Here is a 57671-nt window from a genome sequence, read left to right on the forward strand (position 1 = left end):
TTTCCCTCTTTTTTCCTCTACTCCAGCTTACAGTCCCTGCCCCGTTTCCAGACACCCCCATATCCGGTTCTCACGGCGTCCCTTTATCAGCGACCTTACCTTTCCCCCCAAGAATATTCCGTTTGAATTCGATGTAAGTTGCAACGAAGTAGATCATATAGATCCCCCCAAAGAGCAGCAGGGATATTCCAAAGTACGACCACACCGGTGCCACCACCCCGGAATAGGTGACGAATGCGTGGCTGATATAGCCTACGATTCCACCGCTGATCAGGAGAGCTCCGATGAACGGGCAGAGGTAGTAGAGGAACAGCTGTTTCAGGATGACACTGTTCAGCTCTCTTTCCTGCAGGCCAAGTTTACGCAGCAGGTTGTATCGGTACCGGTATTTGCTTGAATCGCTCAGCTGCTGTACTGCCAGTACGGTCAGGGCTACGCACAGAAAGACCAGTCCTATATAAAAGAGCGGGAAGATCAGGGTGGACATGAGGAATTTCATTTCCCGCATTTCATTTTGACGGACAAAGACGTAGCTGTCTGATACATAGATGCTGTCGGTTCCATATCCTCTGTGTGCGCCGGCATCGCCGTAACCTTCATACTCATATTCTTCTTCATTCCATGCGATTCCCTGGACGTTCAGGAGGGTATCCCCGAAGTTCTGGGGGACAGTGCCGTCTATCTGGGTCATCATCAGTGAATAATAAGGTGTCATGGTTTCGGCGGTCTGATCTGGTACGATGAGGATATAATCGGCTCCGTTATGCCCGCTCTGCTCAAGGCCTTCCGTGTATATGCCGGCGCAGGAACAGGCAGTGCCGCCTATATCGAATGGCTGTTTTGTGAAGGGGGCCGCGGTTTTGGCAAGACGGGACTTAATGTGGAGCAGATATTCATTTTCTCCCAGCGACACCTCCTGGTACCCGAGCATTTTCCGCAGATAATTGTAGTCGGAGAGCTTCATGTAGGTGTCATATTGGTAGTAACAGGATTTGTCTCCCAGAGAATAATTCTGAATGAGATAGCTGTTCATATCATCGGATTCGTTTTCAAATATCTGGTAAATATATGAGTCCGTTATATGTGCCTCCTGCTGTATCGCTTCCTTCTCGCCAGAGAAACCGTAGTACGGGTCTTCGTGGTATATTGCGATGTCGAAGGGCCATTTTTCATCGGACTGTGTATTCTGGAACTGGTTCAGCATAAGGGCGCAGGATGCTCCTATTAAAGCGACCATGAAGAGGACCGTCAGCGTGCCCAGTGTGAACTGCATGGTTCTGATTTTGGAGGACAGCTGGCGCAGGACGAAGATATTTGCCTGCTTCCAGACTCCGGCTCTGCCTTTTTTGATGTAGCCGGTGAGGAAGGCGGAGAGTCCCATGTAGAGCAGATAAACGGACGCTACAAGCCCGGCGATCATGGGATACACGTTCCAGTCGTTAAAGTGTCCGAAAATCAGCATCCAGCCGAAAAAGATCATAAAAAATACAGAGATGAAGAACATCCACTGTTTGCCGGACTTGTTGCCGTTCTTTAACTCTTCGTTCTGATGTTCCATATACATCATATCCCGTATGTTCATTTTCTTAAACCTTCGTTTGTTCCGGAAGAGAGCCAGCAGATAGGAGCCGCAGTAGATCCCCGCCGTCATCAGCAGGGTTCCCGCCTTCCATTCCATCTGGATATTGTAGTCTGCATTTACCATTGCGTAGATCAGCGTGGTGAGGATCTGCTGCAGAAACATTCCCGGGATCAGGCCGATGACAAAAGCGACCAGCCCGAGCAGGATGGTTTCTTTTAAGAAAAGATTCGCGATCTGTTTTTTTCGAAAGCCCAGAAGGAGATAGGTTGCAAACTCCCGGCTCCGTTTTTCTGCCATGAATTTTACCATATAGTGCACAAGCCAGATAATGATCAGGACGATGAAGAATGTTGCCATTCCCAGCATGGCGCCCAGCATTCCTGCTTCCGTGCAGATTTCCCGGACTGTATCGGAGAAGATCATGGAATCAAACGCGAACATCATGGCGGTGATAAAGACCATTGTCATGAGATAGATGAGATAGTCCCTGAAAGAGCGCCTGGCATTGCGCAGGGCCAGCTTAGTCAGCATACCCGTCACCTCCAGTCAGGGAAAGCACATCCAGAATTTCGCTGAGGAATTGTTTCATTGTCCCCGAACCCCGGCGGAGCTCATGGAAGATCTGTCCGTCCTTCAGAAAAAGAATTCTGCTGCAGTAGCTTGCGGAGAATGCATCATGTGTTACCATCAGGATGGTTGCGCCGAGCGTGCTGTTCATATAGGAAAATGTTTCGAGCAGCATCCGGGAGGATTTGGAATCCAGGGCGCCGGTGGGTTCATCGGCAAAAACGATTTTCGGGTGGTTAATCAGCGCCCTTGCACAGGCACAGCGCTGTTTCTGCCCGCCGGATACCTGGTAGGGGAATTTGTCACGGATGGGCCAGATATCCAGCCTTTCCATGATATCCTTTGTCCGTTTTTCGATCTCCCGTTTCCCTTTTTTGGTCAGAGACATGGCAAGAGCTATGTTTTCTTTCAGTGTGAGCGTGTCTAGGAGGTTGTAGTCCTGGAAGACAAATCCGAGATTATTCTTGCGGAAGTCCGCCATCTGGTCTTCTCTCATATTTGTAATGTCATCCCCGCCATACCAGATATGCCCGGATGTTACGGTGTCTACAGTGGCGAGCAGGTTTAAGAGCGTTGTTTTGCCGCTGCCGCTGGCCCCCATAATAGCAGTAAATTCCCCTTGATCAATGGTAAAGCTTATGCGGTCTATGGCTTTAGTCAGATTGTTTTTACTTCCGTAATATTTTTCTACATCGTCTATATGGAGCAGTTCTTTCATGAAATCGATACCTTCCTTTCCGTTATATATTGACAGGCAGCCTTTGAATATAGTTATTGTAACGGAAAATGTGAGTAGATTGTATCGGATCAGCTTTCAGAAACCTTACGAATTTGAAAGATTACTGTTTTATTCTCTTCCAAAGTAGCGGCTTCCATCCGGAAATACCAGAATAATCCGCGTGCAGACACCGGCTTCAGACTGTGCATCCAGAGTAATTCCCAGCTTCCGGCTTAATTTCATGCAGAGATAAAGCCCAATCCCTGTTGACTGCCGATTCTGGCGCCCATTGGTGCCGGTGAATCCTTTGTCAAAGATGCGCCCCAGTTCTTCCGGGCGGATGCCGATCCCGTTGTCCTCTATAGAAAGAATTGTTTTTTGATCTTCTTTTTGTGTCCGGATGGTTATGCGGCATCCCTCATCCTTTTTGTACTTAACAGCGTTGATCATAATCTGGCTGATGATAAACTCCAGCCATTTATCGTCACAGTATACGTTTACATCACCGACCTGCATATCAATGACGGCGCCGTTCTGTATGAGATAAGACTGAATGCGGTGGATTGCGGCGAGGACCACCTCTTTCAGAGGGATTTCCCGTATCATGTAATCCTGACAGACCGTGTCTGAGCGGGCATAGTAGAGAGCCTTATCCACATCGTTTTCCAGTTCACCCAGGAGGGATTTCAGGCGGCGGGTATCCTCGGGACACCAGGAATCTTTTCTCTTGCGGTTGTCACAGATCAGGTTCATGGCGGTGAGCGGCAGCTTTACTTCATGGATCCAGTTTTCGATAAATTCTTTATACTCGGTCCGTTCATTTTCCAGATGATGTATTGCGTCGATAACGGATTTGTTGGACTGCTTCAGCAGCCTTCGGCAGAGCCTGTCCTCCAGACGCCAGGAATCCGGCATAACTTCTGAGATCAGGTATGGCTTGTCCAGTTCGTCGAGTATCTGGAAGATCTCGCGGAAATAGCGGTTTCTGCGGTACCAGGACACAAAAAACCAGACGGCCAGTAGAAAGAACCAGAGAATATAAAGCAAAAACATCTGGTTATTTTTCAGCCCGCAGATACTGAAATAAATAAAGCTCAGCAGCATACACAGCATATGAAAAAGCAGAAGCAGGAGCTTATCCCGCAAGAATTCTAAAAAGGTCATATCTGATATCCCTGTCCTCTCCTTGTGGAGATCATATTTTCTATGCCGATTTCCTTCAGTTTGCTACGGATGCGGGTGATATTAACGCTTAAAGTATTGTCATCTATAAAAATCTGGTTTTCCCAGAGATCGTCTATCAACTCTTCGCGGGAAATGATTTGTCCGGCCCGGGAAAACAGATTGTAACAGATGCGCAGTTCATTTTTTGTCAGTTCCACAGATCTGTCTTCGCAGGAAAGGGTACCTTCCAGCATATTCAGTTCGCAGCCTTTCCGGGAAAACAGGTAGGGATTTTCCTGGATCTTATTGTGTCCTGTACGTTTCAGAACCGCGGCAATTCGCGCAAGCAGGATAGGGGCCTGGTATGGTTTTGTAATGTAATCATCGCCGCCCAGCATCATACCATTAAGCTCATCCATGGCATTGCTTTTGCTGGTCACAAATATGATGGGAACATCCGTATTTTTGCGGATATCACGGCAGATCTTCAGCCCATCGGTGCCCGGCAGCTGGATATCCAGAAGAATCAGATCCGGTGCACTTTCTTTCACGTATCGGGGAATGTCAGAAAAATCCTCGGCTGCTTCCGCCTGATACAAGGCGTTTTCCAGCATCAGCTTCAGCTCCGCGCGGATCTCTTTTTCATCTTCTACAATCAATATGCGATACAAATGACGGCCCTCCTGACATCGTTCTTATATACTAATTCCAGTCTTTAGAGATGCAGATCCATTTCTTTGACAGAGAATGTTTTTCTAATTCAGGAAGAGTCAGCTCGATGGCGCTGTTTCCACTTCCCGCTGCAGGAAATACAGTTGTGAAGCGTTTTAATGACTCGTCCAGATAGACAGCCACACCGCTATTTGCGGCAAAAGGACAGACTCCTCCCGGTGCATGTCCCGTCAGTTCTTCCACCTGGTCCCAGGGGATCATTCTGGCCTTTTCATGGAACTCGTCCTTAAACTTCTTGTTGTCCGTCCGAGCATCTCCTGCCATCACAATCAGGATCGGGCCGTTTCCGGTAAGGAAGGACATCGTTTTGGCAATACGTGCAGGTTCACAGCCCAGTGCATTAGCAGCCTCTTCGACTGTAGCGCTGGAGGCCTCCGGTTCCAGAATTCTGTCCTCCATGCCGAAGGCGCCAAAATATGTTTTCACTTTTTCAATAGACATGATAATCTCCTTCTTTTCTGTAAAATTACTTCTAAAATATAGAGTATAACTAAATCGAGCGAATGTCAATTTGAGGATTCAGAGAACGAGATATTGTGAACGGATGGGGGGAGGACGCTTACCGAGAGCCGGGACGTGCTGTGTAAAGCACCTGTCCTGTTGGAGATGCAGGCCGCTGCGCCAAACAGCAGTAAGAGGAAATCCGCAAAATCAGCCAGAACCGAACGCATTCACCGCCTAATCTGATGATTAGGCGTCTCAGGCGTTCTAAAAAGTTGCTTCGGAAGCAACTTTTTTCTGGCTGATTTTGCGGATTTCCTCTAACTGCTGCTAGTGCTCGCTAAATGCATTTCCAACAGGACAGGTGCTTTACACAGCACGTCCCGGCTCCCGGTAAGCTGGTGCTTCCAGGCGGTAGGTAAGAATGTGTTTTCAAGTTTGGGGATTCTGGGCCGGTGTGGCGGATTTGGTATGGCAGTGCGGGGGTGTTTAGGTGGGGGAATTGAGTAATTTGGGTTTGAGGTAAGGAGATGCGGGATTATAAGTTAAAGATATCTTTAGTTCAATCTAAAACAAATTCAGGTTCATATATGGAAGATGAAAGTTACGCATCGTCTTCACCCATCCCCCCACACAACCACCCCTTCCTCAAAGTTCGCAATTGACGAAATATAGGGGATAAGCTATTATGTCTTTAGGTTTATTTAAAGAGGAGTAATCTGAAATGAAGGAGAAGATGAGAAATTGATGAAAATGAAGGAAAAGGGCGGGCTTGCAGAAAGAGTGTATCAGCTTCGCTACCTGGCAGCGGCAGTCATACTGTTTTGCTGTGTCTTGTTTGAAATAAGCGGGTCTTCTATTGGATTCTGGTCTGTGCTGCTCGACGGAACATATGAAAACAGTGCCCAGGATAACAGTGGTGATCTTCTGGGCAGCAGCCGGAGTATCAGGACGGATGAGTGGGCAGTCAGTACGCCTATGGCTTTTTCACAGGAGTACAATCATACGGGAGAATATCCATATTTTTCTGATACAATAAGAGGTGACAGTACAGATGCTTTTATTGTCTATGGGCAGCCGGTGAGGTCATGGGAAGTCATTTTCCGGCCGTTTCAAATCGGTTATCTTTTTTTAGGGCCTTCACGTGGGCTGTCGTTTTTCTGGTGTGCCCGGATGCTGGCCTTATTCCTGGTATCGCTGGAATTTAGCATGTATCTGACTAATAAGAAAAAAATGCTGTCTGTGATCTATTCGGTGCTAGTCAGCTGTTCTCCTGTTGTCGCATGGTGGTTTGCGATTAACGGGCTGGTGGAGATGCTGGTGTTTGGTCAGCTGGCGGTTCTTATGTTTGTCTGGTGGATGCGTACAGAATCCCTGTGGAAAAAGGTACTGCTGTCGGCAGGGATTGCATGGTGCGGGATATCATATATTCTTGTGTTTTATCCTTCCTGGCAGATACCGCTTGGTTATGCTTACCTGTTCCTGCTGATTGGTATTATTCTGCGGGAGAGGAAGAATGTAACATGGAAAAAAGGCCCGATTATTTTGAGCGCGGGGGTCCTCTTCGTATTGATGGCAGGAGTTCTGGGTTTGATTTTCCTGAAGTCCGCAGACACTATAAAGCTGGTGCTGAATACATCCTATCCCGGCGACAGGTCATTTGTTGGAGGCGCTTCTCTGCTGAGGATGTTCAGCTGGGCAGGCGGTTTGTTTTTCCCATCTATTGATCCGGGGCTCGGCATTTCTAATGTTTGTGAAGAAGCGCAGTTTTTTTCCTTCTTCCCGTTGGGGGTTATACTTGGGACTATCCAGCTGGTGAAGAGCAAAAAGAAGGATCCGCTGTTGATTACAATGACGGCAGGGACTTGTTTTCTTGCCCTGTATAGTGCGTTCCCATGGCCGCCGCTGCTTGCCAAAGTGACGCTTCTGAGTATGTGTCAGGGGAGAAGGGTGCTGGTAGGAGTTGGATTTCTCAGTATATTGCTGATTATTTATCTTATTTCAGAATGCACTGTAAATTATAAAAGCAGAACTGCCGTTGTTATTTCTTCTGTTACAGGAGTGGCACTGGCGGGGATATGTTTTATAAATTATACACAGTTTATGGGGAAGAAGAAGGCTCTTTTATTGGCTGCAGTTATTGCTGCAGGTGCGATTCTAATCTTTGTGGCTATGAAGTGGAAAAGATATGCGGGCCTTGCCTGCTACGCGCTGATTATTTCGTTTGTCAGCGGAATGATGGTGAATCCGGTACATCAGGGAGCGGAGTCTGTCTATTCCAGTAAACTGACTCAGGCCATAAAGGAAGAGACGGAAGCGGATCAGGGAGAAGGATTGTGGATGGTGGAAGGCCTGAGCTTCCCATATCTGAATCTGCCAATAACAGTGGGGGCGCCAACGATTAATACAACGAATGTATATCCGAATCTGGATCGGTGGGAGCAGTTTGACCCTGACAAAAAAGATTTCAGTAAATATAACCGTTATGCCCATATTGTTATTAATATCGTGGATGATTCCTCACAGGAACCTGTATTTTCAAATCCTTATGATGATCAGTTGATCGTGAACCTGAAGCCGGAACAGCTGGAGACTCTGGAAGTGAAGCATATTATGTCGGATAAAGATCTGAGTGGATTCAGTTCAGAGGAAATTCAGTTCAACGAGACGGAAAAAATTGGAAGATTCTATCTGTATAACGTAGTATATTAAGACAGAAAACGGCCGGAGACAGAGGTGTTTATTGCCTCGTCTCCGGCCGCAGTGCTTTCATCTGTATAATGTTTGCCAGCGAATTATTGAACTGTCTGCCTGCTATCGGCATCATGGTCTAACGTCTGATCATACCGGTGCTGACAGGCGATCAGCCGTATTTCAAAATTCTGCCGCTCCTGATGCACAATAGAGGACAGGATGAGTCCGGCAAAGAACGAAATGATTGCAGTCAGGTAAACAAAGCCGCATACGATCAGTGTCGGAAAATTCGGCACCAAACCGGTTCGTGCATAGGTTATAAGGACCGGAATGATGAAAATGGTGCTGACAATTGTCAGAAGAAGCGCGAATGCGGAGAAGAATCCCAGCGGCTTGTAGCTTCTGTAAAGTCTTGCTATTGTACGGAGAACCTTCATGCCATCACTGTAGGTGTTCAGTTTAGACTCGCTGCCTTCGGGCCTGTCCCTGTATTCGATCACGACATTTTCCACACGCATGTTTTTATCTACTGCGTGGATACTCATCTCGGTTTCAATCTCAAATCCTTTTGAAAGCACCGGAAAGGTTTTTACAAAATTGTAGCTGAAAGCGCGGTATCCGGTCATAATATCTTTGATATCGTTCTTGAACAGCAGGTTGATTGATTTGCGGACCAGCGAATTGCCGAAATTGTGGAAAGGCCGTTTGTTTTCTGTAAAATAGGTGGAGGAGAGCCTGTCGCCAACCACCATATCGGCGTTGCGCTCCAGAACCTTGTTCACCATCTCACGCCCGAATTCAGCAGGATATGTGTCGTCACCGTCTACCATCAAATATGCCTGTGCATCAATTTCGCGGAACATACGGCGGATAACGTTTCCCTTGCCCTGCTGGTACTCATGGCGGACAACAGCACCGGCTTCCTTCGCCAATACGACCGTATCGTCTGAAGAATTGTTATCGTATACATATATTGTTGCCTCGGGTAGGGCGGCCTTCCAGTCGGTAACTACCTTGGTGATGGTTTTACCTTCGTTATAACACGGAATTAAAACTGCGATTTTATCCATAATATGTTAATCCCCCTAATTCATTTGTAAAATCACTGATTTTATACTACACTATTGATTTATCTTATGCAAGGATAATTCATAATCTTAATGTAATGCGAGGAGAAAAAATGGGGTTACTGTCCACAGGCAATGTCAATTAGTAAGGAGGGTATGAACAGTAACAAAAAGGGTACTAAATATAAAATAGCCATAGCGGTTGAAAAAAATGCCTGTCACTTTTATAATGAGGAAGTGGCAAATAGAAAAGAAGAGGTCAGAAGAGATTTATGAAGTTTTATTACCGGGTAGAAAATCAGGCCATTGAAATTATCAGATGCTTTGGAAGTGATGTGAAGGTAGTTCTTCCGAAGAATATTGACGGCATGCCGGTGGAGAAGGTTGCGGCATATACATTTTCCGGCCACAAAGACGAGGAGGAGCAGACGTTTCGGGTTTATGAGACAGAAGATCATGTTCTGTTCAGAGGAGAAGAGCGGCTTCTTGCCGGAATGGATGTGGAAGAGATTATATTTCCGGATACAGTCCGGGAAATCGGTAATTATATATTTTATGGATGTAAAAATCTGCGGAGGCTGGAATTCTCAGATGCACTGACGCAGATCGGCAGCGGAGCATTTACCGGCTGCGGGAGACTGTCTTTTTTAAAAGTGCATATGAAAAATGGCAGGCAGTCCTGCGTAAAAGAAATTTTAGGGGATCTGTGGCAGCGGATTGACGTTACGTTCTGCTACGGGCAGGAGGGCAGAAAAGCTGTTCTGGTATTTCCGGAACACTATGAGGAGGCCGTCGAGAATACGCCGGCACGGATATTATTTACCCAGCATCACGGGTCGGGAAACAATTACAGACAGTGTTTTTATAATAAAGAAATGGATTACCGCAAATACGACAGCCTTTTTTCGGTTGCAGCGGCCAGGGATAAGGCCGGGGTTCTGGCAGATATGGCATTGGGCCGGCTGGCTTTTCCCTATGCTCTGTCTGAAAACCACAAATTAGCCTATGAACATATGATGAAAGAAAGATATCAGGAAATAATAACATATCTAATGAAAGAAGAGCGTTTTGATAAAGTGAAATTATTTTCAGCACATTCTCTGTGGAATGCGGAAATGCTGGAATATGCGCTTGAGGCTGCTTCGAAAATGGGGAGAACGGAGATCCTCAGCTACCTGATGAACGAGAAGCAGAAGTCTTTCCCAAAGGAAAGAAAAATATTTAGACTTTGATACGTATAAGGTGCCGGGCTTTGAACGCCTGGAGAAAGCGATACAGATGAAAGGAGGGCGTTCTGTTATGATTGAGTTAAACAGTGAGAAAAAAAGAGAGCTGGCGGTGCGCCTGGAATCGCTTGGGAATAAGATCCTTTTTGCGGCAAGAGATGAACTTTATCTGGGAATGCGGTTTCTGGATGTGGCGCTGAGCAGTTTTTCATATCAGATGGATACCTCTGTCAGTCCTTTTGGAACGGATGGGAATTCCATATATTTTCACCCACAGTACCTGGGCGGGATGTACAGGGAGAACAGAATTCTGGTTAACCGGGGATATCTGCACATGGTTTTCCATTGTATTTTCAGACATATGGTCAAACGGGAGATGGATGACCGGTACTGGGATCTGAGCTGCGATATTGCTGCCGAGCATATGATAGATGGAAACCATCACCGTTCAATCAGGTTTTCCAGGAGCCTTCTGAGGAGGGAGACCTATCGGAAACTGGAGGCAGAGGGGAAGGTGCTCAATGCAGAGCGGGTCTATGCGCTGCTTGCCGGCTGGGAACTTACGGATAAGGAATTAGAGCGCCTGGAGCAGGAATTTTATGTAGATGACCACAAGTACTGGGAGAATAAGTATCCCAGACAAAAGCCTGATCCAAGTCTGCAGCAGAAGTGGCAGGATATCAATGAACGTATGGAAACGGATCTGGAGACATTTTCCAAAGAAGCATCTGAAAGATCGGGGGATCTGCTGGATCAGATAAAAATTGAGAACAGGGATCGATATAATTATAAGGCGTTTTTGAAGAAGTTTACGGTGCTGAGGGAAGAAGTCGGGGTGGATGCGGACAGTTTCGACTATTCTTTTTACAGTTACGGACTGCGGCTTTATGGAAATATGCCGTTGATCGAACCGCAGGAGACGAAGGAAGTTAAAAAGATCTCGGAGTTTGCAGTGGTGATTGATACTTCCATGTCCTGTTCCGGCAGCCTGGTGAGGAAGTTTCTGGAGGAGACATATTCGGTACTGAGCGAAGAGGACAGTTTTTTCAAAAAGGTTAATATCCATATCATCCAGTGCGATGAGAAGGTACACTCTGATACATGTATCACAAACGCCGGAGAACTGGCGGAATATATGGAACAGCTTACGCTTTACGGAGAAGGAGGGACGGATTTCCGGCCGGCCTTTGCCTATGTGGACGAGCTGGTGGAAAACGGGAGTTTTGAAGACCTGCGGGGGATCTTATATTTTACGGATGGGTACGGTATATATCCGCGGAAAATGCCTGCCTATAAGACGGCCTTTGTTTTTATGCAGGAGGATTACCGGGATACGGACGTACCGCCGTGGGCAATCAAACTCACGCTGGACCGGGAAGATTTGGAAGAGAATACAGAATCTGGAGGACAGAGACAGACATGGACATAAAAAGGGCAAAACAGGAAATAAAGGATTCCATAGAAGCGTATCTGGCAAAGGATGAGTTTGGGGAATACAGGATTCCCGCCATCCGTCAGCGGCCGGTTCTGCTGATGGGGCCTCCCGGCATTGGGAAGACCCAGATTATGGAGCAGATTGCGAAGGAGTGCCAGATCGGGCTGGTGGCCTATACCATCACCCATCATACGAGACAGAGTGCGGTTGGGCTTCCCTTTATCAAGGAGAAGACATATGGGGGCAAAAATTATTCGGTAACCGAGTATACAATGAGCGAGATTATCGCGTCAGTATATGAGAAGATTGAGCAGACCGGGATTGCAGAAGGGATTCTCTTTATCGATGAAATCAACTGTGTGTCGGAGACACTGGCACCCACGATGCTTCAGTTTTTGCAGGGCAAGACCTTCGGCAATCAGAAGGTGCCGGAAGGCTGGATTATTGTAGGTGCGGGAAATCCGCCGGAATATAACAAGTCTGTCCGGGATTTTGATGTGGTGACACTGGACAGAATCAAAAAGATAGATGTGGAAGAAAATTATGAAGTGTGGAAGGAGTATGCCTATAAACAGGGGATACATCCGGCCGTGATTTCTTATCTGGAGCTGAGAAAAGAGAATTTTTACCGCATAGAGACAACGGTGGACGGTAAATATTTTGCAACGGCCCGCGGCTGGGAAGATCTTTCACAGCTGATCCAGGTATACGAAAGCCTGCATAAAACCGTGGACAGAGATGTCGTGTACCAGTATATCCAGCACCGCATGATTTCCAAGGATTTTGCAAATTATCTGGAACTGTACTACAAATATAAGCAGGATTACGGTGTGGAAGATATTCTGGCAGGAAGCTGGAGTACCAAAACTTTGCAGAAGATCAAAGCAGCTCCGTTTGATGAACATCTGAGTATTGTCAGTCTGCTGAATGGAAAACTCTGCGAAATGTTTACCGAATGCTATATGACAGATGCATATGTGACAAAACTCTACGAATATCTGATCTATTACAGGGAAAACCAGGTGACTTCCATGGTGGATGATATCTGGCATCTGGCGGAAAAAGATCTGGAAGAACAGCTGCAGACTGAGCTTTTGACCCGCCGGGAAGAACTGGTTTTAAAGCGTGTCATCGCAGCGCTTGAGCGATTTGCAATAAGCATCAAAGGGGAACTGTTTATCGGGGACGGCGTATTCGACGAAGTAAAGGCACTGTTTGAAAAGGAAGTGGACAAACGGGAAGATCAGATAGCCTATACCTCGGAGACTCTTCAGCACGCCTTCAATTTCCTGGAAGATGCATTTGGAGAGAGCCAGGAGATGGTTGCTTTCATTACAGAACTGAATGCGAATTATTATAGCGTCTGGTTTATCAAAGAGAATGGAAGCGACAGTTATTTCCGGTACAATAAAGGACTGCTGTTCGACGAACGGCAGCAGGACATCGTGCGACAGATGGACGACGTGGAAGGTCTTTTATAGGGGTCAGACCCCTTTGCGGTCCATTTTCAGAATAGTTTTACAATTTGATAAGGAGAAGTATTATGATAAAAGTTATTGCATCCGATATGGATGGTACGCTGCTGAATGATAATCACCAATTGGAGCCGGAGACGCTGGCGGCGGTGCGCCGGGCATGCGGCGCAGGTATACGGTTTATGCTTGCAACGGGAAGAAATTTTCAGGGGGCTATGGAAGAAATCAGGGACGCTGACCTCATCTGTGACTACATACTGGGGAGCGGTGCAGAAGTGCGTAATCCGGATAAGGAAGTGGTGTATACGGCACCCATGGACATGGAATTGTGCAGTGAGGTCTACGAGGTGCTGCAGAAATACCCGGTATCGCTTGTCTTCTGTACGGATGATTATGATTACAGGATTGGAACCGAAGAGGAGATTGAGGAAAGTTTTATCCGGCAGCTCAAGGTGTTCCATCTTGATAAGGATATCGATGAAAAGCGGGCCAAAAATGATCCGCTGTATCAGCGTGTGAAGCAGATGACAAAGACGATTTCGGAGTTTGATGAACTTAAGGACGCGGGAGTGCCGGTCTATAAAATATTTCTGTATTCAGGAGACATCTCGATGTTGGGGAGGATACGTTCTGAGCTGGAAAAGAATCCGGATATTGCGGTGGCTGCCTCTTTTGAGACGAATCTGGAAATTACAGATGTGAAAGCGCAGAAGGGTCCTGTGCTCAAACAGTATATCGAATCGCTTGGATATACGATGGATGAAGTTATGGTGCTGGGAGACAGCATGAATGATTATTCCATGCTGTCCATGGATTTTGGCGCCACTGTGGCGATGGAAAATGCAATGCCGGAGGTAAAGTCTGTGGCCGGATATGTGACGAAGTCGAACGAAGAGCTGGGTGTTGCGTATGCAATTGATAAGCTTTTGGAACAATATGGGAAGATGTGACCGTGCTCACACAGTCCCTCAGGTCTGTTCCCGTATATCCAGCATGACTGTGACAAAGAAAAAATCACCTTTGTCTACGCTCTGGATTTCTCCGTTGTACTTTTTAACAATATTTCTAATAATCTGATGTCCCAGTCCGTGGCCCTTTCCTTTTATGGAAATAAAATCTTTTTCCTTCGGATTTTCTGAAGGGGATTTGGAATTTTTTACATCTACAATCCAGAAATTTGCCCGTTCCTGCATGTAGATATTCAGGCGGCGTTTATCCTCCGGCAGCCGGAGGCACGCTTCAATCCCGTTGTCGATGAGATTGACCAGAAGACCGGTAATATCCACCGACGGCAGGGGGCATTCCGGCGGAATATAGATCCGCCAGTTTGTGTCAATGTGATTCTGCATACAATACTTGTATTTGGCATTCAGCATCGTGTTGACCACTGCATGCGCGGTGAATGTCTTCAGCTCTTCAGAAGGCCGGGCGGCTTCTTCGGTCAGGGGACTCTGGACCATCCGCATCATATCTTCCAATTGCTTTCTGACAGCGCGGGCAGCGTCCAGCGTTTGACGGGCTTTATGCTTTTTATATTCTAAATACACACCAAAGCAGATCACTGCACAGGAAACGGCGGACAGAAAGAAGTAACAGAAAAAGGCTGTCCATTCGTACATCGTGTACCATTTATCCATAAGGGGAAAGAACACTTCCCACAGAATAAATAAACCCAGCAACAATAGAACCAGGAATGGAGTGACCTTTCGTATGATACTGGTTTTGGCAGGAGCCGCGGGAGGAGGATTCCCGAATGAGGTTAATATGGCGTCAAATAGCTGCAGAAGAGACTGTTTATACTTTTGCTCCTCCTTTTTCATCTGATTTTGTGATAGATCTCCCAGAATCTGCAGATGATTGGCGAGATCGTGACGAAGTTTACGAACGGCATCTTTTTGGACAAGAGCATAGTGGTAAAAGGAGTATTCACCATTCAGTATTCTCTCGTAATACTTTCTCTGCCGTGATGCCTGCTTTTGACGGTACAATACAAAAACCATAAAAAATATAAACAGCATGGTTCCGGAAGCTATCGTGCTGACCAATACGGATAAACTGCCGCTGGTCAGGCGCATAATCAGGCCTGCCGCTATGTCGATCAGTAATACCGCTGCAAACAGAAATTTCATGACATTATAAGGGATACGGTCAAAAAGCCTGAGCCGTATGATCGCAAAAACGATAAGAAATGCAATACAGGAAAGTAAGGTTGGAAACAGTGTATTCCCCATAAATGCCATACCCCGAAAGAAATAATGCCAGTCAGCGAGCAAAAGTCCTTCCATTGTATTCAGGCCGGAGAAGATACAGTTAAACAGAATAAAATGTACCATGGCTTTTACAAAGTAATACATGCCTCTGTCGGTGATAAGATAGCAGACTGCCAGCTGCACTAAGAAGCGAAGGAGTTCGGTGAGCGCGGCGATTTGCAGGAAACCGTTATAAGTGGCAGTGATAGAGATGCTTGCAGGCAAAAAAAACGCCACTGTGTAAGCCAGCGTAAAAAAGCGGCGCCGTTCAAGATCCGGGCTTATAAAATAGGTGATCAGGGCATTCACCAGGGTCAGCCTGATAATATTATAAAGAACCATAACATTTTCCCTCTGTCTCGGAAGTATTATCTGCTAAGTATTTCCTGACTCAGAATAATCGTGACAGTTCAGAAAAGTCTGAAATGTTACTCATCCAGTCAATGAAATCGCTTTGAGATGGGCTGGATGCCTGCGGCCATCACGTTTTCGTACGATCTGCGCAGTAAATGTGCAGACCTGCCTGAACTGTTAGGAATAATCCTCTGTACTGAAAAAACGAAGGAATTCTTCTCTTGACTTCTTATACCTGGAGCGGCTTACCGGGATCTCAGACTGATTCAGCAGAATAATCTTCTGCGCTGTGAAATTCCGGATATAGTTCATATTGACCATATAGCTCTTGTGGCAGGTCAGAAAACAGCCGGGGAGTTTTTCCTTCAGTTCATTCAGCTTCATATAGACTGTAAACTTCTCTTTGGGGGTGTAGACATGCAGCAGGCGTTTTTCACTTTCTATATAACAGATCTCACTGCTTTTCAGCGTAAAGAGCTTGCCGTTGCTCTGCAGGACCACGGGTGTATCCTGACAGCTGTCCAAATATTCGAGTGCCCGGTCCACAGCCGCCGTAAGCTTGTCCGTATCCACGGGCTTAACGAGAAAATAGGCAGGGTGTATGGTAAAAATATCCCTGGCATAGTCCAGATATCCAGTAATTAGTACAATCGCAATCCAGGGATAGCGGGCCTGAATGTCGGAAGCCAGACTGATACCGTTTTCGGTGCCAAACTGGATATCCATAAAAATAATATCCGGCAATGCGGCGGAAGTATCGATATATGTAAGCAGGTCACCAGGAACAAGTATTGCTCTGATATCCCAGTTTTCAGGAAGAATATGGGAGAGACGCAAACTAAGATCCTCCAGGATGCTCTTTTCGTCGTCGCAGATAAGCAGTGTTTTCAATGGCATAACCTCCTGTTTCAATATCCCTATTTTATCATATCAAAGTGGCATAAGAAACGGATAAACCTTCATTTTTGTAATTTTTGGCAAATTCATGATTTTTAGAATGTTTTCGGTGCGAAGATATGGTACAATAGTCAGGATTAGAAGGCAATGAGACCGGATGAAAAGATGGGAAGAGGAGAAACGCGCGATGAGTAAGAAAAAAAGGCATAAAAAGGAAAGCTCTGTTGGGGAAGTTGTATCTACGGCCATACTGATTATTGCAGTATGTGTATTTATATTTTGTGCGTATCAGCTCACAATGATGCTGGTGCCGTATTATTCGGGCGGGAAAGAATATGATGATGTAAAGAAACTGGCGCTAACGGTTGATGAAAAGCCGGAAGATGGCGGGGAACCAGGGTATACGGTAGATTTTGATGCACTGCTGAAGGAGAATCCGGATACGGTGGCATGGATACGATTCGACGAGCCGTCCGTGATCAGCTATCCTGTTGTGAAGAGCGCAGATAACAACGAATACCTTACGAAAACATTTTCGGCCAATGACAACAAACTGGGTGCAATTTTCATGGACATGCGCAATGCCACGAACTTAAGCGACCGGAACACATTTATATACGGCCACAACCTGAAAGTGGGCGGAGAGATGTTCTCCCAGCTGAACGAATATGCCAGCGAAGAGTTCTGCAAGTCACACCCGTATTTCTATATCTACACTCCCGAGGGAGAGTTTAAGTACCAGGTGTTTTCCGCAGGAACTGTGAAAGATACAGCTGAAAATTACAAACTGACTTATCTGAATGATGAGGAATTTACTTCTTATATTCAGTTGTGCAGGGAATCCTCAAACTATCAGGTAGATGCAGACGTAAACGCACAATCCAAAATTGTCAGCCTGTCTACATGTACGAACGTAAATGATGATGAACGTTTCCTGCTCCAGGGAGTGCTTGTGGAAGAGTAAAGGGGTCTGACCCCTTTGCGGTTCGTTTTCAGAATATTTAATGGGTAAGGAGGGTGAATGTGGCAGACAGATTCGATATCGGCGATATAATCCGAATGAAAAAGTCCCACCCCTGCGGAAGCCATGAGTGGGAGGTTTTGCGGGTCGGTGCAGACTTCCGGCTGAAGTGCGTGGGGTGCGGTCATCAGATCATGGTTCCGCGCAGGCTGGTGGAAAAAAATACAAAAGAAATTCGTAAAAAGTCTTGAACAGGACAAGTTCTTATGGTATGATAATTACTCGTGACGTACCCGTTGGATTTTTATCCACGGACATCAAATTTCCTTGTTCCCGGCTAATCCGGGGGCCAGAGACCATAAGGAGGTGCAAGAGACATGAACAAGTATGAGTTAGCTGTTGTTGTCAGTGCAAAAATCGAAGACGACGCTAGAACAGAAGTTGTTGAAAAAGTGAAAGCATTAGTTTTACGTTTCGGCGGCAATGTGACTGACGTTGATGAATGGGGTAAGAGAAGATTTGCTTACGAAATTCAGAAGATGAAAGAAGGATATTACTACTTCATCCACTTCGAATCTGACAGTACTGTCCCAGGCGAAGTGGAACAACGTATCCGCATCATGGACAATGTACTCAGATATTTATGCGTTAGACAGGAAGCATAGAGAAAGAGGTATATATGAATAAGGTAGTTTTAGTAGGACGTCTCACAAGAGACCCAGAAGTTAGATATTCACAGGGTGATAGTGCAACTGCAGTTGCAAGATATACATTGGCTGTTGACCGCAGATTCAAGAGGGACAACGAACCGACAGCGGATTTCATTCCGTGTGTTGTATTTGGACGTTCCGGAGAGTTCGCGGAGAAGTATTTCCGTCAGGGAATGCGTGTTTCTATTTCCGGACGTATTCAGACCGGAAGTTACACGAACAAAGAAGGTGTGAAAGTATACACAACGGAAGTCATCGTTGAGGATCAGGAATTTGCTGAGAGCAGAGCAGAGGCTGAAGCAAACAGAGGATCTTTCCACCAGGCAGCTCCAAGCCCTTCACCAAGTGTTGATGCAGGCGACGGATTCATGAACATCCCGGACGGGATTGATGAAGAGTTACCGTTTAACTAAGACACGTATTGTGAAATCTTTCTATTAATATAGGAGGTAAAAAGAAATGGCTTACGAAAAAGGCGGAAGACCAGAAGGCGGTTTCAAAAGAAGAGGACCGGCTCGCAGAAGAAAAAAAGTATGCGTATTCTGTGGTAAAGAGAATAACGATATCGATTATAAAGACGTAGTAAAATTAAAGAAATACATCTCTGAGAGAGGAAAAATTCTTCCCAGAAGAATCACAGGAAACTGTGCAAAACACCAGAGAGCTCTTACTGTAGCAATCAAGAGAGCAAGACACATTGCTTTAATGCCATACGTACAGGATTAATCAGAGTTGACAGACCGTCACTGCGAAAGCAGCGGCGGTCTTTTTGCGATAAAGAATATAGCCTCATAGCGGGGAAATCTTATGCACTGTTATCATTTATAACATCCGGCTCTGTAAGCGGAAGGTGCAGCGTAATGCGGGTTCCCGAGAGACAATCCAGCATCTGAAAGACGGGAATTGAAATAAAAACTTCCCGGATCAGCATATACTGGTTGTTTTTTGAACGGCAGGGAGCCGAAAATAATTGTTAAATATTTAATTATGTTATTGACATATGTTCACAATAAGCTATACTGGAAAAGCAGGAAAAGAGGTGCTGATATGGCTAGACCGCAGAAATGCAGATGTATCTGTTCGATTCCGGGGACCACAGGATTTTTGCCGGAGGGAAGGCCTCCCAATGGAGCGGTTACGATCGGATATGATGAGTATGAGGCGATACGCCTGCTGGATTATGTGCAGCTTACCCAGGAGGAGTGCGCCAGGAAGATGAACATATCTCGTCCAACAGTTACAAGAATATACAATGAGGCCAGGAATAAGATGGCCGACGCCATGGTGAATGGCAGAAGTATCAGAATTGAAGGCGGTGATGTGATTGTATGCCAGGCCGTGAAGCCGGAGTGCATCAATGAAGTACATTGCTGCCACAGAAAATAATCCGGAAACGGTACATAAAATCAAAGGAGAAAGAGACATGAAGGTATTAATTATTGGAGGCGTTGCAGCAGGTACGAAGACCGCTGCAAAATTAAAGCGCCAGGACCGCAGCGCTGAAGTTATGATTATCACAAAGGATCAGGATATATCTTATGCAGGCTGTGGTCTGCCGTATTATGTGGGCGGTCTGATTGAAGAGAGAGAAGAATTAATTGTCAATACACCTCAGAAATATTCCGCACTCACCGGTGTAGAGGTCAGGACTGGTATCGAAGCAGTTGGACTGGATGCTGAAAAGAAAGTGGTAAAAGCTAAAAATCTTAAGACTCTGAAAGAAGAAGAGTATTCCTATGATAAGCTGATCATTGCTTCAGGAGCTTCTCCGTCTGTTCCTCCGATAGAGGGGATGGAGCTTGCCGGAGTATTCCGTATGCGTACACCGGATGATGCAATTGGAGTGCGGGCTTATGCAGAAGACCATGGCGTGAAAAAAGCGGTTGTAGTGGGAGCTGGTTTCATAGGCCTGGAAGTGGCTGAGAACCTCAAAGCCAGGGGAATACAGGTTACTGTGATTGATTTTGCAGCCCAGATTCTTCCGAACATTCTGGATCCGGAAATGGCTGAGTATGGGAAAAAGCACCTTCAGAAAGAGGGGATCCGTGTCATCACGGGCACAAAAGCTGAGTCAATCACAGGCGCGGACAGCGTAACTGCTGTGAAAACGACAGCGGGAACGCTGCCTTGCCAGATGGTGATTATGGCAGCGGGTATCCGCCCGAATACTGCATTTCTAAATGACAGCGGAATTGAGATGTTTAAAGGAACGATTCTGGTAGATAGTCAGATGAAGACCAGCGCAGAGGATGTTTATGCGGCTGGAGACTGTGCAATGGTAACCAATCGGATCACAGGAAAGAGACAGTGGTCTCCCATGGGCTCTTCCGCCAATATGGAAGGCCGGACACTTGCGCAGGTTTTGACAGGAGTTAAAAAGGAATATAAAGGTGTTCTCGGAACCGGCGTTGTGAAGCTTCCGAACCTGAACTGCGGCCGCACAGGGCTCACAGAAGCACAGGCAAAAGAGGCAGGATACGAGGCAGTGACGGCTCTGGCAGTAACGGATGATAAGGCACATTACTATCCGGGAGCTTCCTCCTTTGTAACTAAGCTGATTGCGGATAAAAATACCCACAAACTTCTGGGAGTGCAGGTGTTTGGCCCGGGAGCGGTAGATAAGATGATAGACATAGCCGTGATGGGCATTAACATGGGCGCAGTTCTGGAAGATTATGAAAACGCTGATTTTGCCTATGCACCTCCGTTTTCCACAGCCATTCACCCATTTGTCCAGGCTGTGTACATTCTGCTGAACAAGATCAACGGTGATCTGGTAAGCATGACTCCTGCCGAATACGCAGAAGGAAAAGCGGAGGGGTGGCGTGTCCTGGATGTGGGGCTGGCACCGTCTGTCCGCGGCGCAGAGTATGTGAATCTGGGCGCAGTAAAGGGCGAACTCGAAGGAATCGGAAAAGAAGAGAAGTTGCTTTTAGTCTGTACAAAGGGAAAACGTGCATATTTCCTCCAGAACAGACTGAGCTATTATGGTTATACAAATACAGCCGCTCTGGAAGGCGGTGTCTTCTTCAATGATGTCAGGGTAAAGAATCCGGAGGCCGAAGTATCAGCGGAAGATGAGACAAGAGTAAAGGCACTTGGGTTTTTGAAAGATAAGACAACCTCCAATAAATTTAACGGGCGCGTCATCACGAGAAACGGAAAAATCACTGCCGAAGAGACCCGTACTATTGCAGAAGCGGCAGAGCTTTACGGAAGCGGCGAAGTGACGATGACCTCCCGTCTGACTGTAGAGATTCAGGGAGTGCCATATGACAACATTGAACCACTCAGAGAATATCTGATGCAGGCAGGGCTGGAAACAGGCGGAACAGGTTCAAAAGTCCGGCCGGTTGTATCCTGTAAAGGAACGACCTGCCAGTATGGTTTGATTGACACATTTGATCTTTCGGAAGAGATACATGAACGTTTCTATCATGGATATTCCAGCGTCAAGCTTCCGCACAAGTTCAAAATTGCTGTGGGTGGATGCCCGAATAACTGTGTGAAACCGGATCTGAACGACCTGGGGATCATTGGACAGCGTGTGCCGCAGATTGACTTTGAAAAATGCCGCGGCTGCGGGACATGTCAGGTTGTAGAGGGATGTCCGATCAAGATCGCAGAGCTGGCTGACGGTAAGATTCTGATTGATGACGATAAGTGTAATCACTGCGGACGATGCGTCGGAAAATGCCCGTTCAAAGTAATTGAGAAGTACACAAACGGATACAGAGTATACATCGGCGGCCGCTGGGGCAAAAAAGTTGCGCAGGGCCAATATCTGGATAAGGTGTTTACAGATAAAGAAGAAGTGCTTTCAGTAGTAGAAAAAGCAATCCTTCTGTTCAGAGAACAGGGAATCACGGGCGAGAGATTTGCAGATACGGTAGCCCGCCTGGGATTTGAAAATGTTCAGGAACAGCTTCTGACAGATGAACTGCTGTCCAGAAAAGATGAAAATATTGCCGCACAGAAGCACCTCAGGGGTGGTGCTACCTGCTAAGCAGCAAGCTGTACTGACAGGAAAGAGAACTATATAAACAAACCGGGCACAGGGGATTGGGTCTGCGGCAGCAAGCTGCCGAAATACGGTCCTTCCCTGTGTCCGGTTTTTACTTTTATATGATAACATTCCTTTCATTTTAAATGAATAGTAAGAACGTCAGAATGCTTTCTTCATCCCATTGACGGGTATTTTGCGTTTCGTATGTCTATAGTTCTTCCTCATAGACGGGAAGACGGCTCTCGACATCCAGCAGCTGCGGAAAGCGCATGTGGGGTTCATCCTGGTACCAGTATGCGGTGGAAGACCAGTCATCGCTCCGGTGGTTATTATGCCCGTGTTCAATGGTTACGCGAATTGATTTCTGGAACATAACCGGATCCTGGATGTGGTACCTGTAATAAGTAATTTTCCCCTTCCAGTTATCTTTTCCAGGGAGAATCAGGCCGTGATAGGGAGCACAGTATTCCTGCGTGGGGCACCATGCCATATTCACATAGTCTTCGGTGCCTGTGCCGTGAAGTGTGGGAGGCCACTCTTCGCCATCTATAAAGATCATATCATCCCCTTCACCGGGCCAGTCCCATTGGGAAGTGTCGCGAAGGTTGTGGATATTCAGATTGCAGCCGATATAATGGCCTCTTCCTTCTGCCTCCAGAATCACATAATTGTCGTCTCCGGTTGTATTTTTTCCGCTAAATTGAAATTCGCTGTTCGCCATAGTGCTGCCATCGATTCCCACTGTGGGATTTTCCCTGCGCCACTGGGCATGGAGGCGCAGCATATTTGGCGGGAGTGATGTGTATTCTTCATAATCAATGTAATAATAAAGTGTCATAGGCTGTCCGCATTCGTTTTCCACTTCGATCCTGGCGTTTTGGTAAGGCATGGGAAGCCAGCAGTTAAAGCCTTTCCCGTCTTCGGGACTCATCTGAAACGGAGACGAGACGAAATTTCTGCTTATTGCGTGCCCCATTCCAAAGAAATCACCGATGGGAGCTTCAATACTGGGCGTTTCTTCACCGTCCCAGTACATGCGGAGTACCATTTTACGCAGATGGTCCTTTTCGGGCAGGCGGCTGTCAGTGGCGATGGTCATCCAGATATGCGTGATCATTCCGGGTTGATCCATGCGGGCAATAGTTTTGTTTTCTTTTACTTTGAGATGGATCCGGTCGTCATTCCCACCGGTTCTGTCATAGGAAGAAATTCTTTTACGTTTTCCCTCTCTGGAAAAGCAGATAGAGGAAATATCTGCGGGATAAGTCTGTGAATCTGACATGATAATTCTCCTTTTATGAAAATTTTTGGGTTACAAATTCAGTACCGTACAGATCCAAAAGCCGTTCGTAAGCTTCGGAGGCAGCTCCGTTTCCCCAGTCATAGATGGTGAACTCACCGATTCCGATGCCCTCCTCGGTGACTACGCCATTGTGTCCGTAATTCTCCATGTTAAATCCATAATCCAGCTCTCCGAAGAAAGGCCATGCCTTTTCCCACTGCAGCCGGGCCTCTGGATTTTCCGGGCAGTACATCATGGAAAATGAAATGCGCAGTGCGGCGAATCCGCGTTCCATGTATTCCTTGTCGCCTGTAACGTGCGCATAGCGCAAAAGCAGAATAGAAAACAGGCTCTGCCTGGCGTCGTTGAGTTCCGCATCACCGTTCATCACACCGAATCCACCGATTACCGGGATGGGGATAGCAGATGGCTGGTAGGAGGACTGGGTCATCAGCATTTCATCTGTTACGCGGCGCCCCCAATCCATATAACGGGATTCTTTTGTGCATAGATAAGCCTCCAGGAGTGCGAGTGAGGTAAAGTACATAGAAAAATTACACTGTTTGTACATGTTATTCCGCGGGATTTTCTCTCCTGTATGGTCATTCCAGTAATGAGAGCAGGACCAGTAAGTCTCGAAATCTTCCCATCTTCCTTCTGGTATGATATCCCTTATGACTGCGTCAAGGCATTTTAGGGCGGCATCCAGATAATGTTTGTTTTTTGTCAGGTTAAAGCAGTGGATCAGAAAGGCTGCACTCATCGAACTTTCCGGTGAATCATCCAGGACTCCCAGCCGGTTCCCGCAGGAATCTGTCCAGCCGGGGAAATATCCCCTGTCATCCTGCAGACCGACCAGCCTGTCCGCATAGTTAAGTGCATAATCCAGGAGCCGCTGGTCTGGTTCCAGATCTTCATACCAGGTTAACATATATTCTGCGGTAAAACTCATATCGAGTATATGGTACGGAGAGGTTTCGATTTCCGCTGAAAATGGATTCCTGTCGGAATTTCCCCAGTACAGAGTGTCCCAGCCGAGGGAACGCATGTTTTGAGTCTCCGGTTCGTTTTCATCTGTAATTAACTCCATCCGGGTTGCGGCGACAGCAGGGAAAAGACCGTCAGTCTGTGGAAAAGCCAGAGCCAGCTCCTTTGTCTTCTGTGCATAGGCCATTAATTCCGGATCCTGAATCCGTCTTGCATGGCGGTATAAACCGGATGCACTTCGAAGGGAACAGAACCAGGCCTGATTCCAGATAGACAGTGCTTCCCTTTGATGAGGCGGGCGGGGGCTGCCGGGGCTCTGTGTAGCCGTTACAATAAAAGCAGGTGCTCCGACAACGGTGCCGTTGACAGGGAATTCCTGCCAGACAACCTCTTTCCAGTTCTGGAAGGCCCACCGGTAAGTGTGATTCGTATAAACTTCCAGATTACGTTTGGACTCTGTGAGACTTCGGAAGTCGGATGCTCCGAAACGCTCCCAGAAAAAGGAGAGAACCGGCCGGAAAGGGTTTTTCAGGGCCTCCTGATACACGAGAATATAAAAAGCGATTTCCAGATCTCCTTCCGGATAGCATGTTTCCGGAGCCTTGTGATAAAGAATATGGCCGGTCACCTGTGAATCGGCCAGGCCGATGGAAATGGTCTGGTTTACGGCATCCATATCCAGGTAACACGGAACCCTCTGGGAGGCCATTGTCCTGATATCGGGAATCACGGCCAGAGTATGGCAGTTATCCTGGAAGATAACCGCAGGTGTGCGGAACACATGTCTGGCTGCCACATATCCGTTTTGAGGCGTCAGATGCGGCGCCCAATGGAATGTTGGCGAAAAACCGGCTGTCAGTACAGCCTCCCAGTCTTTCTGCGCATGCGCTTTATCCAGGTGGCAGGAAAAAGACAGACGCCACAGATTTTCTTCCATTTGTTGGTATGTAAAGCGGGGAGAAAGGTGCCCCAGTCCGGATATCGAGATCTCCTTGAGCAGGCCGGCTGTCAGGAAGTCGTTTGGATTAATCTGCATATACATTCTCCTTTTCGTGTTGTAAAAATGCTTCTGTTTCTTGTCGCGTGGGCAGGGAATCAATGACTCCATATTTTGATACAGATAATGCAGAAGCCGCGGAGGCGAACAGAGCGGCCTCCTTGAGTGAGGCTTTTTCCGCCAGGGCTACTCCCAGAGATGCCGTGAAAGTGTCCCCGGCTCCGGTTGTATCTACAGCATCTGCTGAAAATGCAGGGATAAGTTCCCGGCACTGCTGATTGACAATGAAGCATCCCTTTTCACCCAGTGTAATGATGACAGACTGCAGACCTTTTTGGAGGAGGCTGTCAGCCAGCGTGTTTATATCAATCTCCGAATCTGCAGGAGCTCCCAGCATCAATTTTGCTTCTGTTTCGTTTGGTGTTATTAGGCTGCATCCTGTCAGGATATCCAGCGGGAGCGGCTGCCATGGCGCTGGATTCAAAATGGAAAATACGCTGTTTTTGGAGGCGGTTTTAAGAGCCTCCTCTACTGGCGGCAATGGAATTTCCAGCTGCAGAAGCAGAACATCGGATGCAGCGATCACATCTGCTGTTTGGGAGACATGTTCGGCACTCAATTTGTTGTTGGCTCCCAGGTCAATTAAAATCTCATTATTTCCATCCTGATCGACCATGATAAAACCGGCGCCTGTTGGTGCGTTGGGAGAGATGCACACGTGTGCGGCATCCACATGTTCCCTGGCCCAGAGTTCTAAGGCCGCTTTTCCGTACAGGTCATCTCCGATACTCGCTATGAGGGTGGATTCGGCGCCTTGTCTTGCACAGGCAATTGCCTGGTTGGAGCCTTTCCCGCCATGCATACAGGTAAAATCATGTCCAAGAAGTGTCTCACCGCTTATCGGGAAGCGGGATGTTTTCATGGTCAGGCCGGCAGCATAGCTGCCTACAATTGAAAGTTTAGGTTTGCTCATTAGTATAGAACCTCCTGAAATTAGATTCTGCAGCTTGCTGCAGGTCTGCCCTTATGGGCAGGAGTTACGGGGTGTTCCCGGATACTTTTATCATAATGACTTCCCCTGCGGGAACAGTGCCTGTCAGTTCCCTGCCTTCCAGGCGGATATGCGGTGCACCCCACAGACATTCACAGATGTGTGCCTGGAAATCTCTGTGTATTGCGAGGATCCCCGAGAGATCGGTATCGCTGTCATTATAAAAAGTGTAAATGCAAGCTTTATTTAACTGATCCATAAAACGGTTGCAGTATAAATTGTTTTTTTTCACGGGATAAAACGGAACGGCATCAGCATCTGTAAAGAAACTTTTATGTCTGGTCCAAAGCGTTTTATACCTGCGTATTTTCTCTTTTTGAGCCGCACTGTAGGGCAGCCAGGAACCGAATACATCCTGCCAGATGACCAGGCCTGTGCCCGAGAAAACGGCCCGGTTGATCAGCGTATCCTTGTCGGAGCCATTCTGCCAGCGGGAGATCTGAGGGGCGGTGTGTGAAGGAAGGATAAAACGCAGCAGATCTGCTTCTGGCATGCAGGGCATATTCCAGAACTGATCCCAGGAAGCGGTGAGAAGCGAAAGCGAATCCTTGTCTGCCGGATGAAGCTCGCTGCAGAATACTGCTTCCGGTTTTGCTGCATCAGCGGCGCGGCGGAATTTGCCGGGGGCCTGGTCCATTGTGTCCAGAAAAAATCCATCCGCGTCCGTTTCCTTCAGCAGTGAAGTAATCTCTTTCAAAACACTGTCCATGGATTGGCTGGTTCCAATATCCCATGGCTTGTAAGGCAGGAGCACTTTTGCATTGTGCTCGTGGGCTGTGCGTACCGCATCGGCAATGCCGGGGATGGAGCCGGGAAAATCCCGGAAGAAATCCCATTGAGACCGGGAATCAACGCCCAGGCGGGGGTATTGATGCCAGAGCGTAAGAGTATCATAACCGCCGAACTCTTCTCCGTCTTTCAGCAGCCTCCCAATATCGGGCCTGCCATTTTCATAATCATAGGCTTCTTTTGAATAGAGAAACGTAAAATGGTGGAGAAAGGTATCCGAAAACCACTTCAGCTCCGGCCTTTCATATTCACGCATGTCGAGTTCCCTGCAAAAATTGTGCCGTACTCTGGCAAAAGCCTCGCGCCAGCCGCGTTCCAATCCGCAGAATTGGAATTCGGCAATATCGCTCAGACAATCCGTGAGGCGAAGCAGCGAGGAATGATTCTGGAGCTCCTCCTGGCTGCTGATTTTCCAGAGATCCACGTTTCTGTTTTGGACAGCTACTTCCAGACTGGACAAAGTGGGGAAGGAGACTGCGAATCCGGCACCGTCATCCTCATCGGTTACAACGAGCGGGAGATGAATCAGCGGATGGAGCTGCATGGCCGATGTGCCGTCCTTTTTTGCTGCCGGATTTGCCGGATAATAGATTTTACCGCCCTGAGGGGCATACTGTGTTAGGCTTGCCAAAAAAGGGCTGTGAAAGTAATAATTGTCCCGCATATCCGGAGCATTATCGTCCGCCATCTGGAAAATAATGTATATTGTATCCACTAAATTATTTAAAAAACACAGACGAAGCCTGAGACGGGCATCAAAGCAATACGCTTCCACGGTCAACAGTTCTTCAGTTTCATCTTGGTCAGTGTGTACTCCGATAATATCGAAGCGATCAGATGACAGGATCTGCGCTGTGCTGCGCAGGGAAAACAGTTCCGTATCCTTTTCGCAGAGTACGGGATGTCTGCCCGGCGGCGAAGCATACCGCAGAAAAATTCCGTTTTCAAGTACGAGCTCCAAAGATGTTTTGCTGTTTTTTATCTGATATTTCATGAACTCACCTCCCGGATGCATCGGAATCCTATCGTTTTGTTTCGGTTCAGCCCCTCGTTTAGCAGTGGGAATTTTAAATGATAGTCATTTGGATGGGCACCGCCTTCCGCATGCCAGAAATGAGGCGCCTTATAGCAGCAGCCTCCGCGCAAAAAAGTAAACAGATGCATACCATCATCAATCAGGTCGCCTGTCCATTCCCAGGTATTGCCGCAGAGATCCTCGCATCCGTATACGCTTGCCCCGTCAGGATATGCGTTTACCGGAGTGGTTTTCTCACCTTCAAAATTACAGAGAGAGGCTTTGAAAGAATTTCCCCAGGGATATGGATTCTTTCGGGAACCTGCTGCGATCAGCTGCCATTCATAATCAAGAGGCAGCCGGCAGCCATAGAAAGCTGCATATGCAGCGGCATCCTTCTGGCTTACATAGACAACCGGGTGATCTTCCTCTCCTGGGAGATACTTGCCATCTTCCCAATGCAGAAGATAATTGGAGGAATCTTCTGGAATATAGCTGCTTTCCTGTATGAACTGATAATACTGTGCATTTGTAACAGGGTATCTGCCTGCCAGGAAGGGGCCTGCGGTCACCGGACGGGGGCCGTGGTCGTATTGGCAGTCCCCTTCCATAATTCGGTGTCTTACCCTGTATATGTAGGTTGTTCGGGGAATTAAGATCATATTTTTCATATCGTACCTTTCTTGATTTAATCCAGGACACCTGAAAAATCATTCGGTGTCCGGACTCATTGCTGCCAGGCATGGCCTGCATCAGCGCTGGAGAATAGAAACAATGTCAAAGCGGTCTGAATTAATCCAGACAGTTGAACATTCCAGTGGAGTTGAGTGCTTATCATAAATAATCTGCTCCAGCTGCATGATTGGGGAAGCTACCTCTACTCCCAGATTCTGGACTATATCTCCCAGGGCGGGGACGGCACGGAAGAATCTGCGCCCCCATTGGATTTTCTGGTTATACTTATTTTCCATGCAGTCAAACAACGGAATGTTCTCAAGGTCTTCATCGATTAATCCGTCAAAATATTTGACAGGCATGTAATTCTTAAGATAAATGACAGGAACCTGATCGGAAAGTCGCACACGTTCTATATAATTTACTGCCTCCCCGGGGGCAAGCTCGAGGAGCGCTGAAATCTTTAAGTCCGGAATAATAACTTCTTTTTTTAAAACAACTGTTTTAAAGGAAAGTCCCTGCTGCTTCATGGATTCGGAGAAGGAGATCAGGCTGCTTCCGATAGGATGTTCAATCTGCTGGGAGACGACGAAAGTACCCTTTCCGCGTATTTGTGTCAGCAGACCCTGCTGGCGTGCTTCTTTCAGAGCCTTGCGCAGTGTTCCGCGGCTTACCTGGAATTCTTCTGCCAGTGCAATCTCATCAGGAATCTTACTATGTACCGGCCAGACACCGGTTTCAATGTTTTTCAGGATGATTTCTTCAATTTGTTTGTATACAGGATCAATGTTGTTGTACATGAGAAAAACACGTCCTTTCTATAGGTGATGATAGATTATTGGTCTATATGTACATCTTTGTATAACTATAAGATAATATTACAATTGTATGTTTTTATAGTCAAGATAAAAAATAAAAATGTGATAAATGCACAAAAATATAATCATAAATTGTATAATATCAACAAAATAAGCATATGAGTATTGACTTCACAGGGCAATGATTATATAATCCACGTAAACAAAGGTGTACAAAAGAGTACATGGAAAAAAGTGGAAAGTGGAGGTACAGGTATGAGAAAGAAACAAAACTTAAGAACGGCAACGGCGGTTCTTCTGACCGCGGCAATGACAGTAGGTGCCCTTACCGGGTGCGGAGGGAACTCTGAAAAGGAGACAGGCTCAGACGGAGGCGAATATTCAGCAGAAAATCCCGCCCATATTACTTATAAGTCACTGGCATGGATGCTGGCTGAGCAGGATGAGACACAGGCAGTTATTAATGAATGGAATGAGGCACATCCTGAAATACAGGTAGAGTACATCCAGGGAGACTGGGGTACTGTGGACCAGGAGATGCTGACCTCATTTGAGACAGGAGATGTACCGGATATATTCCAGTACTGGACGCCGCCGATTCAGCTTTGGAAAGAACGGGGATTCCTGGCAGATCTTTCTCCGATGCTGGATGATGAGATGAAGAATGACGTGAACCAGGAAGTGTGGGATCTGATGACCTCATCGGACGGAAAAATCACAGCGCTTCCATATCAGAGTGAAGTCGATATGATCTACTACAATAAGACCCTGTTTAAGGAAAAGGGAATTGAAGCTCCTACAGCAGATGACCCGTGGACATTGGATGAACTGATTGATGCGGCACGTAAGCTGAATGATGACAGCAAAGGTGTAAAAGGAATTGCAGTGAAAGGATTGAACTGGGCTGCACGTTTCTTTAACGATTCCTGGGCAACCAAAGCGGAAGTCTCTCCTTTGAAAACGGATGGAGATCAGTATGAGCTGAATCTGGACGGAGAATACCGTGAACTTATGGAAACTTTTGTAGGTATGGCGGAAGAGGGCATTATGGATCCGGCGATCTTTACAGATGGATATGATGCGGAATCAGCTTTCATGGACGGTCAGATCGGTATACTGGCGGGGCTTGGATGCTATACGAGATCACAGTTCATCAATGAGATGGGCGATAAAGAGGTTGACTGGGGAATGATGCCGCCGGTTAAGATTAAGTCAACAGCAAGTTATGGGGCAATCCAGACCGTAAGTATTCCTGAAAAGTCTAAAAATAAAGAGGCTGCCATGGAATTCCTGAAATATTTCTGGAATCAGGAGAATCAGGAAAGAATCGCACAGGCTGCATATATTTTCCCGGGAAGAAATTCCGTAATGGAGAAGTTTAACAAAGATGAGGAAGGCTGGTCTATGGCTTATCAGAGTGCAAAAAGTCTTGTAGTACCTAATTATATATCAGTACCTGGATGGGGCAGCTTTATTGAAGGTGAAGGCAAAACAATTTATCAGGAATATTTTACAGGCCAGATTACGTTTGATGATTTTAAAGACAAGATGGAAAAGTCACTCCTGCCATTCCTGGAAGAATCCAGAATTGACAAATAACACACTTTAAGTAAAGTGATTTATCTGCAATGAATGAAACTGGTGCAGTGCCTGCCGCGGCAGGTGCTGCACTATATGAAAAGGAAGAACTGCTGCATAAGCAATGCCGGAAGGAATGAATTATATGAAAAAATCAACTGGCCAGCCAAGAAGACTGATGAAGAATCAGACCAAAAAATCAATTATGCTGTTGCTGCCTTCATTGGTCTGCATCAGTATACTGAGTCTTTTTCCTATATTAAGAGGGATCTATATCGGTTTTACAGATTATAAAGTTGGAATGCCCGCTAAGTTTAATGGCCTGGAGAACTACAGTTACATATTTAATAACGGGTATCTTAAAGTCGCAATGAAAAATACCATGTTCATACTGCTTGTCTCGCTGATTGCTATTTATCTGATCAGTCTGGCAGTATCGATTCTTTTGAACAGCAATATACCATTTAGAAAATTATGGAGAGTTCTGCTGATTATCCCGTGGGCGGTACCACCCGTTGCGAAAGTGGGTGTATGGCAGAAAATATTTAGTGTAAATAACGGACAGCTGAACTACCTTCTTACGAAGCTGAATCTGATAGACCACAATATCGGTTGGGTGTCAGATGAAAAATATGCTATTTTTGCGGTAATTACAATTATAGTCTGGGGATGCATTCCTTTTACTGCAATGTCGTTTCTGGCATCCATGCAGGCCATACCGGAGGAAAACTATGAAGCAGCGCAGCTTGATGGTGCAAATGCATTCCAGAAATTCTGGTATATTACATTCCCTGAATTGAGGGAAATCAGTATGGTGACAGTTTCCCTGCTGTTTATGTGGATCACCACAGACTTCAGCTCCCAGTTCCTGCTGACAAAGGGCGGACCGGGAAGCGCAACATTGACAATAACCGTAGAGTCCTATCTGCAGGCGTTTAAATATGGTAATTTTGGACTGTCCACGGCGTATGGAAATATTATGGTTGTGGTGTGTGCAGCATTTTTGTTTTTCTATATCAGAGTACTCAAACAGAAGGAGGTGTAAACGGTGCAGGCAAAAGTAAAACGAAAAGGAAAAAAACTTTTATTTTCTATTTTAGGCCTTCTGCTGTTATTGGTTCTGTATTTTTATCTGATTGGCCCGTTTCTTGTGATTTTGACAAATGCATTTAAAACCACATCAGAAATTAACAGTGCTGTCCCTACGTTTCTTCCAAAAAATCCTGTTTTATCCAACTTTAAGGAGCTGGCAGGGGACCAGGTATTTATGCAGGATATAAAAAACAGCTTTAAAATATCACTGATTACGATGGTGATTGCTATCCTGCTGGCGATACCAACAGCATACTCTATGGCACGGTTCCGCAATAAACTGACTTCTGGTATGGTAGTCTGGGTATTGCTGTCCCAGATGATACCGGGAATCATTACCGTGGTGCCAGTGTATAATATTCTGAAAAACTTTGCACTTACGAATACCCATGCAGGTCTGATCATCTGCTATGCGGTGTGGTCTCTTCCGTTCTCGTGCTGGATGATGAGGGGATTTATAGGAGGTGTGCCAAAAGAGCTGGAGGAAGCGGCTCAGATAGATGGCTGTAATACATGGCAGGTCATACAGAAAATATTGATTCCGGTGATTCTTCCGGGGATCTTGACAGCCGGTGTTTTTGCATTTATCAATGCCTGGAATGAATTGTTTTTTGCCCTGTGTCTGATGAAGACACCAGCGCTGCAGACACTTCCTATTAAACTGCAGTCGTACATCGGAATGGGTGGTTTTGCGAGAGATGGGATGGTTGCCGCGGGATCCCTTGTTTCTACGATTCCCGGTTTGATTGTATTTATCTGTTTCCAGAAGTTCCTGGTTACAGGACTGACCAGTGGGTCAGTGAAATAGAAAAATGTGCAAAGAGAGGAACTTAGCTATGAAAGAAATGACTGGCCGTGAACGTGTGGCAGCCGCGCTGGAACATAAAGAGCCGGATCAGGTGCCGATAGATTTTGGCGCTACAAGATCGACTGGAATTAATGCACTGGCATACCGTGAACTTCTGGATTACCTGAATATAGAAGAAGAGATTAAGGTTTTTGACTTTAAACAGCTTCTGGCAGAACCGGGAGAACAGATAAGCCGTATGTTCGGAACGGACTGCGTTGCTCTCCACCGTCTTGCTCCGTCTGCCGGAGTGCAGATTGATGAGTACAGAAGGGAGCGTCTCATGGATGGAAAAGAATATCTGGTTCCGAAAAGCTTTCGTCCTGAAGAACAGAAAGACGGCTCCTCTCTTCTTATTGCAAATGGAGTTCCGGTATTAAAACGGCCTGCGGATGGTCTGTATTTTGATGACTGCTATCATCCGCTGGAGGAGACGGAGGATGAGCTTGGGGAATATCCGCTTCCTGGAACCTCTGAGAAGGAATTGTTATATATAAAAGAACATGCCAGAGATCTCTATGAGAATACGGATAAAGCGATCGTAGCATCCACGGGGATCAGTATTTTTGAAAAGGGAATTAAAGACTGGGGATATGAAGAATTTCTTGTAAGAATTTACACAGAACCGGAACTGGTTAAGTCTTATCTGGAACAGTTGACTGAGGCATACCTGCAATTCCTGGATTCCTACCTGGAGGCGGTAGGCCCTTATACAAATATCTTCCAGTGCAATGATGACCTGGGAATGCAGACGTCGACTCTGATCTCTCCGGAAGTTTACCGCGAAGTGTTTAAACCTTATCATAAAAAAATATATTCATATATAAAGAAAAAAGTACCTGGCTCTCATATACTGCTTCATTCCTGCGGCAGTATATATGATCTGATACCGGACTTGATTGAGACAGGAGTCGACGCCCTCAATCCGGTGCAGATTAATGCCGAAAAGATGGACCCTGGTACCCTGAAGCGCGAATTCGGCAGGAATATCACCTTTTGGGGCGGGGGATGCAGTACCCAGACAACACTGTCTTTCGGGACACTGGAAGAGATTGAAGATGAAACGAAACGGATGATAGAAACCTTTGCACCGGGAGGAGGATATGTATTCAATCAGGTACATAACATACAGAGCAATGTGAGTCCTCAGAGGATTATAAAACTTTATGAAACTGCGAAACGATATCGAAAAATATAGGATGTAATTCCTTATACAATATTTAGAGCTGTCCAGAAAATTATATTCGGGACAGCTCTTCGTGCGCTGCGCCCGGAAAAACAAATACCCCGCAGATTACTGCGGGGTATTTGACTTAGTTTCGCGTAGAATTCAATTCTGACGTATCACTAAAAACCGGATTATGCTCCAACTACATTAACAGCCTGAGGTCCGCGGTTTCCTTCTGTGATATCGAAAGATACTTTCTGTCCTTCTTCCAGAGATTTGTAACCATCTGAAGCGATTCCTGAAAAGTGTACGAATACGTCTTCTCCGTTAGCGTCGTTTGTGATAAATCCAAATCCTTTTTGTGCGTTAAACCATTTTACTGTACCGTTATTCATAATAGGTACCTCCTAAAATATAATATTTGTAAATCTCAGAAAATAAAAAATCACATATTTTTGTAAAGCATTATCAATGGAACATAATGACTTACAAAAATATGTGAAATCTAACTCCGATGAAAATACACCTATAGGATAGCATGAGAATCAAAAATAGTCAAGCGATACGTAAAATATTCATATAAATGAAAAATAATCATATAAATGCATTGAAAACATTCATAATTAATGATAAAATAAGCGTGAAAAGATAATAAATGATAGTTTTAATGAAAAATAATAAACATTTAAAGCAGGAGGAAACAAAATGAGCAAAGTGGATGAACTGACAAGAGAGAAGTGGGTACTCGGAGCATTTCCGGAGTGGGGAACCTGGCTGAACGAGGAGATTGATGAGGAGACTGTTGCTCCGGGAACATTCGCCATGTGGTGGATCGGATGCACCGGACTCTGGATCAAATCTGAGAACAGCACAAACATCGCAATCGATTTATGGTTTGGAAATGGTAAAAGAAGTAAAAAAACCAAAGAGATGGCTCCCTTCCATCAGATGCGTAATATGACAGGCGGAAGGATGACTCAGCCGAACCTGCGTGCAGCCCCGATCGTATATGATCCGTTTGCCGTGACTGCTGTGGATGCTGTACTGTCCACCCACTATCACAATGACCACATCGACCCATTCTTCGCAGCAGCGGTTATGCAGAACTGCGAGGCTGACGTACCGTTTATCGGACCGCTCAAGAGCGTTGAAAAATGGCTCAGCTATGGAGTACCAGAAGAAAGATGCAGAGTTGTAAAACCAGGGGATGTAATTAAGGTAAAAGACTGCGAGATCATTGTCCTGGATTCTTTTGACAGGACCTGTCTTGTAACTGCAGATGAGGATATCAGGAATACATGCCCCAATGATATGGATGAAAAAGCGGTCAATTACCTGATCAAGACACCGGCAGGAAGTGTTTACCACAGCGGAGATTCCCACTATTCTACATACTATGCGAAACACGGCAAAGACTATGATATTGACATTGCGTTCGGCTCTTATGGTGAGAATCCGGCCGGAAATCAGGACAAGATGACATCCGTAGACATCCTGAGAATGGCGGAGGCTCTTCAGTGCAAAGTCGTGATTCCATTCCATTATGATGTGTGGACCAACTTTAAGGCAGACCCGGCAGAGATCATGATGCTGTACAACTTTAAAAAGGACGTACTTCAGTATCAGTTTACCCCGTTTATCTGGGATGTGGGTGGAAAATATATCTGGCCTCTGGACAAAAATAAAAAACAGTTCCATTATAGAAGAGGATTTGAAGACTGCTTTACAGATGAGCCAAACGTTCCTTATCGTTCAATTCTGTAAAAATAATATTCAGGATAAAAAGGAGAATGCGGAAATGTTATTAAAAGAATTAGTGGAGAAAAAAAGAGTTTGCTTTCATAAAGGATTTGATACATGGGAAGAAGCGGTAGCGGCATCCTGCCAGCCTCTTCTGGATGACGGCTCTATCGAGCAGGCATATATAGATGCTGTAATCGGCTGCGTGAAAAAATACGGCCCGTACATTGTGTTTGCACCCAATATTGCAATGCCGCATTCACAGGAAGGCGCCGTCGGAGTGAATGATACGGCGGTATCCTTTATGAAACTGGAGGAGCCGGTACATTTTGAAGAGGGTAATCCGGATAAAGATGCCAAACTGTTTTTTGTCCTGGCGTCCAAAGACCATGAAGAACACATGAAAAACATGGAAAAGCTGGCGAATATGCTGTTGACAGCTGATATTATGGATGCTTTGATGAATGTAAAGGACGAAGAGGAGCTCCTTGCACTGGATGCGAAGTATTCTGCGCTATGAGAAACCTTTTCTATCAGAACTGGACAGCCGCCAGTAAGAATATACGGGAGAGCGAAGGTGTTCTGATTACCCTGGGGTCGGTGGAGGAGCATGGCCTCCACCTTCCTCTCGGGACAGATACAATACTTGCCCAGGCATTTGCACAGGAGATCTGTGAAAGAGAGAATATGTACTATTATCCATGCATTACCTACGGACAGGTATGGTCTGCCAGGGATTTTGAGAGTACCATATCCATTAACCCTGCATGTCTGGAAAATTACTGCCTGCAGGCAGTGGAGAGTGTGATGCGCGCCCGGCCCAGGCGGATTATTTTATTTTCTTTCCACAATGGGAACCATAAGGTCATTGATGATGTGCTGCGTACTCTGACAGACCGTGGAGACGGGGAAAATGTGTTTCATATAAAAGCTGCCGGGATTGAAAAGAAAGCAGGACATATTCTGACGACGCCGTTGTGGAATGGAAGTATATGGCATGCAGGAGAGCTGGAGACTTCCCTTATGCTCTATGTAAATGAGGAACTGGTGGATATGAAAGCTGCGACCGCAGAATTTCCGCCGGTTCCGCTTCTTTATGGGAAAAAACCGATACCGTGGAGAGAGTTTTTGGAAAGCGGTGCATTCGGTGATGCATCCGCAGCAACCGCGGAAAAGGGCAGGGAACTGTTTGAACTGATATGCCGGGAGCTGCAGGCGCAAATACACTGTGTGAAAGAAGGAGATAAGAATGAGTGATATTAAGCTTGTCGTCTGCGATCTGGACGGGACACTTTTGAATGACGAAAAAATGATCACGCCCTATACGGCTTCTGTGATGAAAAAAGTCAGGGAGATGGGGATCGCCGTATGTCTTGCTTCCGGACGGGACGAGCAGATGATGTCCATATATGAAAAGCAGCTCGGAGGCTGTGAATATATGCTTTCTGATAACGGCGCTCTTGTAAGAAGCAAAGAACGGGTGATATACTGTAATTTTCTGGAAGAGGAAGATGTGGCCAGCCTTCTTACTTATCTGAACGGACATCAGATGACATTCATGATGTATTCTGCGGAAGTTATGTATTTTTCAGAGGGAAGCGAAAAGCTGCAAAAAAGAATCAACAATTATGAAGCTCTATCCCAAAAAGTGGGATGTCCGGTGAAACTCAAGGTCAGGGAATTCCTAAGAAGCGGATCCGCGGAGGGGTATAAAACGGCCGCAAAGATCGTGGCATACGAGGAAGATGAAGCGGTAATGGAAGCTTATAAGAAGTTTGTTGACGGCCTTATAAACGTACATCATGAGCCAACGGGGTATGGCCTGTTGGGAGCATTTCAGAGTCATGTTTCCAAAAAAACGGCTCTTGAGACAATTATGCAGGATATGGGGATTGGAAAAGAAAATGTCTGCGTATTTGGTGATTACGAAAATGATCTTAGCATGTTTGCATGTGCAGATTACAGAATCTGCATGGGAAATGGCGTACAGGCACTGAAAGATGCGGCCAGCAGTGTGACACTCAGTAATAATGACGATGGTGTGGCAAGGTATCTGGAAAAAGAGTTAGGTATTATGACTAAATAACGGTTATATGAACATAAATAAACTTAAAAAATATTTAAAATAAAAAAATGAGTATTAATGAGATTAAAAATCTATTTAAAGTGCAAATAGTTCATATAATGACATAATTAATCATATAATAAGATTGACAATTATCATAACGAACACTATAATACAAAGTATCAAGAATGCATTTTGCACAAAGTGGTAGGAAAAATCATGTTACAAAGGAAGGAGAGGAATTATGTTAAACTCAATTCTTGATTTACTCTTAAAACAAATTTTCGGGCAGCCGTTTCTGTTAATGGCAATCATCGTATTTATCGGTTATATCGCGATGAAACAGAAGGTGTCCAAGGCGATTGCGGGTGCCGCAAAAGCCTCCATTGGTATTATCGTTATGGGGATGGGGTCAGGAGCACTGATTGCGAACTTCGGAAAACTTCTGACAGCCCTCCAGAACGCAACGGGCATCCAGGGAGCAGGACTTAACACATATCCGACCATGACTGCCGGTTATGAGAAAATGGATGCAATCCTCGGAGAAGGTACCGGGGCTGCATGGGGGATCTACACACTGCTTGTAGCCTTCATCCTGAACCTGGTTTTTGTAGCTTTAAGAAAGTTTACAAGAATCCGCGCCGTTTACCTTACAGGCAACGCTATGATCGTTCAGGCAGGTATCAGTACATATATTGTATGGAGATTCCTGGGGCTTGGGATGCTGCCGACAGTTTTGATCGCAGCCGTAGTAACCGCTCTTTACTGGGGCATTTGTTCAACGCTTCTGATCGAGCCTACAAAGAAAATCACAGGTGCTGATTTTACAGTAGCTCACCAGCAGATGGTTGTTGACTATATTGCCTACAAAGTAGCGCCAAAGATTGGTAACCCGGAAAAAGATGACATTGAGAAGAAGAAATTACCAGAATCCCTGAATTTCCTTCAGGATAACATTATCGCAACAGCACTTGTTATGTTTGTTTCTACAGCAATCATTATGCTGGTAGTAGGAAAAGATCAGATAGACTGGCTTAGAAGTGCTGAGGGCTTGAACCAGGGCGGACTGACAAACAATATTGTATTTCTTGTCTGGATCTCCATCACACTGACAGCCAACATCGTTGTATTGCTGAGTGGTGTCCGGATGTTCGTTGGCGAGCTGATGATGTCCTTCAAGGGAATTTCGGAAAAATTACTGCCGGGAGCAGTAGCTGGTGTTGACTGTGCAGCTATCTTTGCATTTGCTCCAAAATCAGTTGTACTGGGTCTGCTCTTCGGAGCTTTGGGACAGATCATCGGTCTTGTCGGACTGCTGGTATTCAAGTCCCCAATCTTCCTGGTACCTGGATTTATACCGCTGTTCTTCGATAATGCAACCATCGCGATTTTTGCAAATAAGTTCGGCGGATGGAAGGCTGCAGCTGTTATCTGTACAGCAAATGGTCTTGTTCAGATACTTGGTTCCGCGCTTGCAGTTAAGATGATGGAATTAACATGGTGGCAGGGAAGCGCAGATTATGCGACAATATGGGTAGCAATTATCGCTATCTTCAAAGGAATTGGAAGTCTGCTCGGAATTCCGATTGCAGGTTAGGTAATTGACTGAATAACAATTTCAAAATCAGGAGGTAAAAAGATGCTTAATATTTTATGTGTATGCGGAAATGGTATGGGAACCAGCACAATCTTAAAAATCAGCGTAAAGAAAATTTGTGATGAGCACAATATTGATGCTGCTGTTGAATCATGTTCATTCGGCGAGGCACTGTCTTTCATTACAACTACGGACCTGGTGCTTACAAGTCCGGAGTGGGCAGGGATGCTTCCGCCAAGCAGTGCAGTAATTGCTGAGACAAAGAACCTGATCGATACGGCCGCTGTAACAGAGACACTTCTTTCAGCAGTAAAAGAACATTTCCCGAACGAAATAAAGTAAGGCATGTAAATTTTAGGAGGATGAAAATGACAGGTTATGAGATTATAAAAGGAAACGTGAAATTTACGGGGCCGGATAGAATTGGACTCCGCTTTGACCGGATTGCCGGTAAAGGGGACGTATGCCGTATTTTCGTCCTGCCGCCGAAGAGTACATGGCCCACGGACGCACACTACACTGTTTCAAAAAAAGTGCGTCCTAAGAACGGGGAATATGATGAATGGGGATGCCTGTGGGAAAGCGATGATGCCAGCGGTTCTGATATGGGCCAGGTAACGAACATTCCAATTGAGGAATGGGAGGATATGGATAATTATGTATTCCCGGATCCTAAGGCGGAAGGACGTTTTGAAGGACTTGATGAAGCGCTTGATGAGGCAGAGAAAAAGGGCCTTTATGTGCAGCTGAACAGCCCGCAGTGTATCTTTGAAAGAATGCATTTTTTAAGAGGTTTTGAGAACACCTTAATGGACTGCCTTGTAGAACCGGAAGAAATCGGGGTTATGGCGGAGAAGCTTGCCGATTATCAGATTGGGATCATTGAGGAAGCCTACAGAGTGGGGAAAGGCCGAATCCACTGTTATGATACTACAGATGACTGGGGAACCCAGAACAATTTAATGATATCACCGGACATTTTCCGGGAGATTTTCAAACCGCAGTATAAAAGAATCTTTGATAAGGCACATGAGTGCGGTATGGATATCCGATTCCATACAGACGGAAAGATCAATGATATCCTGGAGGATCTGATTGAGCTGGGTGTGGATATCATTAATATTCATCAGCCAAGGCTGGTTGGTATTGACGAGGTGTCCGAGATTGCGCAGGGCCGCATCTGTTTCGAGGCAGCCATTGACATTCAGGCGACACTGCCTACAGGAGACCGGGCGCTGATCGAGCAGGAAGCAAAAGAGCTGGTTGAGAAGTGGGCAACGCCTCAGGGTGGGCTGATCGGGGTGGAGTATGGTTACCTCGATGCCATTGGCACCTCAAAAGAATCAATGCTGTATGCCCTGGAATGCTTTGAAAAGTATGGGCGGTTTTGAGACGGGGAGGGGGCGCACCGTAAAGTGACAGCCGGGAAGCGCTGGAAGGGTATATGCCCGGCGGATGTGCACCCGTACATTAAGAAATTCTAAGCAGAAAAAGGCAGAAAATTGGAGCACAGCTGACACATCACGAGAAATCTGATGATTTCTCGCGCTGGGTCAGCAGAAAATGTGCTTCGGAAGCACATTTTCTCTCCAATTTTCTGCCTTTTTCTACTAAGAATTTCTAAGATGTACTCCAGCACATCCGCCGGGCATATACCCTTCCAGCGCTTCCCGGCTGTCACTTTACGGTGCTGGGGGCATCCAGGCGGAAGGTGCGTTGCGTTAGTCAGAGGGGACTCCAAACGGAGACAGCGTATGAATTCGTTTGGTGTTGCGGTATACCACGGTAGATAAATACATGGAGCGTTTTGTCCCACCAGGCGAATTCATACGCTGCCCCGGTTTCGAAGCCCTCCCAGTTGACAAGTTTTTCTACCGATTTGATGCACCTGGCGAAATGAAGGGATAGACGCACTGGGGAGACTTGCGTCTATCCCTTCATTTCGCGCCCCCCCTCCGACAATTATCAAGAATGCTTGACGATTGTCGGAAACATTCATATAATTATCTTAAAAGCGTTATATAAACATATAATTGAAGAAAGTAAAACCTGTCAGAGCGGTGAAAAGAGGGAAAAGGTATGAAAAGAAGCAGGGCATTGGTTGAAAACAGAAGAAATAAGGTGCTGCAGTCGCTGAAGAACAACGGCTTTGTAAAAGTGCAGGAACTTGCAGAAGAGCTTCAGGTATCCCCTCTGACGATACGCAGGGATCTCCAGTATCTTGAGGATCAGAAGAAACTGGAGCGCTTTTACGGCGGCGCCACTGTGACGGACCGTGTAACCGACATTGATATGGAACAGGATGAGGTCAAACTGTACCGGGAGAGGATCGCCCAGTATGCGGCTTCACTGGTGGAAGACGGGGATACCATTTTTATCAATACAAGCGCTACTGCACTGCAGATGATAAAATATATCAGGGACAAACGGGTAATTGTGATCACCAACAATGGGAAGGCCATATACACGGAGCATTCCTCCAAAGTATCGGTCATACTCAGCGGAGGAGAGCTGCGTGAGATCAAAGAGGCAATGGTGGGTGAGTTTGCTTCCAACAATATCAGTAAAGTAACTGCCAAAAAAAGTTTTATAGGATGCTCCGGACTAAGCCTGGAGAGCGGAATGACTACAGAGATACTAAGTGAAGTGAATATTAACCAGTTGATGCTTCAGCGTGTTACAGATACTTCCTATATCCTGGCTGACCACACGAAGATTGGAAGAAACAGCAGTTTTGTGAGCTGCCCGACAGAGTCTATACTGAATATTATCACGGACGAAAAGGCACCGAAAGAGATTGTAGATGGCTTGCGGGAGTATGAAGTAAATGTAGTGCAGGTGTCAAAAGAAGGCACGCCTGTAGACTTTCAGGTGTAAAGAAAAACTGCGGCATAAAAGCACATAAGGGAACGGAAACTTTTTAAGGAACATTTTAAAATACAGTTTTTGAATTAACAGGTAATGGATCGAGGAGGAAAATATGTTAGAAGAATTAAAGCAGAAGGTATATGAAGCGAATATGGAACTGCCCCGCAGGGGCCTTGTCACTTATACATGGGGCAATGTCAGCGGAATTGACAGAGAGTCTGGTCTTTTTGTCATCAAACCCAGCGGTGTGGATTACGAGACGCTGATGCCCGAGGATATGGTAGTGATGGATCTGGAAGGAAATAAGCTGGAAGGAAAGTATAATCCTTCATCTGACACGCCAACCCATCTGGAATTATACAGGGCGTTCCCGGAAGTGGGCGGCATTGTACATACTCATTCCTCCTGGGCAACATCCTGGGCACAGGCATGCAGAAGCGTTCCGTGTTATGGAACCACCCATGCGGATTACTACTACGGGGAGATTCCCTGTGCGAGAAGCCTGACAGCAGAGGAGATTAATGGGGAATACGAGAAAAACACGGGACTTGTAATTATAGAGACCTTTAAGGAGAAGGATCCTGCCAGCGTGCCTGGAGTTCTGTGCTCCAACCACGGACCATTCACCTGGGGGAAAGATGCGGCCGAGGCTGTGCATAATGCGGTGGTACTTGAGGAAGTTGCAAAGATGGCTTTCCGCACGGAGCAGCTAAACACTGGAGTGGCTCCTGCGCCGCAGGTGCTGCAGGATAAGCACTATCTGAGAAAACACGGGCCGGGAGCTTACTACGGGCAGGGCAAATAATGGTTTAATGTGAATAGCAGAACTGGAAAACGCGGACAGAACTTGCCCGCGTTTTTATCTATTAACGGTATTTTATTGCATCGTTTCTTAAAGTTGATTGCCATGTCAGAAAAAATACTCTATAATATAATCGATTGATGTGCGGTGCAGGACCTTCAGAGGAGGTACGGAAAATTAAGATGTATGGAATAAAAGATGTGGCACAAAAAGCCGGTGTTTCTATTTCTACGGTTTCAAATGTTTTGAATAAGACAAAATATGTCAGCCCTGAACTGGTTCGGAAGGTGGAGGCGGCAGTAAATGAACTGTCATATGAGGTGAATCCGATTGCGCGAAGTATGAAGAGTAACAGGTCGGGGACTATTGGAATTATAACAGAGGATATTTGTGGTGTTTTTTATCCTTATATTATAAAGGGAATTGCTTCGATTACAGAGCGGGCCGGTTATCAGATGGTCATTTGTGATACACAGGGAGAGTATGGGGACTGCAATGCAGCGAAACGGGAGCAGGAGATATTTAAGAACCTGATGGCCAGCCGTGTGGATGGGATTATTTTTGCATCTCTTGTATCTACGGAAGAACGGGAAAGATACCTGAACAAATTGATGAAAGCTTCTCAGCGTTATAAGCCGATTCCGCTTGTCAGCCTGGAAAGAGACTTTACTCAGTTTGGCATAGATTCGGTTTATTTTGATGCGTACGAGAACTCTCAGAAGGCAGTGCAGCATCTGATAGACTGCGGCTGCAAGAAGATTGGACATATCACAGGCCCTGAGATTATGGAGGTTGCTGAAGAGCGTGTACAGGGGTATTTGGCATGTATGAAGAAAAACGATTTTTTAGTGGATCGAAAAACAATGATAGTAAGAGGCGATTATAGCCATCAGAGCGGATATAAAGGAATGAAGCAGCTTTTAGACAACGTTCCTGATCTGGATGGTGTTTTCTGTGGTAACGACCAGATGGCTATAGGAGCGTTAAAGCTTCTCAGGGAATACGGCAGAAAGATTCCTGAGGAAGTAAAACTCATCGGTTATGATGATGTATTTTTATCCAGTGTGGTAGAGCCGGCTATTTCGACCATACACATACGTAAGCGCCATGCCGGTATTGAAGCGGCAAAGTTGTTGATGGAACGGATTGATAATCCTGCAGAAGAAAGAGAGCCTGTGGGAATTAAGATGGAAAGCAGGCTGGTTGTCCGAAAATCGACGGTTGCGGATGCACCGGAAGACTGGATACTGGCAGATTGGTAATGTGATATTTGAGACAGGGGGGAACGGGAAGAATCCACTTTGATGTAATGGGGATCAGGAATCGTTAAGGACATGAAAGAGTGTCTGAGGAACGTGACCTGATCTCTATTTATTTTTGCAGAAAAACGTTTTTGTGAATAATGTATAAAAACAGAGGTGAAATCTCTTATAGTTTTTACAAAAAAATCGTTTTTCTGTTAAAAGCATTGACAAAGGGGGAGGATGGGAATATGATTAATACAAGTTCCAAGAGTAAAAAATAAAAAAGGAAAAGCACTCGATCAATCATATTTTTTTTAACTCTTAGAAAAACGTTTTTCTAATATTATGTGGAAGATATTCAGACAAAACGGCTGTAGAAGAGGACAGGGAAAGGAGGAGGTTTATTCTGCAACAGACAGTGAGACAAGGTGTGCTGATATTTTGCTTAGAGAGGAGTGTGTGGCAACAATCATAGGATGGATATGAAAAATATTGTCTGGTAAATGAAATTAATTCGAAGTGTTCTGGAGAAGTAAAGGTTCGAAACGTATAGCCAAGGCATTTCGCAGTTTGTGACTTGAAGTCGAAGCTGCGGTATTGCTGCAGAACAATGTTTAGGTTTAGAAAGTAGAGATTCGGGACGGCGAAGAATCATATCTAGGAGGGAATTAGTATGAAAAAAAGAAGCAAGAAACAAATTTCGAAATTGGTTTGCGGGATATTGTGTATTACTTTAATGCTGGGTACAGCAGCCTGTGCTCCGGGGAATGCAGTTAAGTCCCCTTCGGATGAATCAGAGAAGAAGGCAGATGGGGAGAAAGTAAATTTAGTGGTTTACAGTGACCTTGCATCGGAGACAAACCAGGGAAAGTTTTTCAAGGAAAAAGTCGAAGAATATGAAGCGGAGAACCCTAATGTGGATATTGAACTTGTCCAGGTGGCAACACAAGATTTTGATAAATATTTTAAAACCGCTGTTTCTGGCGGAGAGCAGATTGATGTCGTAGAGGTTAATATCCAGTTTTATCGGGATTATGTTTCGAAAGGATATTTAAAAGATATTACAGATGATATTGATTTGAACAAAGTGCCTCGGGACGATATGGCATGGGAACAAATGGAGTATTTTGCTCAAAGTGACCGTGTTTATGGGGTTCCTACAACATTGTCTACCAGCGCATTTTATTATAATCCTGAGATTTTTGAAAAATATAATCTTGAAATTCCTGAAACGTGGGACGATATTTATGCGATGAAGGATGTATTAGCAGCAGATGGGATCGCTCCTATGGTTTATGCAGGGGCGGAGGCATTCTGGAATCCTATGCATTTTAATATTATGTTCTATCAGGAAACCAAAAATAAGGGCCTTGAAGTAAATGAAAAATTTATGAAGGGTGATTTTAGCCCGGAAGTACTTCAGCCCTATATAGATACAATACAATTCTTTACGGATCTGGACAGAGACGGAATATTTATCCAGGGGACACAAGGAATGGATCTTCCAGCAGCAATTAACGTATTTACACAGGGGAAAGCGGCAATGTATTTTTCAGGAAGCTGGTTTACCGACAACCTTAAACAGGCAGCACCTGATTTTTCATACGAAGTTTTCCCGGTTCCTGTTATGGAAAAAGGTTTGGAGTCTCAGGCGGCAGGAAGCGTTGGGGAAGTATATAGTGTTTATAAAGATAGTAAAAATGTTGATGAAGCAATCCGGTTTATTGAATACTGGGAGTCTGTAGATGTTCAGAAAGAGTATAACAAAGAAGTTGGCAGTTTTGTAAATATTACACTTGGTGCAGAAGGGTGTAATGAAAATCCTGTTATGAAGGACTTCGAGGCTATTGGGCCCAGCACTGAGATTTGGCTGGATGCAATTTGGGAACCAGAAATTATAACGGATTTCCAAATGGGTGTACAGGCGGCTATAACGGGTACAAAAACACCGGAAGAGGTTATGAATGACATTGTTGAACACTATAAACAATTGCGTGAGCAAGGGAAAACATTTTATGAATAAGTAAATCTATCAGGGGTTATACATATCTTTAAGGCTCCGCTTTTGGGGGGACCTATAAAAGTAATATTATGTGGCTTCTTATAGGTACAGGTTTGTATAACCCTCCCGTGGATTTACGCAGGTTAGTTTTAACCGGGAAGGACATTTATGCTTAACGAAAAGAAGAAAAATAGATTCATGTTTAGCAAAATATCATATGTGTTTTATACTGTGCCGGCACTTATATTTTATGTATTATTTTTAGTATACCCAATTGTTTCAGCTTTTAATTATAGTTTTTATAAATGGGATGGAGTTAGTGCAGAAAGTACATTTGTGGGGCTTTTAAATTACAGATATATTTTTGAAGATAAAGTTTTTCTTCAAACAATAAAAAATACATTAGTGTGTGTATTGATTGGGCCCATTACTCAAACGTTTTTAGCATTAGTGCTGGCGGTGTTGATTTCTAAAGCACTAAAAGGCAAGGCTTTATATCGGGCAATTTTTTATATGCCGGTTATTCTTCCTTTGGTAGCTGCCTCTATTGTGTGGTTTAGTATTTATAATCCAACTTTTGGTGTACTTAATAATTTTGTTCGTTTATTAGGGTTTCAAGATTTTAATCAGGTTTGGCTTGGAGATCCCAAGACAGCCCTGCTTGCGGTACTTGTTATCTCTATATGGAGATGGACCGGCTTTAATATTGTTATATTTATGGCAGGACTTCAGGATATTTCCAATGAATATTATGAAGCTGCGCAGATTGATGGAGCTAATCAGTGGAAAAGTTTTTGGAAAATCACAGTTCCGTTGCTGGCACCTTCGATTGTTATAAATTTTGCACTTAATCTGATAGGTTATCTTAAATTGTTTGATGTTATTTATGTGACTACACAGGGTGGACCTGCAAATTCAACAGAAGTGCTATCTACCTATATCTATAAACAGGCATTCCAATATAATGATGTGGGAATGGCATCGGCGGCATCAGTGATACTCTTTCTATTAATTGCAGTATTTTCAGGAGTCTACTTATTTTTGATAAGCAGAAAGTCTGATTAGGCTAATTGTGTGAGAAGGAGAATGTTTATGCAGAAGAAAAAATTGTTTCAGGTATTATTGCATATTATTTTAATAATTTTTGCTTTAATAATGATTTATCCTATATTATGGACATTTGTTTCGTCATTAAAAAGTGACTCGGAAATATTTCTGAATACATGGGGGCTGCCTGAAAATCCTGTGTTTGAAAATTATGTTGTAGCGTGGAAACAATCAGGTTTGCAGCGTGCTTTTTTTAACAGTGTATTTGTGTCACTCGTAACAGTCGTTCTGGTTGTTGTGATTTCGCTATTGGCGGCTTATCCATTGGCCAGAATAAAAAGTAGAATTACTAATATCATATTTATTGTATTTTTGATTGCAATCATGATTCCGCCTGATGTAACATTGATTCCTATGTACTTCCAGCTGAAATCATATAATCTGATCAATAATTTATGGGGGGTGATATTACCGTCAGTGGCATTGGGGATTCCTATGTCTGTGTTTATTCTAAAACAGTTTATAGCGAATTTGCCTCAGGCATTAATTGATTCGGCTACAATTGATGGCTGCTCCAGATTTGCCATACTATGGAAAATTATAACTCCATTAGTCCGTCCGGCATTAGGGTCAGTGGCCGTATTTCAATTTACAAATATATGGAATTCTTTCATGCTGCCGCTAATTGTACTTCGTAAGGAAGAACTGACGTTGTTACCATTAAAACTCAACTCGTTTATAGGACAATACAGTATTCAATATGGCCAGTTATTTGCCGCGATTATGATTACATTTATACCTGTTGTAATTTTCTTTGTATTATTCCAAAGACAGTTCCTGCAGGGAATGACACAGGGTGCGGTGAAAGAATAGGAGGAAACTAATGACGAATAGAGAAAGGATCACCCTTACTGCTTTATGTAAACCGGTAGACCGTTTGCCATTAACATTTTATTTTGGTCCATGGACTGAAACAGTTCCGGAATGGGAAAAACAAGGCTTTCCGCATGGGCAGCCTTGGGATTATGGTTTAGGATTAGATGCTGGAATTCGGCATGTGGATGTGAATCTGGGGTATTGCCCGGCGTTTCCATATGAGATATTGGAAGACAAAGGGGAAAAGAGAATTGTCAGAGATGAATTAGGTATTGTCATGGAAGTTTATAAGGAACATTCAACTATTCCAAGATATCTCGATTATCCGGTGAAAGGCTGGGAGGACTGGGAAAAACTGAAAAAGGAACGGCTTAACCCGGACAGCCCGGAGCGTTTTCCTGATAACTGGGAGAGTTTAGCGGAGGAATACAATAATGGAGATTATGTTATTCAGCTGGGCTGGTATCCATATGGACTCTTTGGGACGTTAAGGGATATGATGGGAGTCGAAAATCTTTTAATCATGTTTTATGATGATCCGGATTTGATTCATGCGATGATGGACGGACTGACGGACTTTTGGCTTGCGATTTATGAAAAAGTCTGCCGTACGGTGAAAGTAGATGCAATCCATATGTGGGAAGACATGTCAGGTAAAGGGGGAGCACTAATATCACCGGCAATGATTCGAGAATTTATGATGCCAAATTACAAAAGAATGAAAGCATTTGCAGATGCACATGACATTCCTATGTTTTCGCTTGATACAGATGGGGATTGCACCCAATTAGTGCCATTGTTTTTAGAAAGTGGAATAAATACTATCCTTCCTTTTGAAGTTGCATGTGGGAGTGATGTTGTTAAATACAGAGAATTATATCCTGATTTATGTATTTACGGTGGCATTGACAAAAGAGAAATTGCAAAAGGAAAATTAGCGATAGACCGTGAATTGGATAGAATTGATAAAATGTTTGATTATCCTGGATACATTGCAGCGTTGGATCATTTGATCCCCCCGGATATTACAAGAGGAGATTTCGAATATTTTGTACAGGAACTGAGGAAGAGGATTATACAGCATGCATCACATCAATCTTAGAAATAATGGAGGGATAGGAAAATGAATATTATTAAACTTGAAACCAGTAATCTGAGCCTGGAATTCAATAAAGATAACGGTTCACTGACCAGCATTTTGTCTAAAAAATCAAATTGGAATGTGATTAAGCGTCCAAGGCTGGCTTTATCATGGAGGATGATGATTCCTCTGGAGGGAAAAAGAAATAATGAAGCCTGGGGGCATGAGCAGAAAGCAGCGCCTGGATGCGAATATGGAGAAGACTACGTTAAGTTTGTGTGGAAAGAAATCGAATCCCATTTTGGAGGCATACATAAAATCAGTATAACTACAGAATGCAGAATAAGAAATGATCAGGCAGTATTTTCTATGCATATTGATAATGCGGATTCTCATGTTGTTGAGAACGTATATTATCCATATATTGGTGATTTGTATCGTCCTAATAATGCCAAGCAGTTTACATTCCAGCATGGAAACTACATTGGAATGAAAGAGTATGAGTTATATCCTACGTTTCCCAACTGTCAGGGAACACATAGTGTAGACTATCCCACTCTCTGCGTAGAGGATCATTTGAATCCGCCCATGAATCCTTTTGGCCTGATATCGGATGAAAATGGGAATGGGTTGTTTCTGGGAGTTGGAGAAAGAAGAATGGAGGTCGTAACCTGGCATGGGGAATATCTTCCTGGCTGGCGTAATTCAAATGACTTTCGTGTCTTTGACGAAGATAAGATTGGAGATAAAGATACCTATGTTAGATTTGCTGTTGGACATTTGCCTTTTGTGACACCTGGAATGTCATTTGATATTTTACCATTTGTAATGGACGCATATAAAGGGGACTGGAGTACCGGTGCACAGTGTTACTGTAAAAATAGTAAGCTATGGAATAAGCTTCCGGATACTATTCCAGGATGGGCAAGAGATCCTCATTCATGGCTGCAGATTCATATTAATTCCCCGGAAGATGAACTGAGAATGAAATTTGCAGACTTTGTAAAAGTTGGTGAAGAATGCAAAAAATACGGTGTGAAAGCCATACAATTGGTAGGGTGGAATAAAGGCGGACAGGATAGGGGGAACCCATGCCATGATCCGGATGAAAGGCTTGGCACATGGGATGATTTGAAGTGGGCTATTAGCGAAGTTAAGAAGATGGGAATTAAGGTGATTTTGTTTGCCAAATTTGTCTGGGCTGACGAATCTAATGAGGACTTTAAAGATGTATATGAAAAGCATGCCATTAAGGATCCGTACGGAAAGTACTACGTTTATAAGGGGTACCAGTATATGACGCTGTCCCAGTTAACCAATGTTAATACCCGTAGGCTGATCCCAATGTGTTTTGGGGATAAGGGATGGATAGAAATCTGTAATCAAGAATTTGAGAAATGTGTAGAATTGGGGGCAGATGGCATCCTTTTTGATGAATGTCAGCATCATTCTCCGACACTGTGTTGTTTTGATACATCTCATGGTCATCGTTATGGGGCTTCTTCCTACAGCTGGGATAGTGAACTTATTAGTGGTTTTCGGAAGATTCTGGATGGAAAAGAGTTTATGATTGCAGGCGAAGGGCTGTATGATTTTGAACACGATTATTACGACCTTTCATATGCAAGGACGTGGGGCAGAGACCATAAAGCAATGACAAGAATGATTCGCCCGGACTGTAATATAATGACGGCTGTAACGGGATTTAATGACCGCGGGATGATAAATCAATGCTTAATGAATAAGTATATTATTAGCTATGAACCGTATAATTTCAAAGGGATGTTATCGGATTATCCTGATACTGTAAATTATGGGAGCAAGATGGATAAACTGCGAACAGACCTCAGGGAATATTTTTGGGATGGTAAGTTCATGGATAAGATTGGCGGTGAAGTTACCCTGGCAGACGGAACACAGCTTACTTCTTATTCTGTATTTAAAGGAACAAATGGAAAAGAGGGCCTGGTGATTTGCAATTATGAAGAATATATGCCGATTACTGTAACGGTAAAATTAGACAGTGGACAGAAGCTTACAAGCTATCGCCTGGTCGATGATGATAAAATGACAGATTTTGAATCTTGTTTTGTTATACCGGCGCGTTCTGCGGCCGTTGTAATCTAAGAAAATTGAGCTGCCGCGAAAAGTGATTATTGCTTGAAACGGCAGTTCCCTTAATTAGACGAGAAAATCTGCCAGCCTTATATGGCGTGGCAGAAAATGTTCAAAGACAACCAGGAGGCAATATGTTAAACAATATACCAAAAATCATTTCACCCGAATTCATGAAGTGTATGATGGAGATGGGCCATGCGGACGTGATGGTACTGGCAGATGCCAATTATCCCGGGACTTCCCATGCAAAACATATCCTTAGAATGGATGCGGCGGAAATAGCGGATTTGCTGGAAGCAATCCTTCCATTTTTTCCTCTGGACAATTTTGTTGATACTCCGGTGCGCCTGATGAGAAATCTGCCGGAGGAACCTGTGCCTGAGATCTGGGCACAATACAGGGCGCTGCTGAATAAGTATGACTTTTCCGGTGGTTTTACCGAATTCGAATTTATGGACCGTCTGCCGTTTTATGAGACATCGGAAAATGCATACGTGATAGTACAGACCGGGACAACGGCGCGGTATGCCAATATAGTTTTGCAGAAAGGTGTTGTATAAAGTGCAGGAATGCACTTTTGCAGGTGATAGAAAAACGTTTTTCAAATTACGCGGTGGAACGCTTCCTTTCGGTGAGGGCAGTGCGGTCCGTGAAAAAAAGACATAGAAGGAGGTAACAGAGAATGACGGAAAAGGAATTGATTATAAAGAACAGCAAAGAACTGGATGAGATATTACATGAGGCAGAGCAGAGCGGGAATCTGGTGGTAAAGGACGCAATAAAAGATGAGACGGTCATCCGAAAAACATTTGAGGACGGGAAAGGGATCTTCCGTCTGTTCCCGGCCTTTGTTCCGAGAAGATTCGGAAAAGCGGGCCGCAGATTAAAGCTGCACCCGGATGACTATTTTGCATTCGGGATGGCGAGAGGTTCTATTACAGAGCGATGGTTCGCGTCTACGATTGCGGCCCAGAACGGGGAACTGTCTAAGGCAGATGAAGGAATGAGTTATGTATGTGTCTCATATGATTCTGATGAAAAATTCTCACTGCGAGACGCGGTAAAGGTTCTTGGAAAAGAGCTGGTTGGCGAAGAACTGATGAATAAATATAACGGCTGGCCCATGTATTCCAAGTTTTTCGACAATGAAAATCCTCTGTTTCACCATGTCCATCTGATGTTTGAGGATGCTGCAAGAGTAGGAAAGCTGGGAAAACCGGAATGCTATTATTTCCCCAAACAGCTGAACAATTATTTTGGTGAGGCAGGCTATACCTATTTTGGATTTGACCCGGATGTGGACCCGGAAGAAGTCAAAGAAAGAATCCGGCATTTTGCGGACGATGACACGAGAATTACGGATTTATCCCGTGCATACCGGATTGAGCTGGGTACGGGCTGGTATACCCCGGCGGGAGTGATACATGCGCCCGCATCTGTGCTTACATATGAACCACAGTGGAATTCCGATGTCAATTCGGTTTATGAAAATATTGTTTCGGGTGAGGTTTATCCTCCGGAAATGCTGGATGAAGAGTGTCCACTAGACAAACAGGGCGATATTGATTATATCTTCAGCTTACTGGATTGGGAGAAAAACGTGGATCCGCATTACAGAAAACATTTCTTCAGACCGCCGGTGACTGCATCTGAATCAGAGGGGTATAGTGAAAAATGGATTACGTATGCAAATGAGTACATAGCAGCAAAAGAACTGACGGTTTATCCTGGACAGACGGTCACAATTGCGGACGGCGCTGCCTATGGATGTATCTTCATACAGGGACATGGAAAATTCGGCTGCTATGATGCGGAGGCGGCTACCCTGCTTCGCTTTGGACAACAGAGTACGGATGAATTCTTTGTCTCAGAAGACGCAGCCCAAAAAGGGGTTACAATCACGAATCTGAGTAAGGTGGAGCCTCTGGTACTGCTGAAGCATTTTGGGCCGAACCACCCGGATGTTCCGAAGTGTGTCTGCGAATAGGAGAGCGGACAAAACTCCGGTGCATCTGCACATCAGGAGTACCGGCATAAAAGGAGGCGGAATATGAGATATTTAGTTGGAATAGACAATGGAGGAACTTTTTCAAAGGCAGCCATTTTTGATGAGGAGGGCAATCAGATTGCGGCGGCAAGCGTACCCACAGTGACCATTACTCCAAAGCCGGGTTATACGGAGCGGGATATGACAAAACTGTGGGAGGTTAATGCCGAAGCAATCCGCACCGCCATCGAAAAAAGCGCGATATGTCCGGACGATATTGCGGGCGTATCTTTTTCCGGGCATGGAAAAGGCCTGTATATGGTAAAAGCCGATGGTACTCCTGCTTACAACGGGATTGTTTCCACGGATACAAGAGCCTGGAAATATATTGAAAAGTGGGAAAAGGACGGCACAAAAGAAAAGGTGTTTGAAAAGTCTTTCCAGGAGATCCTTGCATGTCAGCCGGTGAGTATACTGGCATGGTTTGGCGACCATCATCCGGAAGTGCTCCGGGAGGTGAAGTATATATTTGCAGTTAAGGATTATATACGCTTTATGATCACTGGGGAAGCATATGCAGAATATACGGATTTTTCCGGCGCAAACTTTGTAAACCTGACTACAAAAGAGTACGACAGAGAGCTTTTGGAACTTTTTGGGCTGGGAGAGATCTATGATAAACTTCCGCCGCTAAGGTATGCCGCAGATACGTGCGGATATGTGACAAAAGAGGCTGCCCGCCAGACAAACCTGCCGGCAGGGATTCCGGTGGCTGCGGGGATGTTTGACGTGGATGCCTGCGGAATTGCATCCGGTCTGTCGGATGAAGAGCAAATGTGTATGATTGCGGGAACCTGGAGCATTAACGAATTCATCCGGCGGGAACCGGTTGCCGACGGGAGCGTGGCGCTTAATTCTATGTTCTGTATTCCGGGTTATTTTCTGGTGGAAGAGAGCAGCCCCACTTCGGCCGGCAATATGGAATGGTTTATCCAAAACCTGATGAATTATGAAAAAGAGGAGCGCAGGGCGGCCGGCGGATCTGTATATGATGTAACAAATGCCTGGGTGGAATCGGTGGAGCCTCAGGAATGCAATATTATTTTCCTGCCGTTTCTCAACGGTTCTAATGAGGATACACTGGCGAAAGGAACGTTTGTCGGACTGAGTGCTTATCACAGCAAAAAGCATATGCTGCGGGCGGTGTACGAAGGGATTGTATTTTCACATCTTACACACATCAATAAGCTTCTGAAAAACAGAGAGGTGCCAAAGTCCATACGTTTGTCCGGAGGTGCTGCAAATTCGGATGTATGGGTACAGATCTTCGCGGATGTCCTGCAGATACCGGTGGATGTGATTGAAGATAAGGAACTGGGAGCCCAGGGAGCGGCAATTGCTGCAGGAATCGCTGCCGGGATTTACCGGGATTATCGGGAGGCTGTGAGCCGTACTGTTAAGATCACGAAGACGGTGCAGCCCCGTCCGCTTTACAAGGAGATATATGAAGAAAAATACGTAACCTACCGCGCGGTAATCGAGGGCCTGAGCGGGGTATGGGAGCGGTTCGGCAATGAATAGTCCGGGACCATCAGGTATGCCGGACCGCAGATAAAACGCTCGGAAGCGGCCGGATTTCTTGCCTGAAACGCGTAAGAAATCCGGTCTGTTCTTTTGTTCATTTCCCTGCTGTATAAGTCAATTTGAGCTTTTTATGTGAGATAATGATTCATAAAATAAGGAATGTTTTATTGAAATTTTAATTTATTCATATAAATGCAATAAATGATCATATAAATAAGAACAAAGTGATTGATTTATGAAAAATGAGGTGATATAATGAACATAAAGAAAGGAGCGGAGAGCTATGATATGGAATTATATGTTATGTTTCGTGTTTATTGTTGTTCTAATTGTTGAGGTGGTGTTTATCCTCAAAAGAAACCGTAAGATTGTGATGAAGGGCAAGGATGATTTCTTTACATTTACACTGATAGTTCTTTTTGCATTAATGATTTTTCCGCTCTCGGATATGGACAGCATGGTGGAGAACATCCGGAATATCCTGATCCTTGTGGCTATTTTCGGGTCAGCCGCTGTTAAAAGAGGATTTTCCGATAAGGGAATGGAGAAGATATTCTACACTGTGGACTGGGATTCGATCCAATCCGTACATATCGACGAATACCAGACTTCCAAGATCAAAGTGGTCTGTCAGACAGAGAAAGGCAAACATAAGCTGTATTTCGGCAAGTATAAACTGAAAGAGGTTTTACGGGTGCTGGAACAGCATGTTTCCAATATATATATTCAGAGCTCCCTCGATGACGTTCTGAGTATGAAAAAATGTGTTTAACAAAAGAGAAGCAGTAAGACTGTTTCCTGGTGATTTGCGGCAGATCCGCAGATCAGTGTGCAAAATGCAGAACATTCTGAATGAAAAAGAAAAAGTGAAGAAAAAAGGAGAATTCAACCATGGTAAGCGAAAAGATAACAGTTAAGAACCCTTCAGGATTACATTTAAGACCGGCAGGAATCCTGTCCAATATTGCATCAAAATGCGTATCTGACGTGACTCTCGTCAAAGGGGACAAGAGAGTGAATCCTAAGAGTGTACTCATCCTGATGGCAGCGGGGATCAAATGCGGAGATGAGATTACAGTGGAATGTTCAGGCGAGTCTGAAGCAGAGGACTTAAAGACCATTATCGATGCGATTGCAAGCGGATTAGGCGAGTAAGGGAGTCGGGACAATGAAAAGGATTGAAGTGAGTAAAACGTCTTCCAAAGGCATTGTTATGGGAAAGGTGTTCCTGGCTGAGGAACAGGATCTGAGTCCGGAAGAAAGAGTAATCGAAGCCGGACAGGCAGACACAGAGACAGCAGCTTATGAGCACGCGGTTGAAGAAGTCATTGCGGACCTGGAACCTTTGGCTGAAAAATCTGATATATTTGCAGGGCATCTGGAGCTGGCGAAGGATATTGCGCTGAAGGAAGGCGTACTGAACCGGATTCAGACACAGGCATGCTGTGCGCAGAAGGCGCTGCATGAGACAGTGGAAGAATTCCGCATGATCTTTGAGATGATGGAAGACGAGTACATGCGTGAGCGTGCTGCAGATATACAGGATATCCGGAACCGCCTGATGCGCAAGCTGAAAGGGATCGGAGACGGAGATTTTGATTCGATTACCGAACAGGTGATACTGGTTGCGAAGGATCTGGCACCGTCAGATACAGCCAAGCTGAACCTGGAATACATTCTGGGATTTATCACAGAACTGGGCGGAGTGACCAGCCACGTATCCATTATGGCAAGAGGGATGGGAATCCCGGCGCTTGTGGGTGTGGAAGAGGTGATGAGTGAGGTCTGCCCCGGAGACTTTGTGATTATGGACGCATCCGGGGGTGTGATTATCGTTAATCCCGAACCGGAAGTCATAGAGGAATATAAAAAGAAAGCGGAAGAGTTCGACAGATACCAGAAAGAACTGGAAGAATCCAGTTCTCTCCCTACCGTAACCGTGGACGGCAGAAAGCTGGAAGTATGCGGGAATGTAGGAAGCCTGGAGGATGTGAAAAATGCCGTGAAGTACCAGATTGACGGAATCGGGCTTTTCAGAAGTGAATTCCTCTATATGGAAAGTGATCATTTCCCTACCGAGGAA

General features: G+C 45.1%; 52 protein-coding genes (1 of these 52 running past the window's edge). 37 read left to right on the forward strand and 15 right to left on the reverse strand.

Annotated elements, in window-relative coordinates; genetic code table 11:
* Nucleotides 1–70: 70 nt before the first annotated feature.
* From HMPREF0240_RS00395 to HMPREF0240_RS00415, 5 genes are all read right to left on the reverse strand, one after another.
* Entirely contained in the window at nt 71–2113 is a 2043-nt protein-coding gene (locus HMPREF0240_RS00395) for an ABC transporter permease (RefSeq protein WP_009001479.1), read from the reverse strand.
* Entirely contained in the window at nt 2103–2867 is a 765-nt protein-coding gene (locus HMPREF0240_RS00400) for an ABC transporter ATP-binding protein (RefSeq protein ID WP_009001480.1), read from the reverse strand. The genes HMPREF0240_RS00395 and HMPREF0240_RS00400 overlap by 11 nt, the downstream gene beginning before the upstream one ends.
* 129 nt (nt 2868–2996) lie before the next feature.
* A complete protein-coding gene (locus tag HMPREF0240_RS00405; RefSeq protein WP_009001481.1) occupies nt 2997–4031 on the reverse strand; it encodes a sensor histidine kinase in 1035 nt (344 codons plus the stop codon).
* A complete protein-coding gene (locus HMPREF0240_RS00410; protein ID WP_009001482.1) occupies nt 4028–4702 on the reverse strand; it encodes a response regulator transcription factor in 675 nt (224 codons plus the stop codon). The genes HMPREF0240_RS00405 and HMPREF0240_RS00410 overlap by 4 nt, the downstream gene beginning before the upstream one ends.
* A 31-nt stretch (nt 4703–4733) precedes the next feature.
* On the reverse strand, nt 4734–5204 hold the full coding sequence (locus tag HMPREF0240_RS00415; RefSeq protein ID WP_009001483.1) for a YbaK/EbsC family protein: 471 nt from the start codon (nt 5202–5204) through the stop codon (nt 4734–4736).
* A 744-nt stretch (nt 5205–5948) separates the two neighbouring features.
* On the opposite strand from HMPREF0240_RS00415, the gene HMPREF0240_RS00420 reads away from it, so the two are divergent.
* Complete coding sequence (locus HMPREF0240_RS00420) at nt 5949–7916, forward strand: hypothetical protein (RefSeq protein WP_207636751.1); 1968 nt, start codon at nt 5949–5951, stop codon at nt 7914–7916.
* Between the two features lie 83 nt (nt 7917–7999).
* On the opposite strand, the gene HMPREF0240_RS00425 is transcribed toward HMPREF0240_RS00420, so the two are convergent.
* Nucleotides 8000–8968 carry a glycosyltransferase family 2 protein gene (locus HMPREF0240_RS00425; RefSeq protein WP_009001485.1) on the reverse strand — a complete coding sequence of 323 codons (969 nt, stop codon included), beginning with the start codon at nt 8966–8968 and terminating at the stop codon, nt 8000–8002.
* A 269-nt stretch (nt 8969–9237) separates the two neighbouring features.
* On the opposite strand from HMPREF0240_RS00425, the gene HMPREF0240_RS00430 reads away from it, so the two are divergent.
* The 4 genes from HMPREF0240_RS00430 to HMPREF0240_RS00445 all read left to right on the forward strand — a co-directional run bounded on the left by HMPREF0240_RS00430 (nt 9238) and on the right by HMPREF0240_RS00445 (nt 14051).
* Entirely contained in the window at nt 9238–10197 is a 960-nt protein-coding gene (locus HMPREF0240_RS00430; protein ID WP_009001486.1) for a leucine-rich repeat domain-containing protein, read from the forward strand.
* A gap of 67 nt (nt 10198–10264) precedes the next feature.
* Nucleotides 10265–11620, forward strand: a complete 1356-nt coding sequence (locus HMPREF0240_RS00435; RefSeq protein WP_035312163.1) for a VWA-like domain-containing protein — start codon at nt 10265–10267, stop codon at nt 11618–11620.
* Nucleotides 11611–13107: an AAA family ATPase gene (locus HMPREF0240_RS00440; protein ID WP_009001488.1), complete on the forward strand. Its 1497-nt coding sequence runs from the start codon at nt 11611–11613 to the stop codon at nt 13105–13107. The genes HMPREF0240_RS00435 and HMPREF0240_RS00440 overlap by 10 nt, the downstream gene beginning before the upstream one ends.
* 62 nt (nt 13108–13169) lie before the next feature.
* On the forward strand, nt 13170–14051 hold the full coding sequence (locus tag HMPREF0240_RS00445) for a Cof-type HAD-IIB family hydrolase (RefSeq protein ID WP_035312164.1): 882 nt from the start codon (nt 13170–13172) through the stop codon (nt 14049–14051).
* A gap of 18 nt (nt 14052–14069) precedes the next feature.
* Here the strand turns inward: HMPREF0240_RS00445 and HMPREF0240_RS00450 are convergent, their stop codons facing one another.
* Both HMPREF0240_RS00450 and HMPREF0240_RS00455 read right to left on the reverse strand, forming a co-directional pair.
* Nucleotides 14070–15692, reverse strand: coding sequence for an ATP-binding protein (locus HMPREF0240_RS00450; protein ID WP_035312165.1), 1623 nt, complete (start codon nt 15690–15692; stop codon nt 14070–14072).
* 189 nt (nt 15693–15881) lie between these two features.
* Nucleotides 15882–16601, reverse strand: a complete 720-nt coding sequence (locus HMPREF0240_RS00455) for a LytTR family DNA-binding domain-containing protein (RefSeq protein WP_009001491.1) — start codon at nt 16599–16601, stop codon at nt 15882–15884.
* A gap of 187 nt (nt 16602–16788) precedes the next feature.
* Between HMPREF0240_RS00455 and srtB the strand changes: the two genes are divergently transcribed.
* From srtB to HMPREF0240_RS00490, 7 genes are all read left to right on the forward strand, one after another.
* Entirely contained in the window at nt 16789–17565 is a 777-nt protein-coding gene (srtB, locus tag HMPREF0240_RS00460) for a class B sortase (RefSeq protein ID WP_148486256.1), read from the forward strand.
* Nucleotides 17566–17624: 59 nt separating this feature from the next.
* On the forward strand, nt 17625–17813 hold the full coding sequence (locus HMPREF0240_RS00465; protein ID WP_035312167.1) for a DUF951 domain-containing protein: 189 nt from the start codon (nt 17625–17627) through the stop codon (nt 17811–17813).
* A gap of 126 nt (nt 17814–17939) precedes the next feature.
* On the forward strand, nt 17940–18227 hold the full coding sequence (gene rpsF, locus HMPREF0240_RS00470; RefSeq protein WP_009001494.1) for a 30S ribosomal protein S6: 288 nt from the start codon (nt 17940–17942) through the stop codon (nt 18225–18227).
* Between the two features lie 14 nt (nt 18228–18241).
* A complete protein-coding gene (locus HMPREF0240_RS00475; RefSeq protein ID WP_009001495.1) occupies nt 18242–18685 on the forward strand; it encodes a single-stranded DNA-binding protein in 444 nt (147 codons plus the stop codon).
* A 46-nt stretch (nt 18686–18731) separates the two neighbouring features.
* Nucleotides 18732–18998: a 30S ribosomal protein S18 gene (rpsR, locus tag HMPREF0240_RS00480; protein WP_009001496.1), complete on the forward strand. Its 267-nt coding sequence runs from the start codon at nt 18732–18734 to the stop codon at nt 18996–18998.
* A 321-nt stretch (nt 18999–19319) separates the two neighbouring features.
* Nucleotides 19320–19658 (forward strand): DUF134 domain-containing protein, encoded by a 339-nt coding sequence (locus HMPREF0240_RS00485; protein WP_035312168.1) that lies wholly within the window; start codon nt 19320–19322, stop codon nt 19656–19658.
* A gap of 37 nt (nt 19659–19695) precedes the next feature.
* Complete coding sequence (locus HMPREF0240_RS00490) at nt 19696–22278, forward strand: FAD-dependent oxidoreductase (RefSeq protein WP_009001498.1); 2583 nt, start codon at nt 19696–19698, stop codon at nt 22276–22278.
* A gap of 208 nt (nt 22279–22486) precedes the next feature.
* On the opposite strand, the gene HMPREF0240_RS00495 is transcribed toward HMPREF0240_RS00490, so the two are convergent.
* The 6 genes from HMPREF0240_RS00495 to HMPREF0240_RS00520 form a co-directional block, all read right to left on the reverse strand.
* The gene (locus HMPREF0240_RS00495; RefSeq protein WP_009001499.1) at nt 22487–23560 is read right to left on the reverse strand and encodes a glycoside hydrolase family 172 protein; all 1074 of its coding nucleotides are present in this window, start codon (nt 23558–23560) and stop codon (nt 22487–22489) included.
* Nucleotides 23561–23573: 13 nt separating this feature from the next.
* Nucleotides 23574–25583 carry a hypothetical protein gene (locus HMPREF0240_RS00500; RefSeq protein ID WP_148486257.1) on the reverse strand — a complete coding sequence of 670 codons (2010 nt, stop codon included), beginning with the start codon at nt 25581–25583 and terminating at the stop codon, nt 23574–23576.
* Nucleotides 25573–26517, reverse strand: coding sequence for a ribokinase (gene rbsK, locus HMPREF0240_RS00505; protein ID WP_009001501.1), 945 nt, complete (start codon nt 26515–26517; stop codon nt 25573–25575). The genes HMPREF0240_RS00500 and rbsK overlap by 11 nt, the downstream gene beginning before the upstream one ends.
* Nucleotides 26518–26581: 64 nt before the next feature.
* Nucleotides 26582–28378 carry a hypothetical protein gene (locus HMPREF0240_RS00510; protein WP_009001502.1) on the reverse strand — a complete coding sequence of 599 codons (1797 nt, stop codon included), beginning with the start codon at nt 28376–28378 and terminating at the stop codon, nt 26582–26584.
* Nucleotides 28375–29070 carry an SUMF1/EgtB/PvdO family nonheme iron enzyme gene (locus HMPREF0240_RS00515; protein WP_009001503.1) on the reverse strand — a complete coding sequence of 232 codons (696 nt, stop codon included), beginning with the start codon at nt 29068–29070 and terminating at the stop codon, nt 28375–28377. Before HMPREF0240_RS00515 ends, HMPREF0240_RS00510 begins: the two co-directional genes overlap by 4 nt.
* 81 nt (nt 29071–29151) lie before the next feature.
* On the reverse strand, nt 29152–29874 hold the full coding sequence (locus tag HMPREF0240_RS00520) for a GntR family transcriptional regulator (RefSeq protein ID WP_009001504.1): 723 nt from the start codon (nt 29872–29874) through the stop codon (nt 29152–29154).
* 273 nt (nt 29875–30147) lie between these two features.
* Here HMPREF0240_RS00520 and HMPREF0240_RS00525 point away from each other — a divergent pair, with 273 nt between their 5' ends.
* The 4 genes from HMPREF0240_RS00525 (at nt 30148) to HMPREF0240_RS00540 (ending at nt 34607) form a co-directional block, all read left to right on the forward strand.
* Nucleotides 30148–31491, forward strand: a complete 1344-nt coding sequence (locus HMPREF0240_RS00525) for a sugar ABC transporter substrate-binding protein (RefSeq protein ID WP_009001505.1) — start codon at nt 30148–30150, stop codon at nt 31489–31491.
* A 124-nt stretch (nt 31492–31615) separates the two neighbouring features.
* A complete protein-coding gene (locus HMPREF0240_RS00530) occupies nt 31616–32515 on the forward strand; it encodes a sugar ABC transporter permease (RefSeq protein WP_157290590.1) in 900 nt (299 codons plus the stop codon).
* Between the two features lie 3 nt (nt 32516–32518).
* Complete coding sequence (locus HMPREF0240_RS00535; RefSeq protein ID WP_009001507.1) at nt 32519–33370, forward strand: carbohydrate ABC transporter permease; 852 nt, start codon at nt 32519–32521, stop codon at nt 33368–33370.
* Between the two features lie 28 nt (nt 33371–33398).
* A complete protein-coding gene (locus HMPREF0240_RS00540) occupies nt 33399–34607 on the forward strand; it encodes a uroporphyrinogen decarboxylase family protein (protein WP_035312171.1) in 1209 nt (402 codons plus the stop codon).
* A 161-nt stretch (nt 34608–34768) separates the two neighbouring features.
* Here HMPREF0240_RS00540 and HMPREF0240_RS00545 read toward each other — a convergent pair whose 3' ends face one another.
* Complete coding sequence (locus HMPREF0240_RS00545) at nt 34769–34972, reverse strand: cold-shock protein (protein WP_009001509.1); 204 nt, start codon at nt 34970–34972, stop codon at nt 34769–34771.
* A gap of 310 nt (nt 34973–35282) precedes the next feature.
* Here HMPREF0240_RS00545 and ulaG point away from each other — a divergent pair, with 310 nt between their 5' ends.
* The 21 genes from ulaG to ptsP form a co-directional block, all read left to right on the forward strand.
* The gene (ulaG, locus tag HMPREF0240_RS00550) at nt 35283–36341 is read left to right on the forward strand and encodes an L-ascorbate 6-phosphate lactonase (protein ID WP_009001510.1); all 1059 of its coding nucleotides are present in this window, start codon (nt 35283–35285) and stop codon (nt 36339–36341) included.
* A gap of 34 nt (nt 36342–36375) precedes the next feature.
* On the forward strand, nt 36376–36837 hold the full coding sequence (locus HMPREF0240_RS00555) for a PTS sugar transporter subunit IIA (RefSeq protein ID WP_009001511.1): 462 nt from the start codon (nt 36376–36378) through the stop codon (nt 36835–36837).
* Nucleotides 36834–37574, forward strand: coding sequence for a creatininase family protein (locus HMPREF0240_RS00560; protein ID WP_009001512.1), 741 nt, complete (start codon nt 36834–36836; stop codon nt 37572–37574). The genes HMPREF0240_RS00555 and HMPREF0240_RS00560 overlap by 4 nt, the downstream gene beginning before the upstream one ends.
* Nucleotides 37567–38403: a Cof-type HAD-IIB family hydrolase gene (locus HMPREF0240_RS00565; RefSeq protein WP_009001513.1), complete on the forward strand. Its 837-nt coding sequence runs from the start codon at nt 37567–37569 to the stop codon at nt 38401–38403. The genes HMPREF0240_RS00560 and HMPREF0240_RS00565 overlap by 8 nt, the downstream gene beginning before the upstream one ends.
* A 223-nt stretch (nt 38404–38626) precedes the next feature.
* Nucleotides 38627–39979: a PTS transporter subunit IIC gene (locus HMPREF0240_RS00570; RefSeq protein WP_050794458.1), complete on the forward strand. Its 1353-nt coding sequence runs from the start codon at nt 38627–38629 to the stop codon at nt 39977–39979.
* A 42-nt stretch (nt 39980–40021) separates the two neighbouring features.
* Nucleotides 40022–40321, forward strand: coding sequence for a hypothetical protein (locus tag HMPREF0240_RS00575; protein ID WP_050794459.1), 300 nt, complete (start codon nt 40022–40024; stop codon nt 40319–40321).
* A 26-nt stretch (nt 40322–40347) separates the two neighbouring features.
* Nucleotides 40348–41370 (forward strand): uroporphyrinogen decarboxylase family protein, encoded by a 1023-nt coding sequence (locus HMPREF0240_RS00580; RefSeq protein ID WP_035312173.1) that lies wholly within the window; start codon nt 40348–40350, stop codon nt 41368–41370.
* A gap of 688 nt (nt 41371–42058) precedes the next feature.
* Nucleotides 42059–42856: a DeoR/GlpR family DNA-binding transcription regulator gene (locus HMPREF0240_RS00585; protein ID WP_035312174.1), complete on the forward strand. Its 798-nt coding sequence runs from the start codon at nt 42059–42061 to the stop codon at nt 42854–42856.
* A 103-nt stretch (nt 42857–42959) separates the two neighbouring features.
* Complete coding sequence (locus HMPREF0240_RS00590; RefSeq protein WP_009001516.1) at nt 42960–43652, forward strand: L-ribulose-5-phosphate 4-epimerase; 693 nt, start codon at nt 42960–42962, stop codon at nt 43650–43652.
* A 179-nt stretch (nt 43653–43831) separates the two neighbouring features.
* Entirely contained in the window at nt 43832–44911 is a 1080-nt protein-coding gene (locus HMPREF0240_RS00595; RefSeq protein WP_009001517.1) for a LacI family DNA-binding transcriptional regulator, read from the forward strand.
* Between the two features lie 655 nt (nt 44912–45566).
* Nucleotides 45567–46916 carry an extracellular solute-binding protein gene (locus tag HMPREF0240_RS00600; RefSeq protein ID WP_009001518.1) on the forward strand — a complete coding sequence of 450 codons (1350 nt, stop codon included), beginning with the start codon at nt 45567–45569 and terminating at the stop codon, nt 46914–46916.
* 147 nt (nt 46917–47063) lie between these two features.
* Nucleotides 47064–47960 (forward strand): sugar ABC transporter permease, encoded by an 897-nt coding sequence (locus tag HMPREF0240_RS00605; protein ID WP_050794460.1) that lies wholly within the window; start codon nt 47064–47066, stop codon nt 47958–47960.
* 27 nt (nt 47961–47987) lie between these two features.
* Entirely contained in the window at nt 47988–48815 is an 828-nt protein-coding gene (locus HMPREF0240_RS00610; RefSeq protein ID WP_035312175.1) for a carbohydrate ABC transporter permease, read from the forward strand.
* Between the two features lie 10 nt (nt 48816–48825).
* Entirely contained in the window at nt 48826–49920 is a 1095-nt protein-coding gene (locus HMPREF0240_RS00615) for a uroporphyrinogen decarboxylase family protein (protein WP_009001521.1), read from the forward strand.
* Between the two features lie 21 nt (nt 49921–49941).
* Nucleotides 49942–52026 (forward strand): DUF6259 domain-containing protein, encoded by a 2085-nt coding sequence (locus HMPREF0240_RS00620; RefSeq protein WP_009001522.1) that lies wholly within the window; start codon nt 49942–49944, stop codon nt 52024–52026.
* A gap of 122 nt (nt 52027–52148) precedes the next feature.
* Nucleotides 52149–52577, forward strand: coding sequence for an RbsD/FucU domain-containing protein (locus tag HMPREF0240_RS00625; RefSeq protein ID WP_009001523.1), 429 nt, complete (start codon nt 52149–52151; stop codon nt 52575–52577).
* A 122-nt stretch (nt 52578–52699) separates the two neighbouring features.
* Complete coding sequence (locus HMPREF0240_RS00630; RefSeq protein ID WP_198137754.1) at nt 52700–54004, forward strand: hypothetical protein; 1305 nt, start codon at nt 52700–52702, stop codon at nt 54002–54004.
* Between the two features lie 63 nt (nt 54005–54067).
* Complete coding sequence (locus HMPREF0240_RS00635) at nt 54068–55585, forward strand: FGGY-family carbohydrate kinase (protein ID WP_009001525.1); 1518 nt, start codon at nt 54068–54070, stop codon at nt 55583–55585.
* Between the two features lie 286 nt (nt 55586–55871).
* Nucleotides 55872–56360 (forward strand): hypothetical protein, encoded by a 489-nt coding sequence (locus tag HMPREF0240_RS00640; protein WP_009001527.1) that lies wholly within the window; start codon nt 55872–55874, stop codon nt 56358–56360.
* A 119-nt stretch (nt 56361–56479) separates the two neighbouring features.
* Nucleotides 56480–56743, forward strand: coding sequence for an HPr family phosphocarrier protein (locus tag HMPREF0240_RS00645; protein WP_009001528.1), 264 nt, complete (start codon nt 56480–56482; stop codon nt 56741–56743).
* Nucleotides 56744–56756: 13 nt separating this feature from the next.
* On the forward strand, nt 56757–57671 hold the 5' portion of the coding sequence (gene ptsP, locus HMPREF0240_RS00650; protein ID WP_009001529.1) for a phosphoenolpyruvate--protein phosphotransferase. Its footprint extends 777 nt past the window's final position; only the first 915 of its 1692 coding nucleotides appear in the window; the start codon lies at nt 56757–56759; its stop codon lies off the right edge, out of view.

Source organism: Clostridium sp. D5 (assembly GCF_000190355.1).
Lineage (GTDB): Bacteria > Bacillota > Clostridia > Lachnospirales > Lachnospiraceae > Faecalicatena > Faecalicatena fissicatena_A.

Coding starts and splice junctions, on each gene's coding strand:
- srtB (WP_148486256.1), top strand. CDS start 16,789: ATGAGTAAGAAAAAAAGGCATAAAAAGGAAAGCTCTGTTGGGGAAGTT.
- HMPREF0240_RS00450 (WP_035312165.1), bottom strand. CDS start 15,692: ATGGTTCTTTATAATATTATCAGGCTGACCCTGGTGAATGCCCTGATC.
- HMPREF0240_RS00630 (WP_198137754.1), top strand. CDS start 52,700: ATGACGGAAAAGGAATTGATTATAAAGAACAGCAAAGAACTGGATGAG.
- HMPREF0240_RS00575 (WP_050794459.1), top strand. CDS start 40,022: ATGCTTAATATTTTATGTGTATGCGGAAATGGTATGGGAACCAGCACA.
- rbsK (WP_009001501.1), bottom strand. CDS start 26,517: ATGAGCAAACCTAAACTTTCAATTGTAGGCAGCTATGCTGCCGGCCTG.
- HMPREF0240_RS00515 (WP_009001503.1), bottom strand. CDS start 29,070: ATGAAAAATATGATCTTAATTCCCCGAACAACCTACATATACAGGGTA.
- HMPREF0240_RS00625 (WP_009001523.1), top strand. CDS start 52,149: ATGTTAAACAATATACCAAAAATCATTTCACCCGAATTCATGAAGTGT.
- HMPREF0240_RS00595 (WP_009001517.1), top strand. CDS start 43,832: ATGTATGGAATAAAAGATGTGGCACAAAAAGCCGGTGTTTCTATTTCT.
- HMPREF0240_RS00560 (WP_009001512.1), top strand. CDS start 36,834: ATGAGAAACCTTTTCTATCAGAACTGGACAGCCGCCAGTAAGAATATA.
- HMPREF0240_RS00635 (WP_009001525.1), top strand. CDS start 54,068: ATGAGATATTTAGTTGGAATAGACAATGGAGGAACTTTTTCAAAGGCA.
- HMPREF0240_RS00445 (WP_035312164.1), top strand. CDS start 13,170: ATGATAAAAGTTATTGCATCCGATATGGATGGTACGCTGCTGAATGAT.
- HMPREF0240_RS00525 (WP_009001505.1), top strand. CDS start 30,148: ATGAGAAAGAAACAAAACTTAAGAACGGCAACGGCGGTTCTTCTGACC.
- rpsR (WP_009001496.1), top strand. CDS start 18,732: ATGGCTTACGAAAAAGGCGGAAGACCAGAAGGCGGTTTCAAAAGAAGA.
- HMPREF0240_RS00530 (WP_157290590.1), top strand. CDS start 31,616: ATGAAAAAATCAACTGGCCAGCCAAGAAGACTGATGAAGAATCAGACC.
- HMPREF0240_RS00580 (WP_035312173.1), top strand. CDS start 40,348: ATGACAGGTTATGAGATTATAAAAGGAAACGTGAAATTTACGGGGCCG.
- HMPREF0240_RS00400 (WP_009001480.1), bottom strand. CDS start 2,867: ATGAAAGAACTGCTCCATATAGACGATGTAGAAAAATATTACGGAAGT.
- HMPREF0240_RS00485 (WP_035312168.1), top strand. CDS start 19,320: ATGGCTAGACCGCAGAAATGCAGATGTATCTGTTCGATTCCGGGGACC.
- HMPREF0240_RS00615 (WP_009001521.1), top strand. CDS start 48,826: ATGACGAATAGAGAAAGGATCACCCTTACTGCTTTATGTAAACCGGTA.
- HMPREF0240_RS00455 (WP_009001491.1), bottom strand. CDS start 16,601: ATGCCATTGAAAACACTGCTTATCTGCGACGACGAAAAGAGCATCCTG.
- HMPREF0240_RS00545 (WP_009001509.1), bottom strand. CDS start 34,972: ATGAATAACGGTACAGTAAAATGGTTTAACGCACAAAAAGGATTTGGA.
- HMPREF0240_RS00620 (WP_009001522.1), top strand. CDS start 49,942: ATGAATATTATTAAACTTGAAACCAGTAATCTGAGCCTGGAATTCAAT.
- HMPREF0240_RS00565 (WP_009001513.1), top strand. CDS start 37,567: ATGAGTGATATTAAGCTTGTCGTCTGCGATCTGGACGGGACACTTTTG.
- HMPREF0240_RS00590 (WP_009001516.1), top strand. CDS start 42,960: ATGTTAGAAGAATTAAAGCAGAAGGTATATGAAGCGAATATGGAACTG.
- HMPREF0240_RS00425 (WP_009001485.1), bottom strand. CDS start 8,968: ATGGATAAAATCGCAGTTTTAATTCCGTGTTATAACGAAGGTAAAACC.
- HMPREF0240_RS00395 (WP_009001479.1), bottom strand. CDS start 2,113: ATGCTGACTAAGCTGGCCCTGCGCAATGCCAGGCGCTCTTTCAGGGAC.
- HMPREF0240_RS00430 (WP_009001486.1), top strand. CDS start 9,238: ATGAAGTTTTATTACCGGGTAGAAAATCAGGCCATTGAAATTATCAGA.
- HMPREF0240_RS00495 (WP_009001499.1), bottom strand. CDS start 23,560: ATGTCAGATTCACAGACTTATCCCGCAGATATTTCCTCTATCTGCTTT.
- HMPREF0240_RS00475 (WP_009001495.1), top strand. CDS start 18,242: ATGAATAAGGTAGTTTTAGTAGGACGTCTCACAAGAGACCCAGAAGTT.
- HMPREF0240_RS00440 (WP_009001488.1), top strand. CDS start 11,611: ATGGACATAAAAAGGGCAAAACAGGAAATAAAGGATTCCATAGAAGCG.
- HMPREF0240_RS00610 (WP_035312175.1), top strand. CDS start 47,988: ATGCAGAAGAAAAAATTGTTTCAGGTATTATTGCATATTATTTTAATA.
- HMPREF0240_RS00540 (WP_035312171.1), top strand. CDS start 33,399: ATGAAAGAAATGACTGGCCGTGAACGTGTGGCAGCCGCGCTGGAACAT.
- HMPREF0240_RS00585 (WP_035312174.1), top strand. CDS start 42,059: ATGAAAAGAAGCAGGGCATTGGTTGAAAACAGAAGAAATAAGGTGCTG.
- HMPREF0240_RS00500 (WP_148486257.1), bottom strand. CDS start 25,583: ATGCAGATTAATCCAAACGACTTCCTGACAGCCGGCCTGCTCAAGGAG.
- HMPREF0240_RS00605 (WP_050794460.1), top strand. CDS start 47,064: ATGCTTAACGAAAAGAAGAAAAATAGATTCATGTTTAGCAAAATATCA.
- rpsF (WP_009001494.1), top strand. CDS start 17,940: ATGAACAAGTATGAGTTAGCTGTTGTTGTCAGTGCAAAAATCGAAGAC.
- HMPREF0240_RS00600 (WP_009001518.1), top strand. CDS start 45,567: ATGAAAAAAAGAAGCAAGAAACAAATTTCGAAATTGGTTTGCGGGATA.
- HMPREF0240_RS00490 (WP_009001498.1), top strand. CDS start 19,696: ATGAAGGTATTAATTATTGGAGGCGTTGCAGCAGGTACGAAGACCGCT.
- HMPREF0240_RS00510 (WP_009001502.1), bottom strand. CDS start 28,378: ATGAAATATCAGATAAAAAACAGCAAAACATCTTTGGAGCTCGTACTT.
- HMPREF0240_RS00435 (WP_035312163.1), top strand. CDS start 10,265: ATGATTGAGTTAAACAGTGAGAAAAAAAGAGAGCTGGCGGTGCGCCTG.
- HMPREF0240_RS00640 (WP_009001527.1), top strand. CDS start 55,872: ATGATATGGAATTATATGTTATGTTTCGTGTTTATTGTTGTTCTAATT.
- HMPREF0240_RS00555 (WP_009001511.1), top strand. CDS start 36,376: ATGTTATTAAAAGAATTAGTGGAGAAAAAAAGAGTTTGCTTTCATAAA.
- HMPREF0240_RS00570 (WP_050794458.1), top strand. CDS start 38,627: ATGTTAAACTCAATTCTTGATTTACTCTTAAAACAAATTTTCGGGCAG.
- HMPREF0240_RS00645 (WP_009001528.1), top strand. CDS start 56,480: ATGGTAAGCGAAAAGATAACAGTTAAGAACCCTTCAGGATTACATTTA.
- ulaG (WP_009001510.1), top strand. CDS start 35,283: ATGAGCAAAGTGGATGAACTGACAAGAGAGAAGTGGGTACTCGGAGCA.
- HMPREF0240_RS00520 (WP_009001504.1), bottom strand. CDS start 29,874: ATGTACAACAACATTGATCCTGTATACAAACAAATTGAAGAAATCATC.
- HMPREF0240_RS00415 (WP_009001483.1), bottom strand. CDS start 5,204: ATGTCTATTGAAAAAGTGAAAACATATTTTGGCGCCTTCGGCATGGAG.
- HMPREF0240_RS00405 (WP_009001481.1), bottom strand. CDS start 4,031: ATGACCTTTTTAGAATTCTTGCGGGATAAGCTCCTGCTTCTGCTTTTT.